Genomic DNA, 56,832 nt, shown 5'->3' with positions numbered 1-56,832 from the left:
CGAAGTCGCCTGGTTAGCCGGCAAGCTCAAAGGCAAAGCCCGCACCAACGCTCTGGAACAGATCGCCGCCGGCGCCCCCATGGTGGTCGGCACCCACGCACTGTTCCAGGACGAGGTTAAATTCAAAAACCTGGCCCTGGCGATCATCGACGAACAGCATCGCTTCGGCGTACAGCAGCGCCTGGCGCTACGCCAGAAAGGCGTGGGCGGCCAGCTCTGCCCGCATCAGCTGATCATGACCGCAACACCTATCCCACGCACCTTGGCGATGAGTGCCTACGCCGACCTCGACACCTCGATCCTCGACGAGCTGCCGCCAGGGCGCACCCCCGTCAACACTGTATTGGTCGCCGACAGCCGCCGCTTCGAAGTGGTCGAACGGGTCCGCGCCGCCTGCGCCGAAGGCCGCCAGGCATATTGGGTATGTACGCTGATCGAAGAGTCCGAAGAACTGACCTGCCAGGCAGCCGAAACCACCTTCGAGGAGCTGGGCAGCGCCTTGGGTGAACTGCGTGTCGGCTTGATCCACGGGCGCATGAAGCCTGCAGAAAAGGCTGCGGTCATGGCCGAGTTCAAGCAAGGCCACCTGCAGCTACTGGTAGCGACCACGGTGATCGAGGTCGGCGTCGATGTACCCAACGCCAGCCTGATGATCATCGAGAACCCCGAACGCCTGGGCCTGGCCCAGCTGCACCAGCTCCGCGGCCGGGTCGGCCGAGGCAGTGCGGTGAGCCATTGCGTACTGCTCTACCATCCACCGCTGTCGCAGATCGGTCGCGAACGGCTGGGAATCATGCGCGAAACCAATGATGGCTTCATCATTGCCGAGAAAGATCTGGAACTGCGCGGTCCTGGTGAAATGCTTGGCACCCGTCAGACCGGCTTGTTGCAATTCAAGGTCGCCGACTTGATGCGCGATGCCGACCTGCTCCCCGCCGTGCGTGATGCCGCCCAGGCCCTGCTGGCGCGCTGGCCGGAGCATGTCAGCCCGCTGCTGGAGCGCTGGCTGCGTCATGGCCAGCAATATGGCCAGGTGTGACGCCCGCCCCAGAATGGATCCAGCTGAAGGCTCAAGCTGGTTATACTCTTGCGATTGTAAAATTTCTGGATACAGACCATGACTGAAGTTGCCCTGGACACCGCAACCCCCCACGCTCCGTCTGTTATCCGGTTGCTGCTGGAAAAGCTCGACATTGCCTATCGTGAAGTGCTGGATCGTCCGCACCTGCTGCCCGAACGCAAGGTCCAGGCCGTGTTGCTCGATGACGAAGTCGGCGCGCTGATGGTGCTGTTCCCGCAAAACCAATTGCTCGACCTCAACCGCCTGACCGAGCTGACCGGTCGCACGCTGGCCGCCGTCCCCCTGGATCGCCTCAACACCATGCTCGACAAGCATGGTCTGAAAATCCTCCCCGGCATTCCAGCCCTGACCAGCTCGCCTTGTCTTTATGATGAGAGCCTGCTCAAGCCTGAAAGGCTGCTGATTCACTCCGGCGAAGCAGGCCTGCTGCTGGAAATCGAACGCGACGACTTCAAGAAGATGCTGAGCAAGGCCAGCGCTGGTAATTTTGGCGAGTCGCTGAGCAGCATCCGGCCGAACCTCGACCGCCCAACCGACGACCGCGAAGAGATCACCCAGGCGGTCCAGGCCTTCACGGCCCGGCGCATCCAGCAACGCCTGGAAAATACCATCGAAATTCCGCCACTGGCGGAAACTGCGCAAAAGATCATCAAGCTGCGCGTCGACCCCAACGCGACCATCGACGATATCACCGGCGTGGTCGAGACCGACCCGGCCCTGGCCGCTCAAGTGGTCAGCTGGGCAGCCTCGCCCTACTACGCCTCCCCCGGCAAGATTCGTTCAGTGGAGGATGCCATCGTCCGCGTGCTGGGCTTCGACCTGGTGATCAACCTGGCCTTGGGCCTGGCACTGGGCAAAACCCTGAGCCTGCCCAAGGACCATCCACAGACCACCACACCGTACTGGCAGCAGTCGATCTACACCGCTGCGGTGATCGAAGGACTGACCCGCGCCATGCCTCGTGCCGAGCGTCCGGAAGCCGGTCTGACCTACCTTGCCGGCTTGCTGCACAACTTTGGCTACCTGTTGCTGGCGCACGTCTTCCCGCCGCACTTCTCGCTGATCTGCCGCCATCTGGAGGTCAACCCGCACCTGTGCCACAGCTATGTCGAACAGCACTTGCTGGGCATCAGCCGCGAGCAGATCGGCGCCTGGCTGATGCGTTTCTGGGACATGCCCGAGGAGCTGGCCACTGCGCTGCGCTTCCAGCACGACCCGCAGTATGACGGTGACCACGCGGCGTTCCCGAACCTGGTTTGCCTCGCTGTTCGCCTGCTGCGTGCCCGCGGTATCGGCTCGGGGCCGGAGGAGTCCATCCCGGACGAACTGCTTGAGCGCCTGAACATCTCCCGCGAAAAAGCAGAAGATGTGGTGAGTAAAGTGCTAGAAGCCGAAGCACTGCTGCGCGAACTGGCCTCGCAGTTCAACCAGCACTGAGCAGAGTGGCCTGCCCCTAAGGGTCAGGCCTGCTTCTTGGGTTTCAGGTACTTCATCAGGCCCTGGAACCAGATCACCAGCGCCGGATTGCCCTTGATCTGGATGCTCTTGTCCTGAATCCCCTGCATGAATGCCAATTGCTTGTTCTTCGCTTGCAAGGTGGCGAAGCCGAAGGCCGCATCCTTGAAGGCAATGGCGAAAGCCGGCTGCGGGTGAGTGCCGGACTGGCTGCTGATATGCAGGTCCTTGACGATGAAATGGCGCGCCACCTTGCCGTCGAGGGTCTGTAGCTGAAAAACCAGATCCTTGTCGGCCAGTTGCTGCTGGAACGCCGGGTTCTTGCGGCTGGCCTTGGCCATCAACAAGCCCATGGCCCAAAGGAGAAAGCGAAACTTCATGTGCACGCCTCGGCTAAAAAGTGACTGGCGAAGCAGTTTATAGTCTCGCTACAAAAACACCATACTTTGCCACTCTTTTCGCGAAGATCATGGCATTTTGCTCTTATGTGCCTCCCACTGCTCGACCCGAATCCCGGTGGGAGCGGGCTTGCCCCGCGATTTCGACCTGTCAGGTACATCGCATCGCGGGACAAGCCCGCTCCCACCAGGCAATAAAAAACGGGCACCGTGTCGGGTGCCCGTTTTTCAATGCAATCAATCGGTGTGAGGCTTCACGGATTGACGCTGTCCTTCAGGGATTTACCTGGCTTGAACGCAACCGTGTTGCTGGCTTTGATTTTGACGGGCTCGCCGGTTTGCGGGTTCTTGCCGGTGCGAGCGCCACGATGACGCTGCAGGAATGTACCGAATCCGACCAGCGTCACGCTGTCCTTGCGATGCAGGGCGCCGGTGATTTCTTCGAGCACGGCGTTGAGCACACGATTGGCTTGCTCTTTGGTGAGGTCGGCCTTTTCAGCAATAGCTGCGGCGAGTTCTGGTTTGCGCATAGTGAAGCCTCTTAGACGGTTTTTTGTTGTTATGCCGTGCTGCTCTTCAAGAACAGCGCCCAGGGCACCGCAGGCTCTAAACTGCGGCAGACGGGAGTGAGGATGGCATGCCGTCAGGGGCCGCGCCAGTCTCTGGGCGGCCATTGTTGCGGCAATAACAAGGGAAATCCGACAGAACGCCCGCTATTTACGCCATGAGCGCCGGAAGTTGCCGATTTAGAGCCAGCTTCTCCATCACTGCCGAGCCTGTCAGGGCGTAGCCCAGCAGGTTGCCGTCAGCGTCATGGCAGAGCACCTTGAGGTCAATGCCTTGGCCTTCGACCTGCCATGTGCCTTCGCGGCCATGGGGTGGCGGCGAGACTACCAATGGGCAAGCCGGCGTCTTTACCGTAACCGGCATAGGACCGTAGGCAACTGCTGTCGGGTTGCCAACCAGGGTTTGTGCCAGAGCACGCGCGCAGCTCATCAACGGCATGACATAGAGCAAGTTGAGACCGTCGACTTCGGCACAATCACCCAGAGCGTAGATATTGGCATGTGAAGTACGCAGTTGCCGGTCGACCACCACACCACGGTTAACCTGCAAGCCGGCAGCAGAGGCCAGGTCGATGCGCGCACGCAGGCCAACCGCTGAAACCACCAGGTCGCACGCGATCACCGCACCGTCGCAGAGGTGCGCCTCCAGCCCTTCGGCAACCCGCTGCAGACGAGTCAGCACCGGCCCCAGATGAAAACGCACGCCAAGCGTCTCCAGGCCAGTCTGCACAGCGCCAGCGGCAGCCGGGTGCAGCAGGGTCGGCATGACCTGCTCACATGGCGCCACCAGTTCGACCTGAAATCCTCCCAGGCTCATGTCGTTGGCAAACTCACAGCCGATCAAGCCAGCCCCCAGGATCAGCACCCGTTGCTTGCCCGTCGCGGCAGCACGGAAGCGGGCGTAGTCTTCCAGATCGTTGATCGGGAATATCGCCTCACCGGCGTCGCCTTCAACCGGCACCTGTACAGTTTGCGCGCCCCAGGCCAAGATCAGGTCACGGTAGGCCACTTGCTCTTCGCCGATCCACAGGCGCTTGTGGCCCGGATCGATGCCACTGATGCGGGTATGGGTACGCACTTCGGCCTTGAGCTGCTCAGCCATGGCCCCCGGCTCGGCCATGCTCAGGCCGTCGGCATCCTTGTTCTTGGCAAAGCCTGTGGACAACATTGGCTTGGAATAGGAACGGCCGTCGTCGGCGGTAATCAACAGCAACGGCGTCTCGCCGTCGAGCTTGCGAAATTCGCGGGCCAGGTTGTAACCCGCCAAGCCAGTACCAACAATTACCACCGGTGCCGTCATGCCATGTGTCCTTGCATCCTGGTTAAATAGTGATCAGCCGATAGCGATCATTTCGAAATCCATCTTGCCCACACCGCAGTCCGGGCACAGCCAATCTGCCGGGACATCTTCCCAACGGGTGCCCGGGGCGATGCCATCATCCGGCCAACCCTCGGCCTCGTCGTAAATCAGGCCACAAACAATACATTGCCACTTTTTCATCACTTACTTCCTCAACAAACCCAGGCATTGGAGTGGTCGCTCTTGGGAAAATTACAGTGGCGACCTTCTCAAGGAGGGGCTTTGTACTGGAGCCAGGTGCCAGCATGCAAGCCGGATCGGGCAATCATGCTAAGCTCGCGGTCTCTTTGGCCTGTTAACCCATACCATCGTGCCGTACGAAACATCGCAAGCGCCCGCTGCAGAATGGTTGCAGTACTCTCAGGTAGCAGACAGCGCAACGCCTGCGCTCCTTGACTGGTTGTTCGATCAAGGATCACTGACCCGTCGCCTGACTCGATTATCCGCCGATCACTTTTCTGTTACACCCCTTTACGAGGGCTGGCAGCCCCTGCGTGATGACGAGTGCCAGGCACTGGATTTGGCGTCTGGTAGCGAAGGCTGGGTACGTGAAGTGTATTTGCGTGGCCACGGCCAGGCCTGGGTGTTCGCCCGCAGTGTCGCCTCGCGTAGCGCTCTGGAAAGTGGCGGACTGGACATGGAAGCACTGGGCAGTCGCTCACTGGGCGAACTGCTGTTCTGCGACCAGGCCTTTACTCGCCGCGCCATTGAGGTCTGTCATTACCCCAATGCCTGGCTGCCGGCCATCGACGCCAGCGCCAAGCTCTGGGGACGTCGCTCGCGCTTTGATCGGGCCACACTGAGCGTGTTGGTTGCCGAAGTCTTCTTGCCGTCCTTGTGGCAGGCCGCCGAGATTTCCGGGGAGATCCGCTGATGTACCTGCATCTGCTCAAGTCGCTCAATCGCCTGCATCCGCGCGCCTGGGACTTCATCCAGCTGAGCCGCATGGACCGGCCGATCGGTATCTACCTGCTGTTGTGGCCGACGCTGTCAGCGGTGTGGATCGCCGCCAAGGGTTCGCCGACCCTGGCCAACGTGCTGATTTTCACCCTCGGCGTGGTGCTGATGCGTGCGGCCGGTTGCGCGATCAACGACTTTGCCGACCGCAAGGTCGATGGCCACGTCAAACGCACCGCCGACCGCCCGTTGGCAGCCGGCAGAATCAATGCTCGCGAAGCACTGGTGCTGTTTGCCGTGCTGGTGGCCGTGAGCTTCCTGCTGGTGCTGTGCACCAATGTCCAGACTGTATGGTTGTCGTTCGGCGCGGTGGCGTTGGCGGCCTGTTATCCGTTCATGAAGCGCTACACCTACTACCCGCAAGTGGTGCTGGGGGCGGCTTACTCCTGGGGCATCCCCATGGCCTTCACCGCAGCCACCGGCGAACTCCCGGCCATCGCCTGGCTGCTGTACATCGCCAACCTGCTGTGGACGGTGGGCTATGACACCTACTACGCCATGGTCGATCGCGACGACGACCTGAAAATCGGGGTCAAATCTACCGCGATCCTGTTCGGCGAAGCCGACCGGGTGATCATCCTGACCCTGCAGGTGTTGTCACTGGGTTGCCTGTTGCTGGCCGGTAACCGATTCGAACTGGGTGGCTGGTTCCACCTCGGGCTGGTAGCCGCCTTGTTGTGCTTTGCCTGGGAGTTCTGGACGACCCGCAAGCTGGACCGTGAGTCGTGTTTCAAGGCCTTCCTGCACAATCATTGGGCCGGGTTGCTGATCTTTCTCAGCATTGTTATCGACTACGCTCTGCGCTGACTGTCCGAAGGCAGCCAGCGCAGGATAGGCCTTACTACTTGATCACGTGCCAGACATCTTTCATGCCGTCACCGGTCATGTCACCGGCTTTCTTGTCCTTGATGAAGGTGTACACCGGCTTACCGTTGTATGCCCATTGCATTGAACCATCGTCGCGCTTTATCTGTGTCCAGCCCTTTTCGGCCATGTCGCCGTCTTTGACCATCAGCGGCGGCCAGTTCTTGGCACACTCATCGTTGCACATGGACTTGCCGCCCGCATCCTTGTCAAAGGTGTAGAGCGTCATGCCAGCTTGGTCGACCATCACACCGTCTTTCATCATGGCATGTTGAGCCGACGCTATCCCTGGCAACGCCAGTGCCACTGCAGCGAAAAGCGTCATCCAGTTCAGCGTATGTCGTGTCATTGGATCCACCGTGTTTCTCGGGAGAGGGAAATTAAGCCTAGCCCAGTAGCAGAATGTTGCTGCAACAGCCCACAACCTGTCACACGACTGCAATAATTCCGTTATCTAATGCGGGCCAAGACACCTGAATGGGAAGAGGTTTGAACATGGTTGGCAGAAACATTCTGATCGTTGACGACGAAGCGCCAATCCGCGAGATGATCGCCGTTGCATTGGAAATGGCTGGCTATGACTGCCTGGAAGCAGAAAACTCGCAGCAGGCCCATGCCATGATTGTCGACCGCAAACCGGACCTGATCCTGCTCGACTGGATGCTCCCAGGCACTTCAGGCATCGAACTGGCCCGTCGCCTCAAGCGCGACGAGCTGACCGGCGATATCCCGATCATCATGCTCACTGCCAAAGGTGAGGAAGACAACAAGATCCAGGGTCTTGAAGTCGGTGCCGACGACTACATCACCAAACCGTTCTCGCCTCGCGAGCTGGTCGCCCGGCTCAAGGCCGTGCTGCGCCGCGCCGGCCCAAGCGATGGCGAAGCGCCAATCGAAGTCGGTGGCCTGCTGCTCGATCCGATCAGCCACCGCGTGACCATCGATGGCAAGCCAGCTGAAATGGGCCCGACCGAATACCGCCTGCTGCAGTTCTTCATGACCCACCAGGAGCGCGCCTATACCCGCGGCCAGTTGCTCGATCAGGTGTGGGGCGGCAATGTCTATGTCGAAGAACGTACCGTCGACGTGCACATCCGGCGCCTGCGCAAGGCGCTGGGTGATGCCTACGAGAACCTGGTACAAACCGTACGCGGCACCGGTTATCGCTTCTCCACCAAGAGCTGAACCGCTATATCAGGCCAAGGTATTGGAAAGGACGCGTCGTTAATTGAACCAGAACTGGCATGGCACCCTGATTCGCCACATGCTGCTATTGATTACCGCCTGCCTGCTGGTCGGCCTGATCAGTGGCTATTACGGCTGGAGCCTGGCCTTGGGCCTGGCGCTCTACCTGGGCTGGACGCTCAAGCAATTGCTGCGCCTGCATGAGTGGCTGCGCCTGCACAAACCCGACGAAGCACCGCCCGATGGCTACGGTCTGTGGGGCGAGGTGTTCGACAGCATCTATCACCTGCAACGCCGCGACCAGCGCGTGCGTGGTCGCCTGCAGGCGGTGATCGACCGCGTGCAGGAGTCCACCGCCGCGCTCAAGGACGCGGTGATCATGCTCGACAGCGACGGCAACCTGGAGTGGTGGAACCGCGCAGCGGAAACCCTGCTGGGCCTGAAAACCCCACAAGACAGCGGCCAGCCAGTCACCAACCTGGTTCGCCACCCACGCTTCAAGGAGTACTTCGAACAGGAGAACTACCTCGAACCGCTGGAAATCCCTTCGCCGATCAACGACCGCCTGCGCGTGCAGCTGCATATCACCCGCTATGGCAACAACGAGCACCTGATGCTGGTGCGCGACGTTACCCGTATCCATCAGCTTGAACAGATGCGCAAGGATTTCGTTGCCAACGTCTCGCATGAACTGCGCACACCGTTGACGGTAATCGCCGGCTACCTGGAAACCCTGCTCGACAACGTCGAGGAGGTGAATCCCCGCTGGGTCCGCGCCTTGCAGCAGATGCAGCAACAAGGCGCACGCATGCAGACCCTGCTCAATGACCTGCTGTTGCTGGCCAAACTGGAAGCCACCGATTATCCCTCAGACAACCAACCGGTTGCCGTTGAAGCCTTGCTGCAATCGATCAAGAGCGATGCCCAGGCGTTGTCAGGCCAGCGTAACCAGCGCATCAGCCTGGAAACCACACCCGGTATTTTCCTCAAGGGCAGTGAGGCCGAGCTGCGTAGCGCGTTCTCCAACCTGATTTTCAACGCAGTCAAATACACCCAGGACGAAGGGCAGATCCGCATTCGCTGGTGGGCCGACGAACAGGGCGCACACCTCAGCGTTCAGGACTCGGGCATTGGCATCGACGCCAAGCACCTGCCACGCCTGACCGAACGCTTCTACCGGGTCGACTCCAGCCGTGCCTCCAATACCGGCGGCACCGGCCTTGGTCTGGCAATCGTCAAGCACGTACTGTTGCGCCACCGTGCACGCCTGGAGATCAGTAGCGTACCCGGCCACGGCAGCACCTTTACCTGCCATTTCGCCCCCGTGCAGATTGCCCAGCGCCTGGCCTCCTGAGGGCCCGCCCCTAGGCAACCGCGTCCTCACCCGCTACATTGGCGGACTTGTGCCAGCGAATGCTGGCACGGCACTTCTTTCTTTTTTCAGATGACGGACCCCGTAAAACCCCATCATGGACCCTTCCCCTGGTATTAGCTTCGCCTCACTTTTCGCCGATTTCGGCATGATTCTTTTTGCTCTGCTGCTGGTGCTGCTCAACGGCTTTTTCGTTGCCGCCGAGTTCGCCATGGTCAAATTGCGCTCGACCAAGGTCGAGTCGATTGCCAAGCAGCATGGCTGGCGTGGGCAGATCCTGCGCACCGTACACAACCAGCTGGACGCTTACCTTTCGGCCTGCCAACTAGGTATCACCCTCGCCTCTCTGGGCCTGGGCTGGGTCGGTGAACCAGCCTTCGCGCACCTGCTTGAACCCCTGCTGGCCGCTGTCGGCGTAGAGTCGCCGGAAGTGATCAAGGCAGTGTCGTTCTTCAGCGCCTTCTTCGTGATTTCCTACCTGCACATCGTGGTCGGTGAGCTGGCACCCAAGTCCTGGGCGATCCGCAAACCTGAACTGTTGTCGCTGTGGACTGCGGTACCGCTGTACCTGTTCTACTGGCTGATGTACCCGGCCATCTACCTACTCAATGCCAGTGCCAACGCCATTTTGCGTATCGCCGGCCAGGGTGAACCCGGCCCGCACCACGAGCACCATTACAGCCGCGATGAACTGAAGCTGATCCTGCACTCCAGCCGTGGCCAGGACCCCAGCGACCAAGGCATGCGCGTACTGGCATCGGCAGTGGAGATGGGTGAACTGGAGGTGGTCGACTGGGCCAACTCCCGTGAAGACATGGTTTGCCTCGACGCCCACGCGCCGCTCAAGGAAATCCTGGCGATGTTTCGCCGGCACAAATTCAGCCGCTACCCGGTGCTCGATGCCGAGCGTGGTGAGTTCATCGGCCTGCTGCATATCAAGGACCTGCTGCTGGAGTTGGCCGATCTGGACCATATCCCCGAGTCTTTCAACCTTGCCGAGCTGACCCGGCCGCTGGAGCGCGTGTCCCGCCACATGCCCCTGGCCCACCTGCTGGAAGAGTTCCGCAAAGGTGGCGCGCACTTCGCCCTGGTCGAAGAAGCCGATGGCAAGGTCATTGGCTACCTGACCATGGAAGACGTGCTGGAAGTGCTGGTGGGTGACATCCAGGACGAACACCGCAAGGCCGAACGCGGCATCCTCGCCTACCAGCCAGGCAAGCTACTGGTACGTGGCGACACGCCGCTGTTCAAAGTCGAGCGCCTGCTCGGCGTGGACCTGGACCATATCGAGGCGGAAACCCTCGCCGGCCTGGTCTACGAGACCCTCAAGCGGGTACCGGAAGAAGAGGAGCTGCTGGAAGTCGAAGGCCTGCGCATCATCATCAAGAAGATGAAAGGCCCGAAAATTGTCCTGGCCAAGGTGCTCAAACTCGATTGAGCTGCCTCAGGGGTTGCCGGCGGTAAAGTTCGGCAACCCACCGACAGGCTGGTTGAACTGGTAAGGAATCGACTCCAGCGCCAGTCCAACGTTACGCTGCACGACAAAATGCAGATGCGGGCCGGTGCTGTTGCCGGTATTGCCGGATTTCGCCAGCGCGGTCCCGTACACCACCCGCTGTCCCTCGCGGACCACCACAGACCCCCGCATCAGGTGCAGATAAACGCCCATGGTGCCGTCGTCATGCAGAATCCGCACGAAATTGCCTGCTGGGTGCGCTCCGCGCCCGCTCTGGTTGTTCTCGGTCTTGATCACGATGCCCGCCCGTGAAGCAATGACCGGCGTACCTTCGGGCATGGCGATGTCCATGGCGTAGCGGCTTTTGGGGCCGAAATGGCTGTAGCTTCCGTTTGCCCCCTGGGTCACTCGAAAAGGCCCGCCGCGCCACGGCAGCGGGTAGCGAAATGCCTGCTGGCGCTGAGCAGGATTGCCCAAGGCGTAGCTGAACTTCTCCTGATAACTCACCGACTGACCTTCTTGCCGCGCGTTGACCACCGTCAGCAGCACCGCTGCACGAGCTGGCACCACCCGCCGCACAAGCCGCGTTCCTTCGCCCTTGGCATTGCTCAGGCGCTCCAGGCGCAACTCGACTTCCACAGGCGCATAGGTGTCGTTGCGGGCACTGAAGCTCACACCCGTGGCGAACTTGATCGCGTGCAATCGCACTTGGTCGCCCAACTGTTCAACCATCCGGTCGCGAAAGACCAAGGCCTGCGCCCCAGGCAGCGGACGATCGGAATACGAGACCACACCGTAGGCATCAGTGCTTTTGTAGAACGTCGAAGCCAGAGCCGGGCCGCAAGCCACGAGCAAGGCACAGAGCAGCAGCGAACGCGCTGGCATGAGTAGTGGCTTTTTGACAGATAAGGTCTGTTGAAGACTAGCAGGGGATTTTGCCGGGGGAATGGTGGAAGTGTTTCAGAAGACGAGCGGTGCAGACACCCTACAACCAGTAGGAGCCAGCATTGCTGGCGATGCTCGGCGCAGCCGGGCCAGGGGCGATGTGCGCCCGATCGCCGGCAACGCCGGCTCCTACACAATATTGCGGTCAAGCCCCAGGCACGAAATGCTTCTGTGCAGAACCACGGGCAATCAACCGCGACAGGTAATCCAGCTTCTGTGCATCCTGATCGACGAACTTGAAGGTCAACTGCAACCAGTCGCTGTCCGGCTTCGGCTCCAGCGCCGCCACCGCATGCAGATAACCATTGAGCCGGGCGACTTCGGCGTTATCACCCTGCTCCAGGTCGAGCACAGCGCCTTCGAGTACCTGTGGCAGGGTCTCGCCACGGCGTACCACCAAAAGCGCCTCCTTGAGGCTCAGGGCCTTGATCACGCAGGGCTGCACACCGCTAGGCAGACGCAACTGCCCCTGGCCACGTCCCGCAGGTGCGGCAGCGGCGGCGGTAGGCTTGGGCGCATTGATCAGTGTCTTGGTCGCCACAACCGGAGCAGCCGCTGCCGCAGGTTTTACCGTCTCGGCACGCCCCCCGGTGAGGGCGCTCAGCGAGTCATTGGCAAAAGCTGAACTGGCACGCGTCGGGGCGCTGGCCAGCAAGGTATCGAGCTTGCCAACCTTGGTCAGGGCCTTCTTCACCTTGGTCAGCAATTGCTCATTGGTAAACGGCTTGCCGACGAAGTCGGAAACACCGGCCTGGATCGCCTGGACCACGTTTTCCTTGTCGCCACGACTGGTCACCATGATGAACGGCAACGTCTTCATCGACTCCTGCTGGCGGCACCAGGTCAGCAGCTCCAACCCGGACATTTCCGGCATTTCCCAGTCGCACAGGACCAAGTCGAAGGCCTCACGCGCCAGCAATGTCTGGGCCTTGCGACCGTTGACCGCGTCTTCGATGACAATTCCCGGGAAATAGTTGCGCAGACACTTTTTCACCAGGTCGCGAATGAACGGCGCATCATCCACAACCAACACACTGACTTTACTCATCGCCACTCCTATTGAATCCCGACTAGCATAACGCTGACTAATGGCCATTTGCCAAACATTGGCTCACGCCGGGACTCGTGATTTCGTTCGCGGCTGCCTTGAGGTGCTCGACCGCAAACGAAAACGCCCGGCCAGGGCCGGGCGTTCGTTCTCGGGGCAGCCTTACTTATCGTCAGTTTCAGCCGGAACATTAGCCTTTTCGCTGCCACCCTCGACCTCTTCTTTCATTCGCTTGAGGCCCAGGTGACGCACATCGGTACCGCGCACCAGGTAGATCACCAGCTCGGAGATGTTACGTGCGTGGTCGCCAATCCGCTCCAGTGAGCGCAGGGCCCAGATTACGCTGAGCACCCGGGAGATCGAACGCGGATCTTCCATCATGTAGGTAACCAGCTCGCGCAGCGCGGTCTTGTACTCGCGGTCGATGGTCTTGTCGTACTGGGCGACCGACAGCGCCAGGTCAGCGTCGAAACGAGCAAAGGCATCCAGCGCATCACGGACCATGTTGCGCACCTGATCGCCGATGTGCCGGACTTCGACGTAGCCGCGCGGCGACTCACCCTCTTCGCACAACTGAATAGCGCGGCGGGCGATCTTGGTCGACTCGTCACCAATGCGCTCCAGGTCAATCACCGACTTGGAAATGCTGATGATCAGACGCAGGTCAGAAGCAGCCGGCTGACGACGGGCGAGAATGCGCACGCATTCCTCGTCAATGTTGCGCTCCATCTGGTTGATCTGCTCGTCGACTTCACGCACCTGCTGGGCCAGGCCCGAATCGGCCTCGATCAGCGCAGTGACCGCGTCATTGACCTGCTTCTCAACCAGACCGCCCATCGCCAGAAGGTGGCTGCGAACCTCTTCGAGTTCGGCGTTGAACTGCTGCGAGATGTGGTGGGTAAGGCTGTCTTTATTGATCATGAGAAATCCTTGGAGCGTCCGGTAAGTACTGTCAGGCGGCGTTCGATCGTTGAATCCTAGCCATACCGACCGGTGATGTAATCTTCGGTCTGCTTCTTCGCCGGATTGGTGAACAGCGTGTCGGTGTCACCGAACTCGACCAGTTTGCCCATGTACATGAAGGCGGTGTAGTCGGAAACCCGCGCCGCCTGCTGCATGTTGTGGGTAACGATGACGATGGTGTACTTGGACTTCAGCTCGTAGATCAGCTCTTCGACTTTCAGCGTCGAGATCGGGTCCAGTGCCGAGCACGGCTCATCGAGCAGCAGTACCTCGGGCTCCACTGCGATGGTGCGAGCGATCACCAGACGTTGCTGTTGACCACCGGACAGGCCCAGAGCCGACTCGTGCAAGCGGTCCTTGACCTCCTCCCACAGGGCCGCGCCCTTGAGTGCCCATTCCACGGCCTCATCGAGTACGCGTTTCTTGTTGATGCCCTGGATGCGCAGGCCATAGACCACGTTTTCATAGATGGTCTTGGGAAACGGGTTAGGCTTCTGGAACACCATGCCAACCCGGCGACGCAGTTCGGCCACGTCTTCGCCCTTGCGATAGATGTTGTTGCCGTACAGGTTGATTGCACCCTCGACGCGGCAACCATCCACCAGGTCGTTCATGCGGTTGAAAGTGCGCAGCAAGGTTGATTTACCGCAGCCGGACGGGCCGATGAAGGCCGTCACGCGCTGTTTCGGGATGTTCATGCTGACGTCGAACAGGGCTTGTTTCTCGCCGTAGTACAGGCTCAGACCAGGCACTTCGATGGCCACGGTTTCATCGGCCAGTTGCAGGCTCTGCTTGGTACGACCCAGGGCCGACATATCGATGCCGTGGGCGTGGGATTCTTGCTGCATGGTCAGGCTCCATACGCTATCAATTTCGTTTCATCGAGCCACCCGGTACAACACACGGGCGGCGCTTGCAAAAAGGGTGTTTCGATCAGCTATCCAGCGCCTTGTACTTCTCGCGCAGGTGGTTACGAATCCATACGGCCGACAAGTTGAGCGTGGCGATCACCAGCACCAGCAGCAACGCGGTGGCGTAAACCAGCGGCCGCGCGGCCTCGACGTTCGGACTCTGGAAGCCGACGTCATAGATGTGGAAGCCCAGGTGCATGATCTTCTGGTCCAGGTGCAGGTACGGATAGTTGCCATCCACTGGCAGCGATGGCGCCAGTTTCACTACACCCACCAGCATCAGCGGTGCCACTTCACCGGCGGCGCGGGCCACGGCGAGGATCATGCCGGTCATCATCGCCGGGCTGGCCATTGGCAGGACGATCTTCCACAGGGTCTCGGCCTTGGTTGCACCGAGCGCCAGCGAACCTTCACGAACCGTACGCGGGATACGCGCCAGGCCTTCTTCAGTGGCCACGATCACCACCGGCACCGCCAGCAGTGCCAGGGTCAACGAGGCCCAGAGCAGACCCGGAGTACCCAGGGTTGGTGCCGGCAACGCCTCAGGGAAAAACAGGCGATCGAGCGAGCCACCCAGCACATAGACGAAGAAGCCCAGACCGAACACGCCGTAGACGATGGCCGGAACACCGGCGAGGTTGTTCACCGCGATACGGATCAGGCGAGTCACCGGCCCCTGGCGCGCATATTCACGCAGGTACACCGCCGCCAGCACGCCGAACGGGGTGACGATCACGGCCATGATCAGGGTCATCATCACAGTACCGAAGATTGCAGGAAAGATCCCGCCTTCGGTGTTGGCTTCACGCGGGTCGTCGCTAAGAAACTCCCAGACCTTGGCGAAATACACGCCCATCTTGGTGAAGAAGCCCATGCCGTTCGGCTGGTAAGCGTGAACCACCTTGCTCAGGTTGATCTCGACTTCACGGCCATTGCCGTCCTTGGCCACCAGGCTATCGCGACCGAAGTCCTGATGCAGGTTGCCCAGACGCTCTTCGATAGCCTTGTAACGGTTGTTCAGTTCGGCACGTTCGGCGTCCATGTCAGCCTGCGCGGCGGCATCCAGCTTACCGTCGAGCTCCAGCTTGCGAGCCTGCAGACGCAGACGCTCAAGGCCGTAGTTGATGGCACCGATATCCTTCTTCTCAAGCTTCTGCAGCTCGCCAGCCAGCTTGCCGGCACGCTTGAGGCGCGCTTGCAGCTCGGACCAGGCCGCCTGGCCTTCGGCGACGACCTTACCGTTTTCCTTGACGCTGACCAGGTAGCCGTAGAAGTTACCCCACTCACGACGCTCCAGGGCGATCAGGTCGACCGGCTTCTGCTGGTCGGTCAGCCATTCGCCAACCACCCAGGTGAAGTCGCTGCCGTTGAGGTCGCGGTTACCGACCTTGATCAGCTCACGGGTCATGAACTCCGGACCCTCGTCAGGCACCGGCAAGCCGGCTCCCTTGAGACGGACCCGCGGGACTTCTTCTTTCTGCACCACTTCGCCGACGACGATATGATTCGCCTGACCCGGCACGTTATAGCTGGCCTGAATCAGGTCGGCTGGCCAGAAGTGGCCGAGGCCGCGCACAGCGATCACCGAGAGCAGACCGATGGTCATGATCACCGCGATGGCGACTGCGCCACCGCTGATCCAGACGCCAGGGGCGCCGCTCTTGAACCAGCTTTTGAGGGAATCCTTTTTCACGGATCTCTACCTTCCTATCAAAGCGACGAGTATTTCTTGCGCAGACGCTGGCGAATCAGCTCGGCCAAGGTGTTCATCACGAAGGTGAACATCAACAACACCAGCGCGGCGAGGAACAGCACGCGGTAGTGGCTGCCACCGACTTCCGATTCCGGCATCTCCACGGCAACGTTGGCGGCCAGGGTACGCATGCCTTCGAACAGGTTCATTTCCATGACCGGGGTGTTACCCGTAGCCATCAGCACGATCATGGTTTCACCTACAGCACGGCCCATACCGATCATCAACGCCGAGAAAATACCCGGGCTGGCGGTCAGGATGACCACACGAGTCAGGGTCTGCCACGGCGTTGCACCGAGTGCCAGGGAGCCCAGGGTCAGGCTGCGCGGCACGCTGAACACGGCGTCTTCAGCAATCGAGTAGATGTTCGGAATCACTGCGAAGCCCATGGCGATACCGACTACCAGAGCGTTGCGCTGATCGAAGGTGATGCCCAGGTCATTGGTGATCCACAGGCGCATGTCACCACCGAAGAACCAGGTCTCCAGGAATGGACTCATATACAGGGCGAACCAGCCGGTCAGCAGGATCACCGGAATCAGGATTGCCGCTTCCCAACCATCCGGAACCCGCAGACGGATCGACTCGGGCAGGCGGCTCCAGGTGAAGCCGGCGACCAGGATGCCAATCGGCATCAGCAGGAACAGGCTGAACACACCCGGCAGGTGGCCTTCCAGGTACGGCGCCAGGAACAGACCGGCGAAAAAGCCGAGGATTACCGTCGGCATCGCCTCCATCAGTTCGATCACCGGCTTGACCTTGCGGCGCATGCCAGGGGCCATGAAGTAGGCGGTGTAGATTGCTGCGGCAATCGCCAGCGGAGCCGCCAGGATCATCGCGTAGAACGCAGCCTTGAGGGTACCGAAGGTCAGCGGCGAGAGGCTTAGCTTGGGTTCGAAATCGGTGTTCGAAGCAGTGGACTGCCAAACGTACTTCGGCTCGTCATAGTTCTCGTACCAGACCTTGCTCCACAACGCGCTCCAGGACACTTCCGGGTGCGGGTTCTTCAGCGTCAGTGGCAGCAGCTTGCCGCCCTCTTCGACGATGATGCGGTTGGCCCGCGGCGACAGCGCCAGAACGCCTGCGCCTTCAGCTACCGACTCGACCAGCAAGGTACGGTGCGCGGTGCTGTGGAACACGCCAAGCTTGCCAGCGGCATCCAGGGCAACAAAGCCCTTGCGGCGCTCTTCAGCATCGATCTGCACGATCGGCGCAGTGCCCATCTGGAACTCGCGAATACGCTTGAAACGCTGCTCTCCATCTGGGTCGCGGGCCATGAACCACTGGGCCAGACCACCTTTTGAGTCGCCGATGATCAGCGAGATACCACCGACCAACTGGGTGCTGGCGGTGACTTCGGCGTTGCCATCCTCGAGCAGCTTGTAGCGGCCATTGAGGCTCTTCTCACGCAGGCTGAAGACATCCGCCTGGGCCCGACCGTTGATCACATACAGCCACTGCTGGCGCGGATCGATGAAGATCGCTTTGACCGGTTCGCTCATCTGCGGCAGGTCAATACGGCTCTGCTCGCTGGTGACCTCACCGGTCATCATGTTTTCTTCGCGGCTCAGCGACACCACCTGCAGGTACGCGCCAGTGGAGCCGGCAACCACCAGGGTCTCACCGTTGACATTGAGGCTGACGTGCTCCAGCGCACGGCCCTGCTCGTCGAGTACGAACGGCTCCTGGCCATACGGGAAGTCGATGGCCGGGCTGATGGTCTTCTTGTTGTCCGGGTAGGTGATCTTGTAGCTGTGGCTGAACGCCAGTGCCTGACCATTGGACAAGCCCAGCACCACCAGTGGGTTGCCCGGCTGGTCGGTGCCAATAGAAGTTACCTGAGTACCCGCAGGCACCGGCAGGTCAACGCGCTTGAGCTCGGCACCACTCTTGGTGTCGAAGAACAGCGCTTGGCCCTTGTCGGAAACCCGCATCCCCACCAGGTTCTGCTCTTCCAGGGCAATCATCAGCGGCTTGCCGGCATCCTGGCTGAGCCAGGTCGGCTCCAGCGCTTTCTTGCTGGTCAAGGTGGCGCCCTGGAACAGCGGCACGACCACATAGGCCAGATAGAAGAAGATCAAGGTGATCGCTGCCAGCACGGCAAGCCCGCCTACCAGTACATACCAGCGGGTCAGGCGATCCTTGAGCGCACGCATACGGCGCTTGCGTTGCAATTCGGGCGCATTGAAGTCAATCCGCACGGGGGGAGAATTTTGGGTCATTGTGGAGTTGGCCAGATCATTCATGCGCACACCCTAGCGGTCCCGTATGACAAAAACATGACAATGCAGTGACGCAAAAAAGCCCGCCGCTCAGATACCCCTGGCAGCGGACTCGTAATGTGTGGCGAGATCGGGCCAAAACCAGATCCCACCGATCTCTCACTTACTTCTTCGCAACGTTTCCGTTGTGGTTCAGACCCAGGTCCGCCAGGGCTTTTTCAGCCACTTTGGCAGGCAGCGGGATGTAACCGTCCTTCACGACAACCTGCTGGCCCGCTTGCGACAGCACCAGCTTGACGAACTCGGCTTCCAGCGGGGCCAGAGGCTTGTTCGGCGCCTTGTTGACGTAAACGTAGAGGAAACGCGACAGCGGGTAGGTACCGTTCAGGGCGTTGGCTTCGTTGTCTTCGACAAACGCACCGCCTTCCTTCTTGGCCAGAGGCACGGTTTTAACGCTGGCAGTCTTGTAGCCGATGCCCGAGTAACCGATGCCGTTCAGCGAGCTGCTGATCGACTGCACGACCGAAGCCGAACCTGGTTGCTCGTTGACGTTAGGCTTGAAGTCACCTTTGCACAGGCCTTCTTCCTTGAAGTAGCCATAAGTGCCGGATACTGAGTTACGGCCGAACAATTGAACCGGCTTGTTGGCCAGGTCGCCAGTCACGCCCAGGTCACCCCAGGTTTTCACGTCGGCTTTGGCACCGCACAGGCGGGTCGAAGAGAAGATCGCATCGACCTGGGCCATGGTCAGGCCTTTGATCGGGTTGTCCTTGTGCACGAATACGGCCAGGGCATCGACGGCAACCGGGATGGCGGTTGGTTTGTAGCCGTATTTCTGTTCGAACGCCTGCAGTTCGACGTCCTTCATTTTGCGGCTCATCGGGCCGAGGTTGGCGGTGCCTTCGGTCAGCGCCGGTGGCGCGGTGGAGGAGCCGGCAGCCTGGATCTGGATGTTTACGTTCGGGTATTCCTTCTTGTAGGCCTCAGCCCACAGGGTCATCAGGTTCGCCAGGGTATCGGAACCGACGCTGGAGAGGTTGCCCGACACACCGGTGGTCTTGGTGTAGGTCGGAATAGCAGGGTCAACAGCGGCAACCGCATTGGCGGTGGCAACGCCAGCGGCGACGAAAGTCAGGGCCGCCATCAAACGCTTCAGTTTCATGCCTTGCTCCTAGCAGGAATTGGGGTGAGATGGATCGGGCCCAAGTATCTGCAGGCCGTATGAACACTCTATGAATCGAATGTGACAATTAGATGAAAGGCCATCACCGGTTGTCCGGAATGGCCTTTTCAAGATGTTTCACCAGCGGAGCAGAGTGTAGCCGCGACCTTGCACCCTCCGGACAGCAAATGCTGGTACTCAGAACACCTGCGATTCACTCGTCACTTGATCATTTCGAAGCATGAGATAGACAGGGCTCATTGCGCTCCCCTCAGGAAACACCACGACGTAATCCTGGAATCGAATGCGCTGCGGATGGATTAACGGCTCAACAAGAGGAACACGCGGTAAGTTGAGGTAACTGACGCTCGGCGGGCCGCTCTGAACTTGAGCATCCATGGGTAAATCGTCCGTGCTTTGCCAGAGGACCGTTGCCAGCACAGCTGCGTTGGCTGTGAACACAAAGGCTCGCTGATCTTCACTCCATACGGCTGACCGTACAGGTACACGCGAAGGAACTTGAGCGCCTTGGGTCAGCGTCATCCGCACATGGGATATCGCCCCCACCTTCTCCCAGTCCTCACCGAGCTTGCCGTTGCTGACTGGAGCCAGTGCCGAGTAGAACCGAATAGGCAAATCAATCCCAGACTCAAGCTTGGCCAGTAATTGCCAGTCGATTCCGTCTAACGAACACAGCTCCTCAAGGGGTAGCGATAGAGCGAAACGGGGGTCTTCGCTTGGGTGGCTTTGCCTGAATTCCATCAACTGAGCGCAGGTGGCGGGATGCTCTGCATTGAGTTGAGTGGCCTGCCATTCCAACTCCGCCACAGCTGAGCGCAAGGTATGCAGCAGTTGGTGCATCTCGCTACGGATGACAGCTGATACGCCCCGCTCGGTCAGCAGTGCAGGACGCGAACCCGCACTGAGCCGGGGCGAACGCATCAGTACCGTCTTGCCAAGCTGTGGGCTCTGCGCCAGCCATAGTTTACGCAATGTTTGAATGTGGCCAGTCGTGCGAACCATTAAACCCGGGTAATCGGCCTCGGCCGCCTTCAGGGCAGCACGATAACGGACATCGCATTGGCTGATTTCATTCAACAGGACGGCTTGCAGCGTGGCGTCCAGAAACGAGCTTCTCACATCACGCTGTGCAGCGTCCTTGGCAAACTGAACGGACATGGCCAGGCTCTTCAAACGCCGAAAAGCGAGCTTCAGCTCGTGCCTTGATGTGGCCAGAGAGTCCAGTAACGGACGGACCCCAGATGGGGTGACGTTCTGGATGGTGGTTAGTGTCTTCGCCAAGGCCGACAACCTTGTCCGCACCTGCGATATCGCCAAGTCGACCCTTGCAATCAAGTCACGGCCTTGCTCGATGTTACGCCGGGAACTTGCCTGGGCCCGTTGCGCGGCAGTGAGTTTTACCGGCGGCGTGGTGGGGGGAACCCTGGTAACTGCCTGCCCCTTGAATGCACGTGTCCCCTTGGCCTGATAGGCAGCCTTTACTGTAGCGACGATGGATTCAGGCGATGAACTGTTACCCCTCGCCCGCGAAAACAAAAGATCGGCGCCCTGAGGCAGACCGATGATCGAGTCGAAGTGGGCAATCAGAGCGTCGTGCTCGACCTTGTCCATCTCGACGCTCCAGATGTGCTGAACGAGCCCGAGGAATTGGGCTTCGTCGTAGTCCTGTAAGCGGTTTTCAAGTTTCATTCCTGGAAACTCCTATTTCGTCAACCCCATCAAGCTCGACTTCTCTCGATAAGTGAAAAAACCACAGCTATCACATTAAAATCCGTGTCATATTTGAATACGACTTGCGTGTTTTTGTACCCCAAAGCTGTTAAATCATATGCATCCAACCCACCTACTGGTCCAAATGGTTCAGGCATGGTAAATGGTGCTTTGCTTCTAAATGGTTCACCAAATTCTTCTCTTACCTTTGACTGCACGACAGATGACTGGTAAGGCTCAGGTAGACTACCAGCGTACATAACACCGTATTGCGTAACTGGCTTCATTGTGAAGTGTATAAATTCGAATATCTTGGTCTCAGCCCAAAAGCCGAAGCTAACACCTGCCTCAGGCTCTAAATACAAGGTCAGAGGTTCCGGACAAACTTCTATGAATGCACTGGGCTTAATCAACCCACCTTTCACCATTTGTTCATAATCACTGCCTAGACTTCTAATAAAAATATCCAGATCCGAATTATTCATTTGTAGAGCCCTTTCTTGATGTGGAGCAGGTGAAGCTGCTCACGCGCCCGCTCTACTTGATCTTCAGAGAAGCCGTATTCCAACAAGCCGGGCTTAGCGCATCCACCAGTACATTACTATCTGTACACTAACCACAACCAATCTCAATAATGCCCGGTATTTTTAAGGAAAAAAACCACACAACTAACTTCCAAGCCAACATTGTATTTAAAAGTCACACCAACATTTATATGACCTTCTACATCATATGCATCCCATCCACCTGTCTGCCCAAAGGGATCAGGCATCCGGAACGGTTCCCTGTTTTCAAAGGGTGTACCAAAAATTTCTCTTACCTTACCTCTGGTGGTACATGACTGATAGGGCTCCGGTAATGCCCCTAGGTACTCAACGGCAGAGGGCGAATATTTTTTCAGCGTAAAGTGCAGTGCTTCAAATTTTTTAGTCTCAGCCCAAAAGCCAAAATCTACGCCTGCCTCTGGCTCTATGTGCAAGGTTAAAGCGCCAGGGTAAACCTCAATAAACCCGGAATCTTCAATTATACTGCGCGCAACGAGATCACTGTGCCTAACGCCTAAGCTCTCAAGATACAAATTGAATTTTTGGCTATTCATTTATAATGCCCCATTTCAATGTGTAAGCTATGCAACTGCTGCCTTGCGCCCTCAATTTGACTTTCCGTAAAGCCGTACTCTAGTAAACCAGGCTTCAATGCATCCACACTACGGTCAACCGCGACTCTTAAATCCTGTGAATCGAGGATCTGTTTAGCAATCTAAATCCGCACAAACGATTGCCTGCTCTAGGTATTGTTTCTCTTCAAGGAAAAAGCCAAGCAGGTCACATTCAGGTTGACGTCATATTTAAAAACAATCTCAATATCTCTATGCCTTTCGCCTTCAAGTTCGTAAGCATCCCATCCGCCTACCTTCCCGAGCGGATCCGGCATTCGAAAGGCCTCTTTACTTCTGCGTGGAACACCAAACGCTCTATGGACCTCGTCTCGATTGCGACAGAAGCCATACGGCTCTGGTAGCGTCCCAATGAATATTGGCTCTTCCGTAACCAGCTTTCTGAGAGTCAAGAAAATTGCCTCAAATTCCTTGGTCTCAGATACAAAAGCCAAATCAAACCCTGCCTCGATGCTTATGTATAAAGTTAGAGCCCCAGGGTATACTTCAATGAATCTAGATTTCTCGACAACCCCCTCCTCAACCAATTCATCGTATCCGCGGCCCAGGCTGCGCAAGTAAACTTCCAACTCTGCACTATTCATTCATACAGTCCTTTTTCCATATGCAGCTCATGCAATTGATTACGCGCCATTTCAATTTCAGCCTCTGAAAAACCATAGTCCAATAAACCGGGTTTTAGCGCATTCATATTGTTGTCTACGGCCGCCCGGAGATCCGAAGCATCACTCAATTGCTTGGATATCGTATTTCTGCCGCCATAAGTCTCACTATACTTTCTATGGACTTCTTCCGGAATAACAATGCTAGGCGCACTTTCCAGTATTACTTTGAGCTGGGCTGGCGTTATACCAGCGTACATTACCTTCAAACGTGCCTCCAATGCCTTACGAGATACAATGTGATCCACGTCCATCCGGTCATTGATACTCCGCCGTCGTAAGTCATTGTATGAGCCCACTTCCAGAGGCCTCGCCGGCCTATAGTCAACCAACCCCGGCGAAGGTAGATCCGTATCACCCCCGAACCCCGGAATTGTGACACCTGTTTCGCCAGGAATCGTCCCGGGAAGTGTTTCTGAACCTGGCAACAGCGGGTCTGTCGTCTGTCCCGGCAACAGCCCTGGCAGCGACGGTCCCTCTGGTAACGGGGTGGGCCCAAGCGTATCGAGGCCTGGTGGTACCAGCGGCGTCCAGGTACGGGCGGGCTGCCCCTGGACCAGCGCAGCGTCCATGGCCAGTTCAAGACGGCGGGCGAACCACGGCGTGAAGGCCGGTATGTCTATCCGCACGTCCCGACCGCTGATCGGCGGATGTATGCGGATCCGGTCCAAATCATAAAGACCGGCGCCGAGCCCGACTGGCGCATCATGCCGTAGCTCGAATTCCCGTCGTCCGTCTTGCCAACTGGCCTTCGCCGCGATGGGAGGATAGCCATTGAGAATGCGCTTCTGATTGATCGGATCAAACTGCGCCAGCAACCCGGCATCCGCGCCGATGGTCTGCCAGAGCGCACGTTCAAATACCGCCGGTGCGTCATAGGTGCGTGCACGCAGCTGGTTACCTACCTGAACGGGGATTGCTGCGCCGGTTCCACCACTGCCCGCAGCCCACCAGTTGGCATCCGCCACCACGCCCTTGCCACTGACTACGCCTGTGCCAGCAGGAGGCAAGACGAAAGAGAAATACTGCGGCGGTTGCCCCGGAATGCAGACGATGCAGTCATCGAAACGCAGGTCTACGCCTTTGGCCACCTCGTCCACTTGCGGGTCAGGAGCGATAAAACCACTGGAGCCGGCGGGCGCGGCAGAAGGATCAGAAGATGCTGTGGCGCCCCCTAGCAGCAAGGTCCTGTCGAGCAGGCCAATGCCGTCGACACGATAGGCACCGGTCACTGGATCGAAGGTGGCATTTCTTACAGGTATATCGGTGGTTATATCGCCGCCAGTGGACACCAGCGCAATCGAGCTGCCACCTTGCAGATGCTCCACCTTCAAACGATGGCCAATGCTCGCCGTGCCACCGGCGTCAGCGATTGCCTGCAAGCTTTGATTGGCCTTCAAACCGAGCAACTCGGCGGGCAGGCCAACACCCTCCAGCTGACGCCTGCGTTGTGCAGCGCTCAGCTCACCGTTACCCAGCTCGGGCGAATAGAGAAGCAAGGTGGCTGTCAGGCTGACAACTTGCCCTGCCCGGATTGCGGCAATGCGCGCCAATTCCTTTATCACTGAGATGACTGCTTGCGCGAGGGCGGCTGGAGCCCCGGCGACAACCTGGGCTCCAGCCCGGCTTAGAAAGACGCCACCCGTACCGATGGCGGAAACCGGCATGGACAAGGTATTGGCTTGCTTGAGCCGGTGCTGGCGCAGATTTTCATCGGCCTGTTGCTTGAAACGGATACGCGTCTCGCGCAACTGGGCATACTGACGCTGGCGCGCCCATTGCGCCTCCCTGGCCCGCCAGACTTCCTGCTGCTGCGCATGTTCCTGGGCCAAGGCGGTGGAACGCTGCGACAATGTTTCGATGGCCTGAGCGAGCAACCGCGCTTCTTGGGCTGCCGTGTAGGCGGTCTCCCAGCTTCGATGCAACTGCTGCATGTGCTCGGCGGTGGCCAAGGTTGCCAGGCGACTGGCGTAGGTATCGGCCCCTGCCGCCAGCGGGTCTTGGCCATCAAAGGCGGCAGCTAGGGCCTGTCGCTGAGCAGGCTCGATACCTTTGGCTGCAATCAGGCCATTTATCTCATTGCGCGCCTTGGTTATCAGGTAAAGCTGCCAGCGCTCGCTGCCGTCATGATCAGGACTTGTTTTCGCCGCCTGAATTTCCGCTTGAAGCGCTTGGGCCTGGCCTTGCGCCTGGCCTGCAAAATGCTGGTCCAACTGCGCCTTACGCTGCTCACGGGCCTGTCCGTATGAATTGACGAGTTGGCGATGGGCAAGGGCGCGGGCTTCGGCCTGTGCCCTTGCGACGGCCTCCAGACGTGCCTGCTCTTCGGCTTTGGCCCGAGCAAGTGCTGCTGCGCGGGCTTTGGCGCGCTTCTTTCGGCGGCGTCGACTGGAGCCGCCAAAACCTGCGCCGAACCCTCCCCCACCGCCGATACTGAAAAAGCCTCCCCCGCCACTGCTGGAGCCGGGTGAGCCTGGGGTGATAACGACATCACCCGTGGAATTATCGTTGAATGTTTTTCCGTCCATACAGAGTCTCCTTTTCTGCATGGCGGATCATTGCGAATGGGGGAGTTGCAACTGTGTTACTTATTTATATCGATTGGCCTCACAAAAATGAGCAACTGTTTATTGAACAATCTGTCGCCTTCAGAATGCACCTACAAAACTAGAATCATATTCCGACGATGTCGCGCGCACTTACACTCTACAGCTCCACACCACTGGTCAGAGCTGTCACACAAGAGCGAACTTATGCATATGCCGTTACAAAGACCCACAAGAAGAAACACTTAAAAACAAACATCCAACCCCGATCAGTGCAACCATATAAAGCGCAAACGTTTCCCTTGCAGCCAGCTACGCAACGGCAATATTCAAATGCCACCACTTCCACTTAATCAGGATTGTAAAATCATGGATCCAGAGAGCACCGACGAAGAAATGTTCATATTTCATATAATATCACCGGAAGCACTGGTGATATTTTTGCGAAATAAGTACCCAGTACTCAGCCTTTCGAAAATGAAAGCGATTTTACTAAATGCGCCCGCGATAAATATCCCGAAAACCGTTTTACACCGATATCACGAAATACAGGGATTTGGAGCCGATGATGAAACCCAGTTCATAAAAGAGGCTGAAGATTTGCCTGCGGCAATCGACGCTTTTTTCGATGTACTGCCTGCTGCCAGCGATTACTCCGAGGCAGAGATAGAATATTCGAAACGCCAAGCCATCGAATGTCACAGGAAAGGCGGGTGGATCGCATGAAAAAATTGACCCTCTGCGCCTGGATCGAACGCCTGGGTAGTTCTCATGACGCACTGATCAATCAGGGAATCCTGCCGAACTTGCCACTCAAATCACTCTTTTATGGCCACGATGTTGAAACCTTCCCGGCTGCACCCGGCCTGGAGCTGGAGTTCTCAACGGGCTCGGCAAAGCTTAAATGCGTGCACGTCACGTTGATAAGCACCTTGCCAGATGAGCTGACATACCGAGGTGAGCTTCCTGAACGACTGCGAGGGGTGACAACCGGAAAAACAGCGCGAGAAATCCTGGGAGCCCCATACAGGTCACACCCTCCTGTGCAGATGCCTCTCCCCATGGGCCAAACCGGTGGCTGGGAAGCGTTCACATACGATTGCACGTGTAACCCTCCCGTATCCGTGATGCTTCAATACACCAGCAGCCAGCAGGTTTGTGATGTGGCATTTTTCCAAGAGCCGATCATGGCGCAAGAGGTGTAGATCGCCAGATAGCGTACCGCCAGGCATATGCCTTGCCATGGCGAACGCTATCCCGGTCTTTTCCGACCCGGCTACTCCAAGCCTTTGTCAGCGCTTCTTGGCCAGCAAGTAAAGCCCGACGAGCAAACCGACTGCGCACAACCCGGCAATGTAGTAAGCCGGTGCCATCGGGCTGAATTTGAGCAGCGCGGTGACCACCATCGGCGTCAGACCACCGAAGATCGCGTAGGCCATGTTGTAGGAAAAAGACAAACCGCTGAAACGCACCACCGGTGGGAAGGCCTTGACCATGACATAGGGCACCGCACCGACAATGCCCACGCACAGACCGGTCAGGGCGTACAGCGGGAACATCCACTCAGGATGGGTTGGCAGGCTGTGGTAGAAGGTCCAGGACGACGCCAGCAACAGCAGGCTGCCGACAATGAATACCCGGCCGGCGCCCAGGCGATCAGCCAGCGCGCCAGTGCCGATGCAGCCGAAGCTGAGCAGGACGATGGCCAGGCTGTTGGCCTTCAGCGAATCGGTCGGGCTGACCTGGTAAAGGCTCTGCAGCAAGGCCGGAGTCATCAGGATCACCACCACAATGCCGGCCGACAGCAGCCAGGTCAGCAACAGCGAGAGGACGATGGCACCACGGTGATCACGCAACACCGCGCGCAGGGGGACTTCTTCAGCCAGCGCCTTGCGCGCCTGCATCTCGGCAAACACGGGGGTTTCGTGCAGCCAGCGGCGCAAGTACACCGCGAAGAAACCAAACACCCCACCCAGAAGGAAAGGAATACGCCAGGCGTAGTCGGCAACTTCCTCCGGGCTGTAGAGGCTGTTGATCAAGGTTGCCACCAGCGAACCGAGCAGGATCCCGGAGGTCAGCCCGGCCGTCAGGGTGCCACAGGCGTAGCCGGTATTGCGTGCTGGCACATGCTCGGACACAAACACCCAGGCACCCGGCACCTCACCACCAATCGCCGCGCCCTGGATCACCCGCATCAGCAACAGCAGGATCGGCGCCCACATGCCGATCTGCGCGTAGGTCGGCAGCAGGCCCATGATCAGGGTCGGCACGGCCATCATGAAGATGCTCAGGGTGAACATCTTCTTGCGCCCCAGCAGGTCACCAAAGTGAGCCATGACGATCCCGCCCAGCGGCCTTGCCAGGTAGCCAGCAGCGAAAATACCAAACGTTTGCATCAACCGTAGCCATTCCGGCATGTCGGCGGGAAAGAACAGCTTGCCGACCACGGTGGCGAAGAACACGAAAATGATGAAATCGTAGAATTCCAGCGCACCGCCCAAGGCGGAAAGCGACAGGGTCTTGTAGTCACTGCGGGTGAGCGGCCGCGAAGGCTGCACGATACTGCCGGGCACGGAAGTCATAGGTATCTCTTATTGGTATTGCTTTATTGATACTGCAGGCCGCCTGTGACGCGGGTTTCGACCTGGGAAGCGCCAAACCATAGCAAATTGCCGGAAAAAGCACATCGCAGTACATATTCAATACAACTATTCATGACTGTATGGTCGTCGCTGCGCTTTTCGCTCTATATACTGGCCGCCTGTAGGAAAAGGTTGCGTCTTCTGAAGGATGTTGTGCGAAAACGCCGCTAGATATGCTTAGTCGGTTTCGCAGAGTTTCCCTTCGCCGCCTGGCAAAGCGAAAGCAGCGTAGAATAGTTGTGCTGAATCGTTTTTCGAGGCGTCTGTCATAGCGCCAACCAACGAAGCGTCACGGGTCAGAGGCACCCCCGGCATGATTGAACTCGAACAAGAAGATCCTATCCCGCAAGGCGACCTGGCCTTGCAGATCACTGCGTTGCCACGTGAAACCAACGGTTTCGGCGATATTTTCGGCGGCTGGCTGGTCGCTCAGATGGACCTGGCCGGCACCGCTATGGCCAGTCGCGTCGCCGGTGGCCGAGTGGCAACCGTGGCCATCGACCGTATGGCCTTCCTGGTCCCTGTGGCTGTTGGCGCGCAGTTGTCCTTCTATACCCAGACCCTGGAAATCGGCCGCAGCTCGATCCAGATGATGGTCGAGGTGTGGAGCGACGATCCGCTGTCCAGCGAATGGCGCAAAGTGACCGAGGCTGTGTTTGTGTTCGTTGCTATCGATGGCAGCGGCCGTACCCGTTCGGTTCCTCCTCGTCGCTGACACGGCTGCGCGGTAAACTTGAAGGTATGCAAGCGGTCGAAAACCGTACGGCAAACCAACGAGATCAAGCGCATGTCCACACCCAAGGTCGAATCCGAACAACACGGCGAGCTCAATTGCTGGCGCATCACCAGCGACACTGCCGAACTGCTGGTAGCCCAGCAGGGCGCCCAGGTTTTGAGCTATCAGCGGCTCGGCGAGCCGCCTTTGCTGTGGCTCAGCGAACAGGCCATCTTCAAGCAGGGTAAATCCGTGCGCGCCGGGGTTCCGGTGTGCTGGCCCTGGTTTGGCAACCTCAAGCGTAACCCCGCAGCTGTGCAAGCCATGTATCGCGGTGAAGACGGTCCGGCCCATGGCCTGGTGCGTGGTCGCGATTGGCAGTTGCTGAATATCGACAGCAGCGACAACACTGTACGGGTTGAATTCACCCTGTCCGAATCTCAGGGCGACCTCCCCGGTTGGCCACACAATGTCGAACTCAAGCTGAGCATCGTCATGGGCGAACAGCTGAGTATCACCCTCTCCAGCTACAACCTCGACAACGTCCCGATCACCATGAGCCAGGCGCTACACAGCTACTTTGCAGTCAGCGATGTGCGTGAGGTGCAGGTAGAAGGTGTTGATGGCCTGGGCTATATCGAAACCCTGGCCAACTGGGAGCAACGCACGCAACAGGGCAATCTGGGTTTTACCGGTGAGACTGATCGCATCTACTTGCAGGCCCCTGAGCAGTTGAGCATTGTCGACCCGAACTGGAACCGGCGTATTCGCCTGAGCAGCAGCGGTTCGCGCTCGGCGGTGATCTGGAATCCATGGACCGAACGGGCGGCCGAACTGGCGGACATGGCCGATGATGGCTGGCAGCGCATGCTGTGTATAGAGACTGCGAACGTCTGGGACGACGTGGTGACGCTGGCGCCTGGGGCGACGCATTCGCTGAGCCTGACTATCGGCAGCGAACTGCTCTAGGTCGCTAGCTTGACTGTAGGAGCCGGCAATGCCGGCTCCTACCGTTACAAATCGGCGTCTTCCACTACCCGCACCTTGGCCGCATCCATTGCATAGGCGGCGTCGGCCAGATCATTGCTGACTTTCTCGATTTTCAACGTGCCGTTGACCCACAGCGGTGTATAGATATCGTCCAGCTTCAAACCCTTGGGGTAACGCACCAGCACCAACTGATTTGGCGGTGGTGGCGGGACGTGGATGCAGGCCCCCGGATAAGGCACGAGGAAGAACAGCGTGCTGTTGCCCTTGGCATCAGTTTCCAACGGCACCGGATAGCCACCCAAACGGATCTGCCTGCCATTCATGGCGGCTACGGTCTTGTTCGAATACATCACCGCCGGTAAGCCCTTGGCCTGTTTCATACCCCCCTTCTCGGTGAAAGTGCCCATGGCTTCCGGGGAGTTGTGATCGATCTCCGGCATTTGCTCCAGCGCTTTCTGGTCCGACTTGGGCATCAGCTCCAGCCAGTCGGTTTCCGCCAGCTCAGCACGGGCCAGGCTGCTGATGAGCAACAATGAAAGCAGTAATACACGGCGCATGAAAATGCTCGGCAACAGAAATTGCCGAGCATTCTAGCCTGTCGTCAGTTCTTTTTGACCATGCCGTAGATCACCAGAAGCACAACCGCACCCACTAGCGCACCGAGGAAACCGGCGCCCTCTCCGGCCTGGTAGATGCCCAGCGCCTGGCCGCCGTAGGTCGCAGCGAGCGATCCGGCAATACCGAGGAGAATGGTCATGATCCAGCCCATGGTGTCATCGCCGGGCTTGATAAAGCGTGCCAGCAGACCGACGATCAGGCCGATGAAGATGGTTCCGATGATACCCATGGCATTCCCTCTGAATGAAGTGGCACTTGCCAAAGCCTAGTCAGCGCTTTGGCATCCTGCCATCAGAGGGATGCTGAAGAGTGGAAGTCCCTTCAGCCCTTGATCAGGGCTTCGACCTGCTGGATTTTTTGCTCCAGGGTCGCCATGTCATCACAACGCAGGGTGGCGTGACCAACCTTGCGTCCGACCTTGAAGGCCTTGCCGTAGTGATGCAGGTGGCATTCGTCGATGGCAACCACTTTGTCTACCGCCGGTACTTCACCGATGAAGTTGAGCATGGCGCTTTCGCCGACCTTGGCGGTCGAGCCCAGCGGCAAGCCAGCAACGGCGCGCAGGTGGTTTTCGAACTGGCTGCACTCGGCGCCTTCGATGGTCCAGTGCCCGGAGTTGTGCACCCGTGGGGCGATCTCGTTGGCCTTCAGGCCACCGTCGACTTCGAAGAACTCGAACGCCAGCACGCCGACATAGTCGAGCTGCTTGAGCACGCGACCGGCGTAGTCCTCGGCCAGGTTCTGAAGCAGGTGGTCTTCACTGGCAACCGACAGACGCAGAATGCCGTTCTCGTGGGTGTTGTGCACCAACGGGTAGAAACGGGTTTCGCCATCACGGGCACGCACGGCGATCAGCGAGACTTCGCCGGTGAACGGCACGAAGCCTTCCAGCAGGCATGGCACGCTGCCGAGTTCGTCGAAGGTACCCACAACATCCTCGGCAGTTCGCAGCACTTTCTGGCCTTTTCCGTCATAACCCAGGGTACGGGTCTTGAGCACGGCCGGCAGGCCGATGCTGGCCACTGCGGCGTCCAGGTCAGCTTGCGACTGGATGTCGGCGAACGACGGCGTCGGAATGCCCAGGTCCTTGAACATGCTCTTTTCGAACCAGCGATCGCGGGCGATACGCAGCGATTCGGCACTCGGGTAGACCGGGACAAATTGCGACAGGAAAGCCACGGTTTCAGCCGGGACGCTTTCGAACTCGAACGTGACCAGATCGACTTCGTCGGCCAGCTGGCGCAGGTGCTCCTGGTCGCCGTAATCGGCACGCAGGTGCTCACCCAATGGCGCGGCGCAAGCGTCCGGGGCCGGGTCGAGGAAAGCGAAGTTCATGCCCAGCGGCGTTCCTGCCAGGGCCAACATGCGACCCAGCTGGCCGCCACCGATTACACCGATTTTCATGCTTTTGACCTCAGGCCTGGCGCGGATCTGGATTGTCCAGAACGTTGTCTGTCTGCTCAGCGCGGAACTGCTTCAGCACCGTGTGGAACTGCGGGTGCTTGGCGCCGAGGATGCTCGCCGAGAGCAGCGCGGCGTTGATCGCACCAGCCTTGCCGATGGCCAGGGTGGCAACCGGAATACCGGCGGGCATCTGCACGATCGACAGCAGCGAATCGACACCGGAGAGCATCGACGACTGGACCGGTACGCCCAGAACAGGCAGATGGGTCTTGGCCGCACACATGCCTGGCAAGTGGGCAGCGCCACCGGCCCCGGCGATGATCACCTCAATGCCACGGCCTTCAGCCTCTTCGGCATACTGGAACAGCAAGTCCGGGGTGCGGTGGGCGGAAACCACCTTGACCTCGTAGGGAATGCCGAGTTTCTCCAGCATATCGGCGGTGTGGCTAAGGGTGGACCAATCGGACTTGGAGCCCATGATCACGCCAACCAGTGCACTCATCGTCGAGCCTCTCCTGCAAGCGCCTTCTGGCGCGCTAAAAGCAACAAGCCACGCAGGGGGACCGGCGTGGCTTGTCATACGGATTCTAAATCGACCGGATCGGCCGAAAGCGCGGGATTGTAGCGTATTTCCAGGCGGCCCGCCCACCCCCACAAGCACATGGCGGATCAAAGGGCAAGCTGTCTCGCGGGACAACTTTTCCGCAACAGACCCGCCCTGCGAAAGTCTTTCCAAGTGCCTCTCTTGTCGCCGGTATTGGAGCATGCGCCCATACCCACCTTGCGAAGGGGCTCCACTATGCCGTACATCAAACGACTCGCCACATTCCTGCTTCTGTCGTGCACCTTACGCTTGTCAGCTGCAATGGCCAACGACACCTTGATCGTCCACGTCTACCTGCACGATGAGCTGGCAGGAGTCAGCGAGCAATCGTTGCACAGCAATTACCTGCAACACTGGGAAGACGAAATGCGCGCGTTCACCTCACACCCGATCGAGGTGATATTCCATCGCAACATTGCGGGTATCACCGGCATCGACTATGCGGGCCGCAACAACGCGAAGGACACGCTGCAGGCCTTCCACCACGCCGTGGCCGACCTGAAATTCCAGCATTATCCAAAGGGCATCAACAAGTCGATCCTGGTGACCGAGAACGTTTTCGAGACACTCGACAATGGCAACGTTATCCAGGGCCTGGCGCAGTTCGAAGGTAACTTCGCAATTGCCTCACGCAGCTCCTACGCAAGCCCGGCGCACGAAATCGGCCATATGCTTGGGACAACCCATGAGGATGCCGAAAAGCAGACAAAGGCCTGGGTCCTCACATGCGAAACCTACGGATTCCCTGAGCGGGCTTGGAACCGGCCCCACTGCTACCGCTACAGCGACGCCAACCGCAACAACATCATTGCGCACCTGCAACGCCACTCGCAGTGAAACGTCAAGCCTCGCCCTGGGCGGCAGCCGACTCCAGCTTGCGCCATAACAGCCTTACGTTGGCCTTACGCACCAAGGCGCAGCGGTACAAGCGAATTTCCAGTGGCACGTGCCACTGGCTACCGCCGCAGATCACCAACTCGTTGCGCTCAAGCTCGGCACGCGCCGATAGCCGTGGCACCCAGGCGATACCCAGGCCTTCCAGGGCCATGCTTTTGAGGCTGTCGGCCATCGCCGTTTCATACACCGTAGTGAATCGCAGGGCGCGCTGGCGCAGCAGCAGATTGACCGAGCGCCCAAGAAACGCACCAGCGCTATAAGCCAGTAACGGCACACTGCCCTCGCCTTCGAGGTCGAACAGTGGCTTGCCGTCGGCGTCAGCGGCGCACACCGGGAGCATCTCAGTGTTGCCCATGTGCAGCGAAGGGAATATCTCGGCATCCATCTGCAGGGCAGCGTCGGGGTCATAGAACGCCAGCATCAGGTCGCAGCCGCCTTCACGCAAAGCATGCACCGCGTCGCCAACGTTGGTCGCCACCAGGCGAGTGGCAATGTTCAGGCCATCGTTACGCAACTGGGCGATCCAGCGCGGAAAGAAGCCCAAGGCCAGCGAGTGCGCTGCGGCAACTTGAATGACCTCACCCTGCCCGCCCTCCAGGTGATGCAAATGGCGCAGCACTTCGCCCAGCTGATCGACCACAGTACGCGCCGTCACCAGAAACAACTGACCTGCTGCGGTCAGCTCGATTGGCGTGCGCGAGCGGTTGACCAGGGTCAGCCCCAGCGCAGCCTCAAGGCTGCGAATGCGTCGGCTGAAGGCCGGCTGGGTCACGAAGCGGCGCTCGGCGGCCTGGGAAAAGCTGCGGGTCGCCGCCAGGGCGCTGAAGTCTTCCAGCCATTTGCTTTCAAGGTTCATCTGTCTCTCCAGGCATGCACCAAAATGGCACACGCTCGAATGTCGGTTGGCGTCACATCAACTATTATGCCGTTTGTGCATAGGTTAGCGTGCAACAGCATTGGCCGCAAAATCGCCGCAGGCCTAGGATTGGCGCCATTCCGGCATGTGCCGGGCCTACCTCGAGATGATATTTATCATGTCCGCTGCTGCATCGTTCCGCGTCGAAAAAGACCTGCTTGGCACCCTTGAAGTCCCAGCTGATGCCTACTACGGCATCCAGACCCTGCGCGCTGCCAACAACTTCCACCTTTCCGGTGTTCCGCTGTCGCACTATCCCAAGCTGGTTGTCGCCCTGGCGATGGTCAAGCAGGCGGCTGCCGACGCCAACCGTGAGCTGGGCCACCTGAGCGATGCCAAGCACGCCGCCATCAGCGAGGCCTGCGCCCGTCTGATCCGCGGTGACTACCACGAGCAGTTCGTGGTCGACATGATTCAAGGCGGTGCTGGTACTTCTACCAACATGAACGCCAACGAAGTAATCGCCAACATCGCGCTGGAGGCCATGGGCCACCAGAAGGGCGAGTACAAGTACCTGCACCCGAACAACGACGTGAACATGGCGCAGTCGACCAACGACGCCTACCCGACCGCGATCCGTCTGGGTCTGCTGCTCGGTCACGATGCCCTGCTGGCCAGCCTCGACAGCCTGATTCAGGCCTTCGCCGCCAAAGGCAAGGAATTCGACCACGTTCTGAAGATGGGCCGTACCCAGCTGCAGGACGCCGTGCCGATGACCCTGGGCCAGGAATTCCGCGCTTTCGCCACCACCATGACCGAAGACCTGCAGCGCCTGCGCTCGCTGGCTCCGGAACTGCTGACCGAAATCAACCTGGGTGGCACCGCCATCGGCACCGGCATCAACGCCGACCCTGGCTACCAGGCCCTGGCCGTACAGCGTCTGGCGACCATCAGCGGCCAGCCGCTGGTACCAGCAGCCGACCTGATCGAAGCCACCTCGGACATGGGCGCCTTCGTCCTGTTCTCGGGCATGCTCAAGCGGACCGCAGTCAAGCTGTCGAAGATCTGCAACGACCTGCGTCTGCTGTCCAGCGGCCCACGTACCGGCATCAACGAGATCAACCTGCCAGCGCGTCAGCCAGGCAGCTCGATCATGCCAGGCAAGGTCAACCCGGTAATCCCGGAAGCCGTGAACCAGGTGGCCTTCGCCATCATGGGCAACGACCTGGCCCTGACCGTCGCTGCCGAAGGCGGCCAGCTGCAGTTGAACGTGATGGAACCGCTGATTGCCTACAAGATCTTCGATTCGATCCGCCTGCTGCAACGTGCCATGGACATGCTGCGCGAGCACTGCATCGTCGGCATCACCGCCAACGAACAGCGCTGCCGTGAACTGGTCGAACACTCGATCGGCCTGGTCACCGCCCTGAACCCGTACATCGGCTACGAGAACGCGACCCGTATCGCTGCCATCGCCCTGGAAAGCGGCCGTGGTGTGCTGGAACTGGTCCGCGAGGAAGGCCTGCTGGACGAAGCGATGCTCAACGACATCCTGCGTCCGGAAAACATGATTGCTCCGCGTCTGGTGCCGCTGAAAGCGTAACCGATGCTGTAACACCGCTCACCAGGTCGAGGGACTAGACACCTCTCACCTTTTGAGGGCCCAGGGATCACTCCCCGGGCCCTTTTTTTATGCCCGCTCCACAGGTGGCGTATCGTTGACGGCATGGCGTACTGTGCACAGCTAACGACAAGCCGACCACGGAGACAGGCCCATGACAACCGCACACCCCGCTCGCAACATCATGTTGCTGTATACCGGTGGCACCATCGGCATGCAGGCCAGCGCCAACGGCCTGGCCCCGGCCTCGGGTTTCGAGCAGCGGATGCGCGAGCAACTGGTCGGACGTGCCGATATCCCGCAATGGCAGTTCCGCGAAATGCAGCCGCTGATCGACAGCGCCAACATGACGCCCCAGTACTGGCAGCGCCTGCGCGAGGCGGTAATCGAGGCCGTCGATGGCCAAGGCTGCGATGCCGTGCTGATTCTGCATGGTACCGATACCCTCGCCTACAGCGCTGCCGCCATGAGCTTCCAGCTCCTCGGCCTGCAAGCGCCAGTGCTGTTCACCGGTTCCATGCTGCCGGCCGGGGTTGCCGACAGCGATGCCTGGGAAAATCTGCTCGGCGCCCTGCAGGCTCTGGCCCAAGGCCTTGCCGCAGGTGTGCAGCTGTATTTTCATGGCGAACTGCTCGAACCCAACCGCAGCGCCAAAGTGCGCAGCTTTGGCCGGCACCCGTTTGTCACGCTCAAGCGCTTCGGTGGTGCAGCCAAAGTGCAGCCTTTGCCAAGTGAACTCGACTATCGGCAGCCAAAACAAACCGCCACGGTCGCCGTACTGCCACTGGTACCCGGCTTCGGCGCCGCGCTGTTGCAAGCGGCGCTCGACAGCGGTGCGCAGGGCCTGATCCTGGAATGCTTCGGCAGCGGCACCGGACCGGCTGACAATGCGGCGTTTCTCGATGTCCTGGCCCAAGCGCAGGCACAAGGAGTGGTAGTGCTGGCAATCACCCAGTGCCATGAAGGTGGGGTCGAGCTGGATGTATATGAAGCCGGCAGCCGCTTGCGTCAGGTCGGGGTGTTGTCCGGGGGCGGGATGACCCGCGAAGCGGCGTTCGGCAAGTTGCAACTACTGCTCGGCGCCGGCTTGCCGCTGGCAGACGTGCGCCGCCTGATCGAGCTCGACCTGTGTGGCGAGCTGCGCTGACTCCGGCAAGGCACGTATATTGCTCGCTTGCCGGTAGCCCTTCAGCAGGAAGCCCGACATGCTCCACTCACACCTCACGACCCTCAACGCCGTGTCATTGGTGCTACAGGCCTTCAAGGATGACGACGTAGACGCTACGGCGCTCCTCGCCGGTAGCGGAATCAGCCCGGCCGACCTTGGCCGCGCCGACTCCCGCATCACCACCCGCCAGGAGCTGCTGGTGTGCGCCAACGCCGTGGCGCGGCGCCGTGAAGTGGGCCTGGAACTGGGCCGGCGCATGCATGTTTCCTGCTACGGCATGCTCGGTTACGCCCTGCTCTCCAGTGCCACCTTAGGTGACGCTTTGCGCCTGGCCATGCAATATCCGGCGCTGCTGGGAACACTTTTCCAGCTGCGCCTGATCGAAGACGGTGAGCGTATCTGGTTCAGCGCCAGCAATTATCGCGAAGACCCGCACCTGGCAGCATTCAACGCCGAGTTCTGCCTGACCTCGTTGAAAGTCATCTGTGATGACCTGCTCGGGCAATCGCTACCGCTGCTGGCATCGCGCTTTGCTCATGCCGCTCCCGATTACCAGGCGCTGTACGCTGAAACTTTCAACTGCCCGCTGCATTTCGAGGCCAGCGATAACGCCTTTGCCTTCGAACGTCGCTGGCTGGATATGCCCTTGCCATTGGCCGACCAGATCACTCATCGGGCCATGAGCGAACGCTGCCGCCGGCAGAACCTGGAATTCACCGGTCGCCAGGCCTGGCTGGGGCGCATCCGTCAGTTGCTGCTCGATCAACTGGATGCCGCCCCCGGGCTGGAGGGTCTGGCAAAACAGATGAACTGCTCATCGCGCACCCTGCGTCGGCATCTACAGGAGCTGGGCAGCAGCTACCAACAGTTGCTCGACGAGCTACGATTCGAGCGAGCCAAGCAGTTGCTGGCCGAAGACCAGCTGCCGATCTATCAAATTGCCGAAGCGCTGGGCTTCAGCGAAACTGCCAGTTTCCGCCATGCATTTCTGCGCTGGAGCGGCGTAGCGCCAAGCCATTTCCGTGCCTGACTGGCGCGCAGTTCGCCGCGCGGGGCGATATCCGGACAGCCAGGCTGGCCACATCGATCCCCTTTTGGCCGTTTCCGCCGTTCTGAACCGGGGCCGATCCATCAACAATGGACCTATGCCAGTACCCCCGGAGAACAATAAATGCTGACAATTTATTCCGATGACCATCACCTTCATCACGGCCGCTGCGAGTTGATCGACGGGCAACTGATGCCCTGCTTCGAAATGCCTTCACGTGCTGACCATGTGCTGGAACGGGTCAAGACCCGTGAACTGGGCCCGGTTCAAGGCCCTGCAGATTTTGGCCGTGCGCCACTGTTGCGCGTGCACAGTGCCGATTACCTGAGTTTCTTCGAGAGCGCCTGGCAGCGCTGGGCCAGCCTTGGCCACGATGGCGACCTGCTGCCCTTCACCTGGCCAGCGCGCACCTTGCGCAGCATCAAGCCCAAAGGCCTGCATGGGGAACTGGGCTACTACAGCTTCGACGCCGGCGCGCCCATTACCGCCGGGACCTGGCAGGCCGTCTACAGCGCAGCGCAAGTCGCACTCACCGCCCAGGCTGCCGTGCAGGCTGGTGCCCACAGTGCCTTTGCCCTGTGCCGTCCACCAGGACACCACGCCGCCAGCGATGTCATGGGCGGCTACTGCTACCTGAACAACGCCGCCATTGCTGCCCAGGCGTTCCTCGACCACGGCCAGCGCAAAGTCGCGATCCTTGATGTCGATTACCACCACGGCAACGGCACCCAGGAAATATTCTATCGGCGCAGCGACGTGTTCTTCGCCTCGATTCATGGCGATCCACAGGCCGAGTTCCCGTTCTTCCTCGGCTATGCCGACGAACGAGGCGAAGGCGAAGGCCTGGGCTACAACGTCAACTACCCGTTACCCGCAGGCAGTGACTGGTCAACCTGGAGCAACGCCCTGGATCAGGCTTGCGAGCGCATCGCCGCTTATGCGCCAGACGTAGTGGTGGTGTCGCTCGGCGTCGATACCTTCAAGGACGACCCGATCTCCCAGTTCAAACTGGACAGCCCCGATTACCTGAAAATGGGCGAGCGTATTGCCCGCCTCGGCAAACCGACCCTGTTCGTCATGGAAGGCGGTTATGCCGTCGAGGAGATCGGGATCAATGCCGTGAACGTACTTGAAGGTTTCGAAGCGCTTCTATGATCGTCAACCACGCCAGGCACGCCGCAAGCGTGCCAGGGCGTCGGCAATCCGCGCTTCGTCCACTGCAGCGAAGCCCAGCACCAGCCCCGCACGGTTATCCACAGGGGTAGTCGAGTCAGGCAACCAGTAATCGCTCAGGGCATTGAGTTCGACGCCAACAGCCTCGGCCTGGGCGATCAGCTGTTGCTCGCGGGCATGGCTGTCGACATCAATCTTCACGTGTAATCCCGCCGCCACCTCCGGCATTGGCCCCAGGCCCGGGATATCCACAGGCCAGCCTGATTGCAATGCATTGCGCCGACTCAACGCAGCGCGCCGCACCCGGCGAATGTGCCGTTGAAAATGCCCCTGGGCCATGAACTGCGCCATCACCGCTTGCGTGCCGACCTCCGAATGCCTGACCGCCAGCGCCCGGCAACGCGAGAAGGCTTGCACCAACTGTTGCGGCAGCACCAGATAGCCCAGGCGCAACGCGGGAAAGGCAATCTTGCCGAACGTGCCGACATACAACACCCGCCCGCTACGATCCAGCGCCGCCAACGGGGCCAACGGCGCCCCACTGTAGCGGTACTCGCCGTCGTAATCGTCCTCGATGATCCAACCATCCTTGCGCTGCGCCCAGTCCAGCAACTCCAGGCGCCGGGCCAGGCTCATGGTGACCCCGGTGGGATACTGGTGCGAAGGGGTCACATAACTCAGACGACAGTGCGCCACGTCATAGAGGGCAGCGCAGTCCAGCCCTTCATTGTCGACAGCAATGCCGCGCACTTGCGCACCGGTCAGGGCGAAGGCATTACCGGCGGCACGATAGCCGGGGTTTTCCACAGCCACCACGTCGCCCGACTCCAGCAGCAACTGTGCACAAAGGCTTATCGCCTGCTGCGCACCACTGGTGATCACAATTTGTTCAGCAGTGCAGGAAAGCCCACGCGATCGACGCAAATAGGTGGCAATCAACTCACGAAGCTCGGTTTCCCCCGCCGGATCACCGTAGCCCAGCGCTGCAGGATCCGGATTGCGCCAGAATCCCGCCTGCAGCTTGGCCCAGACGTCGAAGGGAAACAGATCGAGCGCCGGTAAACCGACACGGAACGCCCGCGGCGGGCCGCTTTTCGGCACGGGTAAATGGTACTTTTCCAGCCGCTCCAACGGGCCATTGTGGATAACATTACTGGATAAAATCTCAGTACTTTCAAGCGATTTTGTGGATAACCCTGTGGAAAAACCCAGGGATAACCCTGTGGATATTTTTGTGGATAGTTTTGGCAACTGACTCACATAGGTCCCGTCGCCGACCCGGCTCTCGATATAGCCTTCGGCGTACAGCTGGTCATAGGCACGCACCACGCTGTTGCGCGACAGTGCCAATGCCGCGGCCATGTCACGGGTGGCCGGCAAGCGCGTACCGCTGCTCAAACGACCATCCAGCACGCGCAGGCGCAGCGCCTGGTAAAGCTGACGGCTCAGCCCCTGGCGGCGGTCAAGAACAATACCCGTAGGGTCGAACGGCAATGCGAAAGGACGCACGTTCATGACAATGGACCTATCAAATTAGCTGGAAATGGCTCTTACCATAGACCAATAGCCTGCCTAGGATTGGACCATTCGCCAAGGACAATCCTCATGTTCACACCTTCGAGCTACAAGGAAACCGATCTTTCCCAACTGCACCAGCAGATCGAGCAGACCCGCTTGGCAGTGCTGGTGACACTGGGTGAACAGGGCCTGCAGGCCAGCCACCTGCCCCTGTTGCTGGACCGCAGTCAAGGCAGCAACGGCACCCTCTACGGGCACTTTGCCCGCGCCAACCGGCAATGGCAGGAACTGGCCAACGGTGCCGAGGCCCTGGTGGTGTTTGCCGGACCCGACGCCTATGTCAGTGCCGGTTACTATCCGAGCAAGGTCGAGGATCCGCGCACCGTACCGACCTGGAACTACCTGGCCGTGCATGCCTGGGGCAAGGCCGAGGTGTATCACGACGCCGAACGTCTGCTGGAGATCGTCCGGCGCCTGAGCGACCATCATGAACAGACTCAAGCCAAGCCGTGGTCAGTGGATGAAGCGCCCGCCGATTACATGGCTGCAATGCTCAAAGCGATTGTCGGCTTTGCCCTGCCCATCGAGCGCCTGCAAGGCACCCGTAAACTCAGCCAGAACCGTTCGGCCATCGATATCGAAGGTGTGCGTACGAGCCTGGCCAACAGCACCGACCCTCTGGACAACCAACTGGCCGCAGTGATGCGCCAATCTTGAAGGAATCTCACATGCCGACCGTTACGATCCGCCCGGTTACTGCCAATGACCACAGCGTCTGGCTGCCCCTGTGGCAGGCCTATCAACGCTTCTACGAGACCCGCATTGGCGATGAGGTGACCGCCGTGGCCTGGCAGCGCATGCTCGCCCCTGATGAGCCGACCAATGCCGCACTGGCCTGGGTCGATGGCAAAGCGGTGGGCATGGTCCACTGGATCTATCACCGCTCGAACTGGAGCATCGAGAACTCGTGCTACCTTCAGGATCTCTATGTCCAGAATGAGCAACGTGGCCTCGGGATCGGCCGCCAGTTGATCGAATACGTCTACGCTACGGCGAAGGAAGCAGGCTGCGCCAAGGTTCACTGGCTGACCCATGAAACCAACGCCACCGCCATCCGCCTTTACGAGCAGGTCGCAGAGCGGCCCGGCTTCATCCAGTTTCGCAAACCGCTGTAAGCCCTGGAGCCTTTACATGAGTGCATCGTTGAACTGGCACCCGGCCAAACGCCCGCAACCGACACCCCTGGTCGGGCGCTTCATTCGCCTGGAAAAGCTTGATCCGCGCCGTGACCGCGAAGACCTCTGGCAGGTATTCCAGGGCCCCGACGCCGACCCGAAACTCTGGGATTACCTGGCCTACGGGCCATTCACCGAGCGTGAAGACTTCGACCACTGGCTCGACAGCAATGCGGCCAGCAGCGATCCGTTGTTCTACAGCGTCATTGACAGCAGCAACGGCCAGACACAAGGCATCCTCAGCCTGATGTCGATCGTTCCCGACCAAGGCCGTATCGAAATCGGTCACATTGCCTTTGGCGCTGCCATGCAGCGCACACCCAAAGGCACCGAGGCTGTCTACCTGCTGGGCAAGCTGGCATTCGAACTGGGCAACCGGCGCCTGGAGTGGAAGTGCAACAACGACAACGTCCGTTCCAAACGTGCAGCCGAACGCTTTGGCTTCAGCTTCGAAGGGGTGTTTCGCAAGCATATGGTAATCAAGGACAGGAATCGCGATACGGCCTGGTTCTCGATTACCGATGATGACTGGCCGGCGATTGCGGCGGGGTTTGAGCGCTGGTTGGGGGAAGACAATCAGCGGCCAACGGGCCAGGTGCAAACACTGGAAGCCTGTCGCGCGGCCCATTGATACATGAATGCAAGCGTGAAAAAAAGGGGAGCATACGCCCCCCAGAGGTTAACCGCTTGTAGATGAAGGCCTGAAAATCAGCCCTCGATCTCGATCAGGATTTCGCCCGGGTTGACCCGGTCGCCCTTGGCCACGTGGATGGCGGTGACCTTACCGGCGATGGCCGCCTGGACTTCGGTTTCCATCTTCATCGCTTCGGTGATCAGTACCGGCTGGCCGGCCTTGACCATGTCGCCTTCCTTGACCAGCACATCGACGATGTTGCCTGGCATGGTGGTGCTGACATGACCGGGTGCACTGGCCTGCTTGCGCTTGCTGCCGCCGCCGCCGACGAATTCGTTGAGCGGTTCGAACACCACTTCTTCCGGCATGCCGTCGATCGACAGGTAGAAGTGACGCTTGCCTTCGGCCTTGACGCCCACACCGGTAATGTCAACGCGGTAGGTTTCGCCGTGGACGTCGATGACGAACTCGGTCGGTACGCCTTCACCACCGGCCGACGCCACCGCGCCAGCTTCTGGAATCGGCAGCAGCACTTCAGGGGCCAGGGTGCCGGCTTCGCGTTCTTCGAGGAACTTGCGCCCGATTTCCGGGAACATGGCAAAGGTCAGCACGTCTTCTTCGGACTTGGCCAGGTTGCCGATATCAGCACGCAGCTTGCTCATTTCCGGCTTGAGCAGGTCTGCCGGGCGCACGTCGATGACTTCTTCGCTGCCGATTGCCTGACGGCGCAGGTTCTCGTCGACCACACCCGGGGCCTTGCCGTAACCGCCTTGCAGGTACAGCTTCACCTCGTTGGTGATGGTCTTGTAGCGCTCGCCAGCCAGCACGTTGAAGAACGCCTGGGTACCGACGATCTGCGAGGTCGGGGTCACCAGCGGCGGGAAGCCGAGGTCTTCACGCACCCGTGGGATCTCGGCCAGCACTTCATTCATGCGGTGGAGTGCGCCCTGCTCCTTGAGCTGGTTGGCCAGGTTGGAAATCATTCCGCCCGGTACCTGGTTCACTTGCACACGAGTATCGACAGCGGTGAACTCGCTTTCGAACTGGTGGTACTTCTTGCGCACAGCGTAGAAGTACAGGCCGATTTCCTGCAGCAGCTCAAGGTCCAGACCGGTATCGAACTCGCTGCCCTTGAGCGCCGCGACCATCGACTCGGTACCTGGATGGCTGGTACCCCAGGCAAAGCTGGAGATCGCCGTGTCGATATGATCGGCACCGTTCTCGATCGCTTTGAGCTGGCACATGGCAGCCAGACCGGCGGTGTCGTGCGAGTGGACGAACACCGGCAGCGACTGCTCGGCCTTCAGCGCCTTGACCAGTTCGCCTGTGGCGTACGGGGTCAGCAGGCCAGCCATGTCCTTGATCGCCACCGAGTCGCAGCCCATGGCTTCCATCTGTTTGGCCTGAGCCACGAAAGCATCGATGGTGTGCACCGGGCTGGTGGTGTAAGCGATGGTGCCCTGGGCGTGCTTACCGGCGGCCTTGACCGCTTCGATGGCCACCCGCAGGTTACGCACGTCGTTCATGGCATCGAAGATGCGGAATACGTCGATACCGTTGACGGCGGCCTTGGCCACGAAGGCTTTGACCACATCGTCACTGTAGTGGCGATAGCCCAGCAGGTTCTGACCGCGCAACAGCATCTGCAGACGGGTGTTCGGCAGCGCTGCACGCAGTTTACGCAAACGCTCCCACGGGTCCTCCTTGAGGAAGCGCACGCAGGCGTCGAACGTCGCGCCACCCCAGACTTCCAGCGACCAGTAACCGACCTTATCGAGCTTGTCGCAGATCGGCAGCATGTCTTCGGTACGCATGCGGGTGGCCAGCAGGGACTGGTGGGCGTCGCGCAGGATTGTGTCGGTTACAAAGATTTTCTTGGACATTATGGGATTCCTCACAGGCCTGCGTGGGCGGCAATGGCGGCAGCGATGGCCAGGGCCAGCTCTTCGGGTTTGCGCTTGATCGAGTAGTTGGTCAGTTCCGGATGGCTTTCAACGAAGCTGGTATTGAACTGACCGCTGCGAAATTCCGGATTGCGCAGGATTTCCTGGTAGTAGGCGGCAGTGGTCTTCACCCCTTGCACGCGCATGTCGTCCAGGGCCCGCAGGCCGCGGTCCATGGCTTCTTCCCAGGTCAGCGCCCAGACCACCAGTTTCAGGCACATGGAGTCGTAGAACGGTGGAATGGTGTAGCCGGTGTAGATCGCCGTGTCGGTACGTACACCGGGACCGCCGGGTGCGTAGTAACGGGTGATCTTGCCGAAGCTGGGCAGGAAGTTGTTCTTCGGATCTTCAGCATTGATCCGGAACTGCAGGGCAAAGCCGCGGTGCTGGATATCTTCTTGCTTGACCGACAGCGGCAAGCCCGAAGCAATACGGATCTGCTCGCGAACAATATCGATACCTGTGATTTCTTCGGTGATGGTGTGTTCCACCTGAACCCGGGTGTTCATCTCCATGAAATACACTTCGCCATCGGCGAGCAGGAACTCCACGGTACCGGCGTTCTCGTAGCCCACCGCCTTGGCTGCGCGCACCGACAGGTCACCGATATAGGCGCGCTGTTCAGGGGTCAGTTGCGGGCTTGGGGCGATTTCGATGAGCTTCTGGTTACGGCGCTGGATCGAGCAGTCGCGCTCGAACAGATGCACAACGTTGCCGAAGCTGTCACCGAGGATCTGCGCCTCGATGTGTTTCGGATTGACGATGCATTTTTCCAGGAACACTTCTGCCGAACCAAAAGCCTTGGTCGCTTCGGAAATTACCCGCGGGAATGCTTGCTCCAGCTCTTCGCGACTGTTGCAGCGACGAATACCGCGACCGCCACCGCCGGAGGTGGCCTTGAGCATCACCGGATAACCGATACGGTCACCCTCCTCAAGCGCTTCATGGATGTCGGCAACGTTGCCTTCAGTGCCCGGGGTCACCGGCACACCGGCCTTGATCATGCTGCGGCGGGCTTCGGTCTTGTCGCCCATACGACGAATGACTTCGGCGGCCGGACCAATGAATTTGATCCCACGTTCAGCGCAGATGTCCGCAAGTTCAGCGTTCTCCGACAGAAAACCATAACCGGGATGCAAAGCATCACAACCGGTTTCCACTGCCAGGTTCACCAGCTTGCGCGGGTTCAGGTAGCCGGCCAGGGGCTCGGCACCAATGCTGTGGGCCTCATCGGCACGCTTGACGTGCAAGGCATGGCGGTCGGCGTCGGAGTAGATCGCCACGGAGCGAATGCCCATTTCGGCGCAGGCACGCACGATCCGAACAGCAATTTCACCCCTGTTGGCGATCAGGATTTTTTTTATCACTGGAGTATTCCCAAGGCCGCTAGAACAAACGAGCCGGCAACGCCGGTCGGCGCGTGACCAATCGTCGCTGGCCAGTCGCATCTTTACCCTAGCGCTGTCTCTGAATAAACAAAAATCAATATTTATTAGGGCGTGCATTAGCAAAAGCTTATAGTGCTGTTACAAGGTTTTGCCGGGATGTGGAGAAAATGCGTAAGTCATTGATGCGTATGACATTGCGTCAGTTGCAGATCTTCAATGAGGTCTGTGATTTGCGTTCCTACAGCCGCGCGGCCGAGGAGATGAACCTCACGCAACCCGCCGTTAGTCTACAGATCCGCCAGCTCGAAGAACTGGTGGGGCAGCCGCTGTTCGAGTACGTCGGCAAAAAACTCTACCTGACCGAAGCTGCCGAAGCCCTGCAGCGCGCCAGCCGGGACATCTTTGGCCGCCTGGAAAGCCTCGATATGCAGCTCTCCGACATGCAGGGCTCGCTTCAGGGGCAGCTGAAGCTGGCGGTCGAGTCCAGCGCCAAGTACTTCGTCCCACACCTGTTCGCCGCCTTCAAGCGACTGCACCCTGAGGTCAATCTTACCCTCACAGTGGTCAATCGGGCCCAGGCCATCCGTCGCCTCTCGGACAACCGTGACGACCTGATCATCATGTCCATGGTGCCTCAGGACATGGGCCTGGAATTCCTGCCGTTCCTCAACAATCCGATTGTCGCCGTGGCACCGCCGGATCATCCTTTGTGCAAGCTGGAAAAGCTGCGTCTGCAGGACCTGGAGCCGCATACCCTGCTAGTTCGTGAACAAGGCTCGGGCACCCGCAAGGCGTGTGAGGAGTACTTCAAAGACAAGCGCGTGCACTTCACCCAGACCCTTGAGGTCGCCTCGGCCGATGCCCAGCGCGAATGTGTGATTGCCGGCCTGGGCATTGCCCTGCTGACCCGTCATGCGCTGAACCTGGAACTGGCTACCGGCGTGTTGCGCGAGCTGCCGGTCGAAGAGCTGCCGCTGTACCGCAGCTGGTGCGTGGTGCAGTCCAAGGCCAAGCGGCAATCACCGGTGGCCTTGGCCTTTCTTGCCTTCATCCGCAGCGAACGAACGCAAATCAGCGGGCTTGTTGAGCGTTTTTCGGGGCGTTTGCCGCCGATACCTGCCATACGCTGATGGCCTGCAGTTCGGGGTAATCGGCGATTTCCTGAAGCAAGCGACGTTGCTCGGAGTAGCTTTCGATCGCGCGGCGGAACTCCATGCGGCGCTGGTCTTTCTCCTGCTGCTTGCGGGATTTGGCGTTGGGTTGATACGAGCCATCGAGTTCACGAGCCATTGCATATCTCCCTGATCGAGTGCGGGAGCTTCAGCCTGACAACGCGACATTACGATTTAGCGGCGCACCAATGACAAATCAATGAATCGGCAAACCCGCTCCTACCGAGGTCCAGATCAGTCGTCCATCGCCTTCACCGACTTGGGTGACAGGCGCAGGCTGCGCAAGCTGCGTTTGACGCTCTTGAGGTGATTGACCAGGCTCGGACCACGCGCCATGGCCACGCCCATGGCGAGCACATCGATCACCACCAGGTGGGCAATGCGCGAGGTCAGCGGGGTGTAGATTTCCGTGTCTTCGTGTACGTCGATCGCCAGGTTGACGGTCGACAACTCGGCCAACGGTGTCTGGCTCGGGCACAGGGTAATCAGCGTTGCACCGCTTTCACGCACCAGGTTGGCGGTGATCAGCAGGTCCTTGGAGCGCCCTGACTGGGAAATGCAGATGGCCACATCACCCGGCTTCAGGGTCACCGCCGACATTGCCTGCATATGCGGGTCCGAGTACGCAGCCGCCGTAAGCAGCAGACGGAAGAACTTGTGTTGGGCGTCAGCCGCCACTGCGCCGGACGCGCCAAAGCCATAGAACTCGACACGCTGGGCCTGGGCCATGGCCGAAACCGCTCGCTGCAGGGCCTGAGGGTCGAGGTGCTCGCGCACTTCCATCAGGGTATGCAGGGTGGTATCGAAAATCTTCAGGCTGTAATCGGCGACCGAGTCGTCTTCATGAATGGCGAACTGGCCAAAACTGGCACCAGCCGCCAGGCTCTGGGCCAGCTTGAGCTTGAGGTCCTGGAACCCGGAACAACCGATGGCTCGGCAAAAGCGCACGATGGTCGGCTCGCTGATACCAACGCTGTGGGCAAGATCGGCCATGGAGCTGTGCATGACGGCTGCGGGATCCAGCAGCACGTGATCGGCAACTTTGAGTTCCGATTTGCGTAGCAGATGGCGCGACTGGGCGATGTGTTGCAACAGATTCAAGGGCAGGACTCGGTTATGATCGACTGACCGGGTTGTAGCTTTCTTGTAGTTATACTACATGACCGGCGACCCGCCCAGCTAAACGAACCAGGAGAGTGGTGGTATTGACTATCCCTTGCGACATTATGGTGTTCGGCGGCACCGGTGATCTGGCCCTGCATAAACTGCTTCCGGCGCTCTATCACCTGTATCGCGAGGGCCGCCTGCACATCGCCGTGCGCATCATCGCCCTGGCCCGGCGCAACCTGCCACGCAGTGAGTATCTCAAGCTCGCCGAACGCCGCTGCCGGGCACAGATTGCCCGCAACGACTTTGACGAGGATGTCTGGGCGCGTTTCTCCGCACGTCTGGACTACTTCGCCATGGATGCCGCGCAAAGCGCCGACTTCGGTCGCCTGGCCCGTTTTCTCGGCGAACCGGGCGGGCTGACCCGGGTCTATTACCTGGCAACCGCGCCGAACCTGTTCGTACCCATCGCCAACCACCTGAAAGTTGCCGGCCTGGCCGAAAGCGAAGCACGCATTGTCCTGGAAAAGCCCATCGGCCATTCACTGGAGTCGGCTACCGCGATCAACCAGGCGATCGGCGCGGTGTTCGACGAGTCGCAGGTGTTTCGCATCGACCACTACCTGGGCAAGGAAACCGTGCAGAACCTCATGGCCTTGCGCTTTGCCAATGCCCTGCTGGAACCGGTGTGGCGTAACAACCAGATCGACCATGTACAGATCAGCGTGTGTGAAAGCCTCGGCGTAGAGAACCGCGGCGCTTACTACGACCGCGCCGGGGCGACCCGCGACATGCTGCAGAACCACCTGCTGCAACTGCTCTGTCTGGTGGCGATGGAGCCGCCCGCGCAATTCGAGGCGGAAGCGGTACGTGACGAAAAGGTGAAGATCCTCAAGGCCCTCAAGCCCATCGGCGGCCAGGACGTGCAGGACAAGACCGTGCGCGGCCAATACAGCGCCGGCAAGATTGGTGGCCAGGAAGTTCCTGCCTACTACTTCGAGAAAGATGTCGACAACGACAGCGATACCGAGACCTTCGTCGCCGTTGAAGCGCATATCGACAACTGGCGCTGGGCCGGCGTGCCGTTCTATCTGCGCACTGGCAAACGCCTGGCCAAACGTTCGTCGCAGATCGTCATCCAGTTCAAGCCCGTACCCCATCGCCTGTTCGAGGGCGATCAGGCCAACCAGCTACTGATCCAGCTGCAGCCAGACGAGCGCATCAGTCTGCAGATGATGACGAAAACGCCCGGCAAAGGTATGCGCCTAGAGCCTGTCGAGCTGAACCTGAACCTTGCTCAGGTATTCGGTCAGACCCGGCGCTGGGACGCTTATGAACGCCTGCTGCTGGATGTACTGGAAGGCGACTCGACACTATTCATGCGCCGTGACGAGGTCGAGGCGGCCTGGGCCTGGATCGATCCGATCCTCAATGGCTGGCAGGAACACTTCCAGGCGCCCAGGCCCTACCCGGCCGGCTCCAACGGACCGGAGCAAGCCCATAGCCTGCTGGCGCGCCAGGGTAGCGCCTGGCACGGCTGAAAGCCTTCCAGCTCCACTGAACACCTCGATAACCAGAAGATGGGTTTGCAACATGCGTTGCAAACCATCATCGAGGAATCAAGACATGAGCATCAAAACCAGCGACTGGAGCATTCAAAACGACCTGATGCCGGGCATCGGCGGGGGACGTTTTCGAGTACGCGGCACCATCACCGTCGCCCACCCAGGCATTACCCCTGTATTGGTAAAACCCGCTCTTCAGGACAAATCCTTTGCCTTGAACCTGGAGCTTAAGCTGGTGCAGGAAGACGGCATCTTCACCCAGGTGCAGACCGATAAAGAGGTCTGCTTCGAGATGTCTGGCGATCACAGTTACATCCCCCGCGTGAATGTACTGCATGATGGTGAGCACCTGACCACCATCAAAAAAATCATCACCACCAACTGACGCGTAAAACAGCAGGCCTGTGCCCGGGCGCAGCCTGCTAGCCGATCAGCCGGGTCATGCTTCTTCCCAGCAGATCGCGCAATGCACCGGCATCCACAGGTTTGCTGATCAGGTAACCCTGCACCTCGTCACACCCCTGCTCACGCAGCAAGGCTAACTGCTCCGGGGTTTCCACACCCTCGGCAACCACTTTCAGTTCCAGGCTCTTGGCCATGGCAATGATCGCCCGGGTAATGGCGGCGTCTTCACTGCCTTCGTGCAGGCCGCGGATGAAGGTCTGGTCGATTTTGACGTAGTCCACCGGGAAGCGCTTGAGGTAGCTGAGCGATGAATAGCCCGTGCCGAAATCGTCGATTGCCAGCTTGACCCCGAGCTCATGCAGTTGCTGAAAGGTCGTAATAATGTGCTCGACGCTGTCGAGTAACTGGCTCTCGGTCAGTTCCAGTTCCAGCAGGTGCGGTGCCAGGCCGCTTTCCTCCAGGACCTGGCGCACCAGGCTGACCAGTTTTCCTTGACGCAACTGATACACCGACAGATTCACCGAAACACGGATCGGCGCCAACCCCTGGCGCTGCCATTCGCACGCCTGCCAGCACGCCTGACGCAGGACGAATTCACCAATGGGGGCGATCAACCCGGTCTCCTCGGCCAGGCCGATGAACTCACTCGGTGGCACCATGCCCCATTGCGGGTGCTGCCAGCGCACCAGCGCCTCGGCCGCGAGCAGCTGCCCTTTGCGCAGGCACAGCTTGGGCTGGTAGTACACCAGCAACTGCCGCTCCTCGATGGCCTTGCGCAAGTGGTTCTCCAGTTGCAGGCGCTCGAGGGTGCTGGCACGCAGGTTCTCGGTGTAGAACTGAAAGCTGTCACCGCCCAGATGTTTGGCATGCTGCTTGGCCATGTCGGCCTGGCTGACCAGCGCGCCCAGGTCGAAGGTGGCCTCGGACAACAAGCTGATGCCTACCGAAGCACTGATCACCAGCTCATGGCCATCCAGGCGCTGCGGCACACGCAGCTTGTCCAGCAGACGCGTGGTCACCCGTACCAGGCTGGACAGATTGTTGTAGCCATCGAACAGCACGGCAAACTCATCGCCAGACAAGCGCGCCACGGTGTCGGCCTCCGGCACGGCGTTGGCGATGCGCTGGGCCATCTTTTTCAGCAGTTGGTCAGCCTGCTCATGCCCCAGGCTTTCATTGAGCAACTTGAAGCGATCCAGGTCGATGTGCAGCAACGCCAGGCTGCGGCCGTTAAGCCGGACCCGCTGCCCGGCATCGTGCAGACGCAGGCGGAATAGTGCACGGTTGGCCAGCCCGGTCAGTTCATCGTAATGCGCCAGGTAGCGCAGGCGCTCCTCCGACTCACGGCGTGTCGACAAGTCGGTGAAGAAGCCAACAATATTGCTGAGCGTGCCACGCGCATCACGCACCCCGTTCAGCTGCAGCCATTGCGGGTACAAGTCACCATTCTTGCGTGCTTCAACCAACTCACCCTGCCAGCGCCCCTGCTGCTCCAGAGCCTGTTCAATGGCCAGGCTATGGCGTCGCGCATCACGGCTGCAGGGCAGCTCCAGGGCGTTGCGTGAGAGCAGTTCTTCACGGGAGTAGCCAGTAACTTCGCAGTACGCCTGATTGACGGCCAGCAGTACGAAATTCGGATCAAGAATGGCAATACCTTCGCTGGCCGCCTCAAACACGGTGGCCGCCAGACGTTGCTGTTCTTCCTGAGCCTTCTGCGCAGAAACATCGCGGCGCGTGCCAAGCATGCGCACGACCTTACCATTGGTGCCGTGCTCAACCGCCCGGCCGCGGTCTTCAATCCAGCACCAGTGCCCCTGGCTGTGGCGCACCCGGTATTCGACCCGGTAATCCTCGCTGCGCCCTTTGAGGTGCTCGACCAGCGTGCGGCGTAACAACGGTAAATCGTCTGGATGCAGGCGCGGCTTGAGGTCATTGCGTACGCTGCGTACCTGGGCCGGCTCCAGGCCGAACAATTCACGTAGCTGGGTATGGTGGACCTCATCGGTTTCCAGGTTCCAGTCCCACAGCCCCAACTCACTGGCCTCCAGAGCCAACGCCAGGCGCTGCTCGCTTTTGCTTAGTGCATGGTTGGCCTGATTGACTCTCGACTCCAGGCCGACCTGGGCCTCACGCAATTGCTCCTCGATCAGACGCCGCTGTTCAACTTCGCCGGCCAGTGCCTGATTAAGCCGCTCGCTACGGCGCTGAGCCGTCTGCAGGTGTTCGATCAGTGCCTGGTTCTGAAAGCGCTTGAGCAGGCCGCCTTCGATCAGCCGATTGACCTGCCAGGCCACCACCAACAAGGCGCCCAACAAAATCAGGCCAAGCCAGCCCCAGCCTTGATGCTGCTCGTCGCCACTCCAGAATAAAAAAGCGATGGGAGGCAGCAGACAGGGCAAGGTAAAACTGAGGAAAGCCGGCAGGCTGACGGCATAGGCGATACTGGCGGACAGGGTCGCCGCCCCCAGCAGGCCGAATACCCAGGCCTGCTGCACAAAGTTATCCACAGGGACCAGGGCAATCGCGGCGCTGGCCAAGGTCAGGCCACTGAACCCCGATCCCAACAAAAACATACGCCACCAGGTCGGCCGAGCCTGGCGTTCGGGCATGGCCGAATCAAACGCGGCCACCTGGATAACCCGCAGGGCCACCAGCGCCATCAACCAGACCACCCAGACGCTGACCTGCAGGTAGCGCGCCGGGCTCCAGAGCAGCCAGGCACAGACCAGACCATTGAGCAGCATGAACAGCGTGGGCAGCAGCGAGCCTTGATAGAGCAGACGGGTGCGCTCTACCGCCAGTTGCGTAGAAAATTGCTTGCGAATACTCCCGCGTGTCTGCAGTGGCACGCCGACGGAGCCGGAACCAGATGTCATAGGCAGTGTTCTTGTAATGGTTAGCCCTAAACGTGCACGGAGCATACACAAGCAAGCGCCTGCACCAAACTGCTCTGGATCATTATTCTTCTGCGCGTTTTCCGACGAAAAGCGCTCAAGCCCGCAGGCCTTGGGCTGCAGAGCGATGACCGGCCGGTCGCAGCGACCAAGTTTTTCTACTGTATATTTGCCCAAGGGTTGCCCGCGCCCCTAAAATGGTCGGATGCGCGATGATCTCTCTCTCCTGTTGAACTCCCTCAACGACGCCCAACGCCAGGCCGTAGCGGCCCCCATTGGTCGTCAGTTGGTCCTGGCCGGTGCCGGCTCCGGCAAGACTCGTGTGCTGGTGCACCGCATCGCCTGGTTGATCCAGGTCGAGCAGGCCTCGCCGCACTCGATCCTGTCGGTGACCTTCACCAACAAGGCCGCTGCCGAGATGCGCCAGCGTATCGAGCAACTCATGGGTATCAACCCGGCCGGTATGTGGGTCGGCACCTTCCACGGCCTGGCCCATCGCCTGCTTAGGGCGCACTGGCAGGAAGCCGGGCTGAACCAGAACTTCCAGATCCTCGACAGCGATGACCAGCAACGCCTGGTCAAGCGGGTGATCCGTGAGCTGGGCCTTGATGAGCAGCGCTGGCCGGCGCGCCAGGCCCAATGGTTCATCAACGGGCAGAAGGATGAGGGGCTGCGCCCGCAACACATCCAGGCCAGCGGCGACCTGTACCTGGGTACCATGCGCAGCATCTATGAGGCCTACGAGGCGGCGTGCCAGCGCGCCGGGGTCATCGACTTCTCCGAGTTGCTGCTGCGCGCCCTGGACCTGTGGCGTGACCACCCGGGCCTGCTCGAACACTACCAACGGCGCTTCCGCCATGTGCTGGTGGACGAATTCCAGGATACCAACGCCGTGCAGTACGCCTGGTTGCGCCTGCTGTGCAAAGGTGGCGACAGCCTGATGGTGGTCGGCGACGACGACCAGTCCATTTATGGCTGGCGTGGGGCCAAGATCGAGAACATCCACCAGTACAGCGCCGACTTCCCCGACGCCGAGATGATCCGGCTGGAGCAGAACTACCGCTCCACAGCCGGCATCCTCAAGGCCGCCAACGCTCTGATCGCCAACAACAGCGATCGCCTGGGCAAGGAACTGTGGACCGACGGCGGCGATGGCGAGCCGCTGAGCCTGTATGCGGCCTTCAACGAACATGATGAAGCGCGCTACGTGGTCGAAACCATCGAGAGCGTGCTCAAGACCGGCCTGGCGCGTAGTGACATTGCCATCCTGTATCGCTCCAACGCCCAATCGCGGGTGCTTGAAGAAGCCTTGTTGCGTGAACGCATCCCTTACCGCATCTACGGTGGCCAGCGCTTCTTCGAACGCGCCGAGATCAAGAACGCCATGGCCTACCTGCGCCTGCTTGAAGGTCGCGGTAACGACGCGGCACTGGAGCGGGTGATCAACGTACCACCGCGAGGCATCGGCGAGAAAACTGTCGAAGCAATTCGCGACCACGCGCGGCACAGCGAGGTGTCGATGTGGGAATCGATGAACCTGCTGATCGCCAACAAGGCGCTCAAGGGCCGCGCGGCCAGTGCCCTGGCCGCATTCATCGAGCTGATTGAAAACCTTGCCGCCAAGGTCATGGAGATGCCACTGCACCTGATGACCCAGACGGTCATCGAACAGTCCGGGCTGATCATCTATCACCAGGAAGAAAAAGGTGAAAAGGGTCAGGCACGGGTAGAAAACCTTGAGGAACTGGTCAGCGCCGCGCGCAACTTCGAAACCAGCGAAGAAGACGCCGAACTTTCGCCACTGGCCGCATTCCTCGGCCATGCTTCGCTGGAAGCCGGTGATGCCCAGGCCGACGAACACGAAGACAGTATTCAGCTGATGACCCTGCACAGCGCCAAAGGCCTGGAATTCCCGCATGTGTTCCTGGTCGGCATGGAAGAGGGGCTATTCCCGCACAAGATGAGCCTGGAAGAGCCTGGCCGTCTGGCGGAGGAGCGTCGCCTGGCCTACGTCGGCATCACCCGGGCGATGCAGCAACTGGTGATGACCTACGCCGAAACCCGACGCCTGTATGGCAGTGAAACCTACAATAAGGTTTCCCGTTTCGTACGCGAGATTCCGGCGGGGCTGATCCAGGAAGTGCGCCTGTCCAACAGCGTCAGCCGCCCTTTCGGCTCAGGTCAAAAACAGAACAGCAGCAGCCTGTTCGCCAACGCGAACATCCCGCAAACGGCTTTCAACCTCGGCCAGCGTGTGCAACACGCGGTGTTCGGCGAAGGCGTGATCCTCAATTTCGAAGGGTCCGGCGCCCAGGCCCGGGTGCAGGTCAACTTCGCCGAAGGCAGCAAATGGCTGATGCTCGGCTATGCCAAGCTCGAAGCCCTGTAGGTAGAAATGTGGGAGCGGGCTTGCCCCGCGATATTGCAATCGCGGGGCAAGCCCGCTCCCACAGAACAGCGGCCCTGACTGCAGGCAAAAGATGGAAACATCTTGATGCTGGTCATGTGTCCTACAACCTGTGCACCATGACGCGCGTGCAATCCACAAAACGGGAATACCCTTCTATGCAACGTTTTCTTAGCATCGCCCTGGCGTTGTGCATCGGCCTGACGATGAGCCTCGACGCCAACGCCAAACGCATGGGCGGCGGCAAAAGCTCAGGCGCCGCGCCAATCCACCAGGCCCGCCAGGCTGCCCCGACTACTCCGGCTGCCTCACCAACCGCTCCAGGTCGTGCACCTGCAGCTGCCAGCGGCGCATCGAAATGGCTCGGCCCTCTGGCCGGTATCGCCGCCGGTGGCCTGCTGGCCTCGATGTTCATGGGCGACGGCTTCGATGGCATGCAGATCTTCGACATCCTGATCATGGCGCTGATCGCCTTCCTGGTGTTCCGCTTCATCGCCGCCCGTCGCCGCAAGCAGCAGCCACAAATGGCCGCCGCCGGTCACGCGCCGTTCCAGCGTGAAGTGCACCAGCCAACTGCCCAGCCGTCGATCTTCGGTGGTTCCGCCGCGCCAGCCGCTGCCGCCCGTCCGGTCATCAACGCGCCAGCCTGGTTCAACGAGCAGAATTTCCTGGCGGCTGCCCGTAACCACTTCCAGACGCTGCAGCAGCACTGGGACGCCAACGAAATGGACAAGATCGCCGAATTCGTTACTCCGCAAATGCTGCAGTTCCTCAAACAGGAACGTGCTGAGCTGGGTGATGGCTTCCAGTCCACCTACATCGACGACCTGAACGTGCAACTTGAAGGTGTCGATGATCGCGCCGACAAGACCATCGCCACCCTGACCTTCAGCGGTGTGTCGAAAACCTCGCGCTTCGACCAGGGTGAAGTGTTCAGCGAAAGCTGGAACATGGAACGCGCCCAGGGCGAAAACCAGCCTTGGCTGGTCGCCGGGATCCGCCAGAACGGCTGAT

General features: G+C 59.7%; 53 protein-coding genes (1 of these 53 only partly in view). 24 read left to right on the top strand and 29 right to left on the bottom strand.

What is annotated here, in order from left to right; genetic code table 11:
• Together recG and C6382_RS10880 are read left to right on the top strand one after the other, a co-directional pair.
• On the top strand, positions 1–1,039 hold the 3' portion of the coding sequence (gene recG / locus C6382_RS10885) for an ATP-dependent DNA helicase RecG (RefSeq protein ID WP_107024494.1). Its footprint begins 1,037 nt before the window's first position; the window shows 1,039 of its 2,076 coding nt (coding positions 1,038–2,076); the start codon falls outside the window, past its left edge; its stop codon occupies positions 1,037–1,039.
• Positions 1,040–1,117: 78 nt separating this feature from the next.
• Entirely contained in the window at positions 1,118–2,518 is a 1,401-nt protein-coding gene (locus tag C6382_RS10880) for an aminoacyl-tRNA deacylase and HDOD domain-containing protein (RefSeq protein WP_107024493.1), read from the top strand.
• A 23-nt stretch (positions 2,519–2,541) separates the two neighbouring features.
• Here the strand turns inward: C6382_RS10880 and C6382_RS10875 are convergent, their stop codons facing one another.
• From C6382_RS10875 to C6382_RS10860, 4 genes are all read right to left on the bottom strand, one after another.
• A complete protein-coding gene (locus tag C6382_RS10875) occupies positions 2,542–2,916 on the bottom strand; it encodes a helicase (protein WP_107024492.1) in 375 nt (124 codons plus the stop codon).
• Between the two features lie 272 nt (positions 2,917–3,188).
• Entirely contained in the window at positions 3,189–3,464 is a 276-nt protein-coding gene (locus C6382_RS10870; protein WP_003213368.1) for an HU family DNA-binding protein, read from the bottom strand.
• 187 nt (positions 3,465–3,651) lie between these two features.
• Entirely contained in the window at positions 3,652–4,800 is a 1,149-nt protein-coding gene (locus C6382_RS10865) for an NAD(P)/FAD-dependent oxidoreductase (protein WP_107024491.1), read from the bottom strand.
• Between the two features lie 33 nt (positions 4,801–4,833).
• Complete coding sequence (locus tag C6382_RS10860; RefSeq protein WP_028942479.1) at positions 4,834–5,001, bottom strand: rubredoxin; 168 nt, start codon at positions 4,999–5,001, stop codon at positions 4,834–4,836.
• A 169-nt stretch (positions 5,002–5,170) separates the two neighbouring features.
• Here C6382_RS10860 and C6382_RS10855 point away from each other — a divergent pair, with 169 nt between their 5' ends.
• Complete coding sequence (locus tag C6382_RS10855) at positions 5,171–5,734, top strand: chorismate lyase (protein ID WP_107024490.1); 564 nt, start codon at positions 5,171–5,173, stop codon at positions 5,732–5,734.
• Positions 5,734–6,624, top strand: coding sequence for a 4-hydroxybenzoate octaprenyltransferase (ubiA, locus tag C6382_RS10850; RefSeq protein WP_107024489.1), 891 nt, complete (start codon positions 5,734–5,736; stop codon positions 6,622–6,624). Before C6382_RS10855 ends, ubiA begins: the two co-directional genes overlap by 1 nt.
• A gap of 34 nt (positions 6,625–6,658) precedes the next feature.
• Here the strand turns inward: ubiA and C6382_RS10845 are convergent, their stop codons facing one another.
• Complete coding sequence (locus C6382_RS10845; RefSeq protein WP_107024488.1) at positions 6,659–7,030, bottom strand: hypothetical protein; 372 nt, start codon at positions 7,028–7,030, stop codon at positions 6,659–6,661.
• Positions 7,031–7,176: 146 nt separating this feature from the next.
• Between C6382_RS10845 and phoB the strand changes: the two genes are divergently transcribed.
• From phoB to C6382_RS10830, 3 genes are all read left to right on the top strand, one after another.
• The gene (gene phoB / locus C6382_RS10840; RefSeq protein ID WP_038615964.1) at positions 7,177–7,866 is read left to right on the top strand and encodes a phosphate regulon transcriptional regulator PhoB; all 690 of its coding nucleotides are present in this window, start codon (positions 7,177–7,179) and stop codon (positions 7,864–7,866) included.
• Between the two features lie 43 nt (positions 7,867–7,909).
• A complete protein-coding gene (gene phoR / locus C6382_RS10835) occupies positions 7,910–9,220 on the top strand; it encodes a phosphate regulon sensor histidine kinase PhoR (RefSeq protein WP_107024487.1) in 1,311 nt (436 codons plus the stop codon).
• Positions 9,221–9,335: 115 nt separating this feature from the next.
• Complete coding sequence (locus C6382_RS10830) at positions 9,336–10,676, top strand: hemolysin family protein (protein ID WP_107024486.1); 1,341 nt, start codon at positions 9,336–9,338, stop codon at positions 10,674–10,676.
• 6 nt (positions 10,677–10,682) lie between these two features.
• Here the strand turns inward: C6382_RS10830 and C6382_RS10825 are convergent, their stop codons facing one another.
• The 12 genes from C6382_RS10825 to C6382_RS10780 all read right to left on the bottom strand — a co-directional run bounded on the left by C6382_RS10825 (position 10,683) and on the right by C6382_RS10780 (position 25,796).
• The gene (locus C6382_RS10825; RefSeq protein WP_107024485.1) at positions 10,683–11,579 is read right to left on the bottom strand and encodes a peptidoglycan DD-metalloendopeptidase family protein; all 897 of its coding nucleotides are present in this window, start codon (positions 11,577–11,579) and stop codon (positions 10,683–10,685) included.
• A gap of 205 nt (positions 11,580–11,784) precedes the next feature.
• Positions 11,785–12,687: a response regulator gene (locus C6382_RS10820; RefSeq protein ID WP_107024484.1), complete on the bottom strand. Its 903-nt coding sequence runs from the start codon at positions 12,685–12,687 to the stop codon at positions 11,785–11,787.
• Between the two features lie 162 nt (positions 12,688–12,849).
• Positions 12,850–13,608, bottom strand: coding sequence for a phosphate signaling complex protein PhoU (phoU, locus tag C6382_RS10815; RefSeq protein WP_038615977.1), 759 nt, complete (start codon positions 13,606–13,608; stop codon positions 12,850–12,852).
• Between the two features lie 56 nt (positions 13,609–13,664).
• Positions 13,665–14,498 (bottom strand): phosphate ABC transporter ATP-binding protein PstB, encoded by an 834-nt coding sequence (gene pstB, locus C6382_RS10810; protein ID WP_107024483.1) that lies wholly within the window; start codon positions 14,496–14,498, stop codon positions 13,665–13,667.
• Between the two features lie 85 nt (positions 14,499–14,583).
• On the bottom strand, positions 14,584–16,254 hold the full coding sequence (gene pstA / locus C6382_RS10805) for a phosphate ABC transporter permease PstA (RefSeq protein ID WP_107024482.1): 1,671 nt from the start codon (positions 16,252–16,254) through the stop codon (positions 14,584–14,586).
• 17 nt (positions 16,255–16,271) lie between these two features.
• The gene (locus tag C6382_RS10800) at positions 16,272–18,560 is read right to left on the bottom strand and encodes an ABC transporter permease subunit (protein ID WP_107024481.1); all 2,289 of its coding nucleotides are present in this window, start codon (positions 18,558–18,560) and stop codon (positions 16,272–16,274) included.
• A 139-nt stretch (positions 18,561–18,699) separates the two neighbouring features.
• Positions 18,700–19,698, bottom strand: coding sequence for a phosphate ABC transporter substrate-binding protein PstS (locus C6382_RS10795; RefSeq protein ID WP_107024480.1), 999 nt, complete (start codon positions 19,696–19,698; stop codon positions 18,700–18,702).
• A gap of 198 nt (positions 19,699–19,896) precedes the next feature.
• Positions 19,897–21,408 carry an S-type pyocin domain-containing protein gene (locus C6382_RS10790; protein WP_107024479.1) on the bottom strand — a complete coding sequence of 504 codons (1,512 nt, stop codon included), beginning with the start codon at positions 21,406–21,408 and terminating at the stop codon, positions 19,897–19,899.
• A 29-nt stretch (positions 21,409–21,437) separates the two neighbouring features.
• On the bottom strand, positions 21,438–21,914 hold the full coding sequence (locus C6382_RS23900) for a DUF6392 family protein (RefSeq protein ID WP_146146907.1): 477 nt from the start codon (positions 21,912–21,914) through the stop codon (positions 21,438–21,440).
• A gap of 143 nt (positions 21,915–22,057) precedes the next feature.
• Complete coding sequence (locus tag C6382_RS23895) at positions 22,058–22,528, bottom strand: DUF6392 family protein (protein ID WP_146146906.1); 471 nt, start codon at positions 22,526–22,528, stop codon at positions 22,058–22,060.
• 188 nt (positions 22,529–22,716) lie between these two features.
• Positions 22,717–23,190, bottom strand: coding sequence for a DUF6392 family protein (locus tag C6382_RS10785; protein WP_107024478.1), 474 nt, complete (start codon positions 23,188–23,190; stop codon positions 22,717–22,719).
• Positions 23,187–25,796 carry an S-type pyocin domain-containing protein gene (locus tag C6382_RS10780; RefSeq protein WP_107024477.1) on the bottom strand — a complete coding sequence of 870 codons (2,610 nt, stop codon included), beginning with the start codon at positions 25,794–25,796 and terminating at the stop codon, positions 23,187–23,189. Before C6382_RS10780 ends, C6382_RS10785 begins: the two co-directional genes overlap by 4 nt.
• 387 nt (positions 25,797–26,183) lie before the next feature.
• Here C6382_RS10780 and C6382_RS10775 point away from each other — a divergent pair, with 387 nt between their 5' ends.
• Positions 26,184–26,540 (top strand): hypothetical protein, encoded by a 357-nt coding sequence (locus C6382_RS10775; protein ID WP_107024476.1) that lies wholly within the window; start codon positions 26,184–26,186, stop codon positions 26,538–26,540.
• Complete coding sequence (locus C6382_RS10770) at positions 26,537–27,019, top strand: DUF6392 family protein (protein WP_146146905.1); 483 nt, start codon at positions 26,537–26,539, stop codon at positions 27,017–27,019. The genes C6382_RS10775 and C6382_RS10770 overlap by 4 nt, the downstream gene beginning before the upstream one ends.
• Before the next feature lie 87 nt (positions 27,020–27,106).
• Here the strand turns inward: C6382_RS10770 and C6382_RS10765 are convergent, their stop codons facing one another.
• Positions 27,107–28,396 carry an MFS transporter gene (locus C6382_RS10765; protein WP_107024474.1) on the bottom strand — a complete coding sequence of 430 codons (1,290 nt, stop codon included), beginning with the start codon at positions 28,394–28,396 and terminating at the stop codon, positions 27,107–27,109.
• A 373-nt stretch (positions 28,397–28,769) separates the two neighbouring features.
• On the opposite strand from C6382_RS10765, the gene C6382_RS10760 reads away from it, so the two are divergent.
• Entirely contained in the window at positions 28,770–29,171 is a 402-nt protein-coding gene (locus C6382_RS10760) for an acyl-CoA thioesterase (RefSeq protein ID WP_009402429.1), read from the top strand.
• Positions 29,172–29,243: 72 nt separating this feature from the next.
• Positions 29,244–30,140, top strand: a complete 897-nt coding sequence (locus C6382_RS10755) for a D-hexose-6-phosphate mutarotase (protein ID WP_107024473.1) — start codon at positions 29,244–29,246, stop codon at positions 30,138–30,140.
• Between the two features lie 44 nt (positions 30,141–30,184).
• Here C6382_RS10755 and C6382_RS10750 read toward each other — a convergent pair whose 3' ends face one another.
• The 4 genes from C6382_RS10750 to purE form a co-directional block, all read right to left on the bottom strand.
• The gene (locus C6382_RS10750) at positions 30,185–30,718 is read right to left on the bottom strand and encodes a DUF3299 domain-containing protein (RefSeq protein ID WP_178082763.1); all 534 of its coding nucleotides are present in this window, start codon (positions 30,716–30,718) and stop codon (positions 30,185–30,187) included.
• 44 nt (positions 30,719–30,762) lie between these two features.
• Entirely contained in the window at positions 30,763–31,008 is a 246-nt protein-coding gene (locus C6382_RS10745; protein WP_107024471.1) for a GlsB/YeaQ/YmgE family stress response membrane protein, read from the bottom strand.
• A 92-nt stretch (positions 31,009–31,100) separates the two neighbouring features.
• Positions 31,101–32,183: a 5-(carboxyamino)imidazole ribonucleotide synthase gene (locus tag C6382_RS10740; protein WP_107024470.1), complete on the bottom strand. Its 1,083-nt coding sequence runs from the start codon at positions 32,181–32,183 to the stop codon at positions 31,101–31,103.
• 10 nt (positions 32,184–32,193) lie between these two features.
• Positions 32,194–32,685 (bottom strand): 5-(carboxyamino)imidazole ribonucleotide mutase, encoded by a 492-nt coding sequence (gene purE, locus C6382_RS10735; RefSeq protein WP_038615995.1) that lies wholly within the window; start codon positions 32,683–32,685, stop codon positions 32,194–32,196.
• Between the two features lie 297 nt (positions 32,686–32,982).
• On the opposite strand from purE, the gene C6382_RS10730 reads away from it, so the two are divergent.
• Positions 32,983–33,624, top strand: coding sequence for a hypothetical protein (locus C6382_RS10730; protein ID WP_107024469.1), 642 nt, complete (start codon positions 32,983–32,985; stop codon positions 33,622–33,624).
• A 4-nt stretch (positions 33,625–33,628) separates the two neighbouring features.
• On the opposite strand, the gene C6382_RS10725 is transcribed toward C6382_RS10730, so the two are convergent.
• The gene (locus C6382_RS10725) at positions 33,629–34,540 is read right to left on the bottom strand and encodes a LysR substrate-binding domain-containing protein (protein ID WP_107024468.1); all 912 of its coding nucleotides are present in this window, start codon (positions 34,538–34,540) and stop codon (positions 33,629–33,631) included.
• A 178-nt stretch (positions 34,541–34,718) separates the two neighbouring features.
• Between C6382_RS10725 and aspA the strand changes: the two genes are divergently transcribed.
• The 4 genes from aspA to C6382_RS10705 all read left to right on the top strand — a co-directional run bounded on the left by aspA (position 34,719) and on the right by C6382_RS10705 (position 39,532).
• Positions 34,719–36,143 carry an aspartate ammonia-lyase gene (aspA, locus tag C6382_RS10720; RefSeq protein WP_107024467.1) on the top strand — a complete coding sequence of 475 codons (1,425 nt, stop codon included), beginning with the start codon at positions 34,719–34,721 and terminating at the stop codon, positions 36,141–36,143.
• Between the two features lie 172 nt (positions 36,144–36,315).
• The gene (locus C6382_RS10715; RefSeq protein WP_107024466.1) at positions 36,316–37,308 is read left to right on the top strand and encodes an asparaginase; all 993 of its coding nucleotides are present in this window, start codon (positions 36,316–36,318) and stop codon (positions 37,306–37,308) included.
• A 58-nt stretch (positions 37,309–37,366) separates the two neighbouring features.
• Positions 37,367–38,359, top strand: coding sequence for an AraC family transcriptional regulator (locus C6382_RS10710; RefSeq protein ID WP_107024465.1), 993 nt, complete (start codon positions 37,367–37,369; stop codon positions 38,357–38,359).
• A gap of 141 nt (positions 38,360–38,500) precedes the next feature.
• Positions 38,501–39,532 (top strand): histone deacetylase family protein, encoded by a 1,032-nt coding sequence (locus tag C6382_RS10705; protein ID WP_107024464.1) that lies wholly within the window; start codon positions 38,501–38,503, stop codon positions 39,530–39,532.
• 3 nt (positions 39,533–39,535) lie between these two features.
• Here C6382_RS10705 and C6382_RS10700 read toward each other — a convergent pair whose 3' ends face one another.
• Positions 39,536–41,065: a PLP-dependent aminotransferase family protein gene (locus C6382_RS10700; protein WP_107024463.1), complete on the bottom strand. Its 1,530-nt coding sequence runs from the start codon at positions 41,063–41,065 to the stop codon at positions 39,536–39,538.
• Positions 41,066–41,155: 90 nt separating this feature from the next.
• Here C6382_RS10700 and C6382_RS10695 point away from each other — a divergent pair, with 90 nt between their 5' ends.
• From C6382_RS10695 to C6382_RS10685, 3 genes are read left to right on the top strand one after another with little or no spacing between them, the layout of a single operon-like run.
• Positions 41,156–41,785 (top strand): FMN-binding negative transcriptional regulator, encoded by a 630-nt coding sequence (locus C6382_RS10695; RefSeq protein WP_107024462.1) that lies wholly within the window; start codon positions 41,156–41,158, stop codon positions 41,783–41,785.
• Positions 41,786–41,796: 11 nt separating this feature from the next.
• Positions 41,797–42,243 carry a GNAT family N-acetyltransferase gene (locus C6382_RS10690; RefSeq protein WP_107024461.1) on the top strand — a complete coding sequence of 149 codons (447 nt, stop codon included), beginning with the start codon at positions 41,797–41,799 and terminating at the stop codon, positions 42,241–42,243.
• Positions 42,244–42,259: 16 nt separating this feature from the next.
• On the top strand, positions 42,260–42,934 hold the full coding sequence (locus tag C6382_RS10685; protein WP_107024460.1) for a GNAT family N-acetyltransferase: 675 nt from the start codon (positions 42,260–42,262) through the stop codon (positions 42,932–42,934).
• Positions 42,935–43,011: 77 nt separating this feature from the next.
• On the opposite strand, the gene oadA is transcribed toward C6382_RS10685, so the two are convergent.
• Entirely contained in the window at positions 43,012–44,820 is a 1,809-nt protein-coding gene (gene oadA / locus C6382_RS10680) for a sodium-extruding oxaloacetate decarboxylase subunit alpha (RefSeq protein ID WP_107024459.1), read from the bottom strand.
• Positions 44,821–44,831: 11 nt separating this feature from the next.
• Positions 44,832–46,247: an acetyl-CoA carboxylase biotin carboxylase subunit gene (locus tag C6382_RS10675; RefSeq protein ID WP_045186243.1), complete on the bottom strand. Its 1,416-nt coding sequence runs from the start codon at positions 46,245–46,247 to the stop codon at positions 44,832–44,834.
• A 203-nt stretch (positions 46,248–46,450) separates the two neighbouring features.
• Here C6382_RS10675 and C6382_RS10670 point away from each other — a divergent pair, with 203 nt between their 5' ends.
• Positions 46,451–47,398, top strand: coding sequence for a LysR family transcriptional regulator (locus C6382_RS10670; protein WP_178082765.1), 948 nt, complete (start codon positions 46,451–46,453; stop codon positions 47,396–47,398).
• On the opposite strand, the gene C6382_RS10665 is transcribed toward C6382_RS10670, so the two are convergent.
• Both C6382_RS10665 and hexR read right to left on the bottom strand, forming a co-directional pair.
• Entirely contained in the window at positions 47,340–47,558 is a 219-nt protein-coding gene (locus C6382_RS10665; RefSeq protein WP_107024457.1) for a PA3496 family putative envelope integrity protein, read from the bottom strand. The two genes, C6382_RS10670 and C6382_RS10665, sit on opposite strands and share 59 nt — an antisense overlap.
• A 116-nt stretch (positions 47,559–47,674) precedes the next feature.
• Positions 47,675–48,541: a transcriptional regulator HexR gene (hexR, locus tag C6382_RS10660; protein ID WP_045186245.1), complete on the bottom strand. Its 867-nt coding sequence runs from the start codon at positions 48,539–48,541 to the stop codon at positions 47,675–47,677.
• Positions 48,542–48,645: 104 nt separating this feature from the next.
• On the opposite strand from hexR, the gene zwf reads away from it, so the two are divergent.
• Positions 48,646–50,088: a glucose-6-phosphate dehydrogenase gene (gene zwf, locus C6382_RS10655; RefSeq protein ID WP_107024515.1), complete on the top strand. Its 1,443-nt coding sequence runs from the start codon at positions 48,646–48,648 to the stop codon at positions 50,086–50,088.
• An 85-nt stretch (positions 50,089–50,173) separates the two neighbouring features.
• Positions 50,174–50,497, top strand: coding sequence for a hypothetical protein (locus C6382_RS10650; RefSeq protein ID WP_107024456.1), 324 nt, complete (start codon positions 50,174–50,176; stop codon positions 50,495–50,497).
• A 37-nt stretch (positions 50,498–50,534) separates the two neighbouring features.
• On the opposite strand, the gene C6382_RS10645 is transcribed toward C6382_RS10650, so the two are convergent.
• A complete protein-coding gene (locus C6382_RS10645; RefSeq protein ID WP_107024455.1) occupies positions 50,535–53,393 on the bottom strand; it encodes a bifunctional diguanylate cyclase/phosphodiesterase in 2,859 nt (952 codons plus the stop codon).
• Positions 53,394–53,616: 223 nt separating this feature from the next.
• Between C6382_RS10645 and uvrD the strand changes: the two genes are divergently transcribed.
• Together uvrD and C6382_RS10635 are read left to right on the top strand one after the other, a co-directional pair.
• Entirely contained in the window at positions 53,617–55,800 is a 2,184-nt protein-coding gene (gene uvrD, locus C6382_RS10640; RefSeq protein WP_107024454.1) for a DNA helicase II, read from the top strand.
• A gap of 176 nt (positions 55,801–55,976) precedes the next feature.
• Positions 55,977–56,831: a Tim44 domain-containing protein gene (locus tag C6382_RS10635; protein ID WP_107024453.1), complete on the top strand. Its 855-nt coding sequence runs from the start codon at positions 55,977–55,979 to the stop codon at positions 56,829–56,831.
• The last annotated feature ends 1 nt before the right edge of the window (position 56,832 follow it).

This window comes from Pseudomonas sp. BBP2017, assembly GCF_003024385.1.
Classification (GTDB): domain Bacteria; phylum Pseudomonadota; class Gammaproteobacteria; order Pseudomonadales; family Pseudomonadaceae; genus Aquipseudomonas.
Note: the sequence above shows the minus strand (reverse complement) of the source record. Positions and strands in the feature narration are given on the sequence as shown.

What these genes read in the sequence shown, in the direction of transcription:
- C6382_RS10875 (WP_107024492.1), bottom strand. Translation starts at nt 2,916, where the DNA reads ATGAAGTTTCGCTTTCTCCTTTGGGCCATGGGCTTGTTGATGGCCAAG.
- C6382_RS10790 (WP_107024479.1), bottom strand. Translation starts at nt 21,408, where the DNA reads ATGAAACTTGAAAACCGCTTACAGGACTACGACGAAGCCCAATTCCTC.
- C6382_RS10880 (WP_107024493.1), top strand. Translation starts at nt 1,118, where the DNA reads ATGACTGAAGTTGCCCTGGACACCGCAACCCCCCACGCTCCGTCTGTT.
- C6382_RS10740 (WP_107024470.1), bottom strand. Translation starts at nt 32,183, where the DNA reads ATGAAAATCGGTGTAATCGGTGGCGGCCAGCTGGGTCGCATGTTGGCC.
- C6382_RS10785 (WP_107024478.1), bottom strand. Translation starts at nt 23,190, where the DNA reads ATGAATAGTGCAGAGTTGGAAGTTTACTTGCGCAGCCTGGGCCGCGGA.
- C6382_RS10705 (WP_107024464.1), top strand. Translation starts at nt 38,501, where the DNA reads ATGCTGACAATTTATTCCGATGACCATCACCTTCATCACGGCCGCTGC.
- C6382_RS10665 (WP_107024457.1), bottom strand. Translation starts at nt 47,558, where the DNA reads ATGGCTCGTGAACTCGATGGCTCGTATCAACCCAACGCCAAATCCCGC.
- C6382_RS10690 (WP_107024461.1), top strand. Translation starts at nt 41,797, where the DNA reads ATGCCGACCGTTACGATCCGCCCGGTTACTGCCAATGACCACAGCGTC.
- C6382_RS10695 (WP_107024462.1), top strand. Translation starts at nt 41,156, where the DNA reads ATGTTCACACCTTCGAGCTACAAGGAAACCGATCTTTCCCAACTGCAC.
- C6382_RS10755 (WP_107024473.1), top strand. Translation starts at nt 29,244, where the DNA reads ATGTCCACACCCAAGGTCGAATCCGAACAACACGGCGAGCTCAATTGC.
- C6382_RS10820 (WP_107024484.1), bottom strand. Translation starts at nt 12,687, where the DNA reads ATGAGTAAAGTCAGTGTGTTGGTTGTGGATGATGCGCCGTTCATTCGC.
- uvrD (WP_107024454.1), top strand. Translation starts at nt 53,617, where the DNA reads ATGCGCGATGATCTCTCTCTCCTGTTGAACTCCCTCAACGACGCCCAA.
- C6382_RS10770 (WP_146146905.1), top strand. Translation starts at nt 26,537, where the DNA reads ATGAAAAAATTGACCCTCTGCGCCTGGATCGAACGCCTGGGTAGTTCT.
- C6382_RS10700 (WP_107024463.1), bottom strand. Translation starts at nt 41,065, where the DNA reads ATGAACGTGCGTCCTTTCGCATTGCCGTTCGACCCTACGGGTATTGTT.
- C6382_RS10685 (WP_107024460.1), top strand. Translation starts at nt 42,260, where the DNA reads ATGAGTGCATCGTTGAACTGGCACCCGGCCAAACGCCCGCAACCGACA.
- phoB (WP_038615964.1), top strand. Translation starts at nt 7,177, where the DNA reads ATGGTTGGCAGAAACATTCTGATCGTTGACGACGAAGCGCCAATCCGC.
- C6382_RS10710 (WP_107024465.1), top strand. Translation starts at nt 37,367, where the DNA reads ATGCTCCACTCACACCTCACGACCCTCAACGCCGTGTCATTGGTGCTA.
- C6382_RS10725 (WP_107024468.1), bottom strand. Translation starts at nt 34,540, where the DNA reads ATGAACCTTGAAAGCAAATGGCTGGAAGACTTCAGCGCCCTGGCGGCG.
- C6382_RS10715 (WP_107024466.1), top strand. Translation starts at nt 36,316, where the DNA reads ATGACAACCGCACACCCCGCTCGCAACATCATGTTGCTGTATACCGGT.
- aspA (WP_107024467.1), top strand. Translation starts at nt 34,719, where the DNA reads ATGTCCGCTGCTGCATCGTTCCGCGTCGAAAAAGACCTGCTTGGCACC.
- C6382_RS10780 (WP_107024477.1), bottom strand. Translation starts at nt 25,796, where the DNA reads ATGGACGGAAAAACATTCAACGATAATTCCACGGGTGATGTCGTTATC.
- C6382_RS10730 (WP_107024469.1), top strand. Translation starts at nt 32,983, where the DNA reads ATGCCGTACATCAAACGACTCGCCACATTCCTGCTTCTGTCGTGCACC.
- purE (WP_038615995.1), bottom strand. Translation starts at nt 32,685, where the DNA reads ATGAGTGCACTGGTTGGCGTGATCATGGGCTCCAAGTCCGATTGGTCC.
- phoU (WP_038615977.1), bottom strand. Translation starts at nt 13,608, where the DNA reads ATGATCAATAAAGACAGCCTTACCCACCACATCTCGCAGCAGTTCAAC.
- C6382_RS10825 (WP_107024485.1), bottom strand. Translation starts at nt 11,579, where the DNA reads ATGCCAGCGCGTTCGCTGCTGCTCTGTGCCTTGCTCGTGGCTTGCGGC.
- C6382_RS10750 (WP_178082763.1), bottom strand. Translation starts at nt 30,718, where the DNA reads ATGCGCCGTGTATTACTGCTTTCATTGTTGCTCATCAGCAGCCTGGCC.
- C6382_RS10860 (WP_028942479.1), bottom strand. Translation starts at nt 5,001, where the DNA reads ATGAAAAAGTGGCAATGTATTGTTTGTGGCCTGATTTACGACGAGGCC.
- C6382_RS10800 (WP_107024481.1), bottom strand. Translation starts at nt 18,560, where the DNA reads ATGAATGATCTGGCCAACTCCACAATGACCCAAAATTCTCCCCCCGTG.
- C6382_RS23895 (WP_146146906.1), bottom strand. Translation starts at nt 22,528, where the DNA reads ATGAATAGCCAAAAATTCAATTTGTATCTTGAGAGCTTAGGCGTTAGG.
- C6382_RS10795 (WP_107024480.1), bottom strand. Translation starts at nt 19,698, where the DNA reads ATGAAACTGAAGCGTTTGATGGCGGCCCTGACTTTCGTCGCCGCTGGC.
- C6382_RS10775 (WP_107024476.1), top strand. Translation starts at nt 26,184, where the DNA reads ATGGATCCAGAGAGCACCGACGAAGAAATGTTCATATTTCATATAATA.
- C6382_RS10670 (WP_178082765.1), top strand. Translation starts at nt 46,451, where the DNA reads ATGCGTATGACATTGCGTCAGTTGCAGATCTTCAATGAGGTCTGTGAT.
- C6382_RS10645 (WP_107024455.1), bottom strand. Translation starts at nt 53,393, where the DNA reads ATGACATCTGGTTCCGGCTCCGTCGGCGTGCCACTGCAGACACGCGGG.
- ubiA (WP_107024489.1), top strand. Translation starts at nt 5,734, where the DNA reads ATGTACCTGCATCTGCTCAAGTCGCTCAATCGCCTGCATCCGCGCGCC.
- C6382_RS10745 (WP_107024471.1), bottom strand. Translation starts at nt 31,008, where the DNA reads ATGGGTATCATCGGAACCATCTTCATCGGCCTGATCGTCGGTCTGCTG.
- pstB (WP_107024483.1), bottom strand. Translation starts at nt 14,498, where the DNA reads ATGCAGCAAGAATCCCACGCCCACGGCATCGATATGTCGGCCCTGGGT.
- C6382_RS10650 (WP_107024456.1), top strand. Translation starts at nt 50,174, where the DNA reads ATGAGCATCAAAACCAGCGACTGGAGCATTCAAAACGACCTGATGCCG.
- C6382_RS10760 (WP_009402429.1), top strand. Translation starts at nt 28,770, where the DNA reads ATGATTGAACTCGAACAAGAAGATCCTATCCCGCAAGGCGACCTGGCC.
- C6382_RS10635 (WP_107024453.1), top strand. Translation starts at nt 55,977, where the DNA reads ATGCAACGTTTTCTTAGCATCGCCCTGGCGTTGTGCATCGGCCTGACG.
- C6382_RS10765 (WP_107024474.1), bottom strand. Translation starts at nt 28,396, where the DNA reads ATGACTTCCGTGCCCGGCAGTATCGTGCAGCCTTCGCGGCCGCTCACC.
- C6382_RS23900 (WP_146146907.1), bottom strand. Translation starts at nt 21,914, where the DNA reads ATGAATAATTCGGATCTGGATATTTTTATTAGAAGTCTAGGCAGTGAT.
- C6382_RS10845 (WP_107024488.1), bottom strand. Translation starts at nt 7,030, where the DNA reads ATGACACGACATACGCTGAACTGGATGACGCTTTTCGCTGCAGTGGCA.
- C6382_RS10830 (WP_107024486.1), top strand. Translation starts at nt 9,336, where the DNA reads ATGGACCCTTCCCCTGGTATTAGCTTCGCCTCACTTTTCGCCGATTTC.
- C6382_RS10865 (WP_107024491.1), bottom strand. Translation starts at nt 4,800, where the DNA reads ATGACGGCACCGGTGGTAATTGTTGGTACTGGCTTGGCGGGTTACAAC.
- oadA (WP_107024459.1), bottom strand. Translation starts at nt 44,820, where the DNA reads ATGTCCAAGAAAATCTTTGTAACCGACACAATCCTGCGCGACGCCCAC.
- C6382_RS10870 (WP_003213368.1), bottom strand. Translation starts at nt 3,464, where the DNA reads ATGCGCAAACCAGAACTCGCCGCAGCTATTGCTGAAAAGGCCGACCTC.